The organism is Nocardiopsis sp. NPDC055551 (assembly GCF_053619415.1).
Genome location: NZ_JBSHJJ010000016.1, coordinates 148,949 through 189,358, shown reverse-complemented (window position 1 = coordinate 189,358; position 40,410 = coordinate 148,949). Strand labels below are relative to the sequence as shown.

The 40,410-nt window shown below is 69.6% G+C and carries 34 protein-coding genes and 1 pseudogene; 17 read left to right on the top strand and 18 right to left on the bottom strand.

Annotation, left to right across the window (positions count from 1 at the left end; all coding sequences use genetic code 11):
- Positions 1–714: 714 nt before the first annotated feature.
- Entirely contained in the window at positions 715–2,079 is a 1,365-nt protein-coding gene (locus ACWGSK_RS26015; protein WP_452457015.1) for a DUF222 domain-containing protein, read from the bottom strand.
- 778 nt (positions 2,080–2,857) lie between these two features.
- Positions 2,858–3,946, bottom strand: a complete 1,089-nt coding sequence (locus ACWGSK_RS26010; RefSeq protein WP_452457014.1) for a LacI family DNA-binding transcriptional regulator — start codon at positions 3,944–3,946, stop codon at positions 2,858–2,860.
- 255 nt (positions 3,947–4,201) lie between these two features.
- Here ACWGSK_RS26010 and ACWGSK_RS26005 point away from each other — a divergent pair, with 255 nt between their 5' ends.
- From ACWGSK_RS26005 to ACWGSK_RS25955, 11 genes are all read left to right on the top strand, one after another.
- Complete coding sequence (locus ACWGSK_RS26005; protein ID WP_452457013.1) at positions 4,202–5,728, top strand: sugar ABC transporter ATP-binding protein; 1,527 nt, start codon at positions 4,202–4,204, stop codon at positions 5,726–5,728.
- Between the two features lie 2 nt (positions 5,729–5,730).
- Positions 5,731–6,753 carry an ABC transporter permease gene (locus ACWGSK_RS26000; protein ID WP_452457021.1) on the top strand — a complete coding sequence of 341 codons (1,023 nt, stop codon included), beginning with the start codon at positions 5,731–5,733 and terminating at the stop codon, positions 6,751–6,753.
- The gene (locus ACWGSK_RS25995) at positions 6,743–7,777 is read left to right on the top strand and encodes an ABC transporter permease (RefSeq protein WP_358513269.1); all 1,035 of its coding nucleotides are present in this window, start codon (positions 6,743–6,745) and stop codon (positions 7,775–7,777) included. Before ACWGSK_RS26000 ends, ACWGSK_RS25995 begins: the two co-directional genes overlap by 11 nt.
- Positions 7,774–8,835, top strand: a complete 1,062-nt coding sequence (rhaS, locus tag ACWGSK_RS25990) for a rhamnose ABC transporter substrate-binding protein (protein WP_358513267.1) — start codon at positions 7,774–7,776, stop codon at positions 8,833–8,835. The genes ACWGSK_RS25995 and rhaS overlap by 4 nt, the downstream gene beginning before the upstream one ends.
- A 16-nt stretch (positions 8,836–8,851) precedes the next feature.
- A complete protein-coding gene (locus ACWGSK_RS25985) occupies positions 8,852–9,169 on the top strand; it encodes an L-rhamnose mutarotase (RefSeq protein WP_452457012.1) in 318 nt (105 codons plus the stop codon).
- A 167-nt stretch (positions 9,170–9,336) separates the two neighbouring features.
- Positions 9,337–10,371: a LacI family DNA-binding transcriptional regulator gene (locus ACWGSK_RS25980; RefSeq protein WP_358513263.1), complete on the top strand. Its 1,035-nt coding sequence runs from the start codon at positions 9,337–9,339 to the stop codon at positions 10,369–10,371.
- Between the two features lie 94 nt (positions 10,372–10,465).
- Complete coding sequence (locus ACWGSK_RS25975; protein ID WP_358513261.1) at positions 10,466–11,509, top strand: LacI family DNA-binding transcriptional regulator; 1,044 nt, start codon at positions 10,466–10,468, stop codon at positions 11,507–11,509.
- A gap of 163 nt (positions 11,510–11,672) precedes the next feature.
- A complete protein-coding gene (locus ACWGSK_RS25970; RefSeq protein ID WP_452457011.1) occupies positions 11,673–12,596 on the top strand; it encodes a carbohydrate ABC transporter permease in 924 nt (307 codons plus the stop codon).
- Between the two features lie 3 nt (positions 12,597–12,599).
- The gene (locus ACWGSK_RS25965; RefSeq protein WP_452457010.1) at positions 12,600–13,520 is read left to right on the top strand and encodes a carbohydrate ABC transporter permease; all 921 of its coding nucleotides are present in this window, start codon (positions 12,600–12,602) and stop codon (positions 13,518–13,520) included.
- A gap of 30 nt (positions 13,521–13,550) precedes the next feature.
- Entirely contained in the window at positions 13,551–14,879 is a 1,329-nt protein-coding gene (locus ACWGSK_RS25960) for an ABC transporter substrate-binding protein (protein WP_452457009.1), read from the top strand.
- Between the two features lie 71 nt (positions 14,880–14,950).
- On the top strand, positions 14,951–17,005 hold the full coding sequence (locus tag ACWGSK_RS25955) for a beta-galactosidase (RefSeq protein ID WP_452457008.1): 2,055 nt from the start codon (positions 14,951–14,953) through the stop codon (positions 17,003–17,005).
- Positions 17,006–17,317: 312 nt separating this feature from the next.
- Here ACWGSK_RS25955 and mmsB read toward each other — a convergent pair whose 3' ends face one another.
- The 8 genes from mmsB to ACWGSK_RS25915 form a co-directional block, all read right to left on the bottom strand.
- A complete protein-coding gene (gene mmsB, locus ACWGSK_RS25950) occupies positions 17,318–18,514 on the bottom strand; it encodes a multiple monosaccharide ABC transporter permease (RefSeq protein ID WP_452457020.1) in 1,197 nt (398 codons plus the stop codon).
- Positions 18,515–18,549: 35 nt separating this feature from the next.
- A complete protein-coding gene (locus ACWGSK_RS25945) occupies positions 18,550–20,127 on the bottom strand; it encodes an ATP-binding cassette domain-containing protein (protein ID WP_452457007.1) in 1,578 nt (525 codons plus the stop codon).
- Positions 20,124–21,215 carry a multiple monosaccharide ABC transporter substrate-binding protein gene (chvE, locus tag ACWGSK_RS25940; protein WP_358513239.1) on the bottom strand — a complete coding sequence of 364 codons (1,092 nt, stop codon included), beginning with the start codon at positions 21,213–21,215 and terminating at the stop codon, positions 20,124–20,126. The genes ACWGSK_RS25945 and chvE overlap by 4 nt, the downstream gene beginning before the upstream one ends.
- A 285-nt stretch (positions 21,216–21,500) precedes the next feature.
- Positions 21,501–22,937 carry an L-fucose/L-arabinose isomerase family protein gene (locus ACWGSK_RS25935; RefSeq protein ID WP_452457006.1) on the bottom strand — a complete coding sequence of 479 codons (1,437 nt, stop codon included), beginning with the start codon at positions 22,935–22,937 and terminating at the stop codon, positions 21,501–21,503.
- Positions 22,938–22,946: 9 nt separating this feature from the next.
- Positions 22,947–23,642, bottom strand: coding sequence for an L-ribulose-5-phosphate 4-epimerase (locus tag ACWGSK_RS25930; protein WP_452457005.1), 696 nt, complete (start codon positions 23,640–23,642; stop codon positions 22,947–22,949).
- Positions 23,639–25,309, bottom strand: a complete 1,671-nt coding sequence (araB, locus tag ACWGSK_RS25925; protein ID WP_452457019.1) for a ribulokinase — start codon at positions 25,307–25,309, stop codon at positions 23,639–23,641. The genes ACWGSK_RS25930 and araB overlap by 4 nt, the downstream gene beginning before the upstream one ends.
- 255 nt (positions 25,310–25,564) lie before the next feature.
- A complete protein-coding gene (locus ACWGSK_RS25920) occupies positions 25,565–26,752 on the bottom strand; it encodes an MFS transporter (protein ID WP_358513233.1) in 1,188 nt (395 codons plus the stop codon).
- Positions 26,753–26,965: 213 nt separating this feature from the next.
- Positions 26,966–27,949, bottom strand: coding sequence for a LacI family DNA-binding transcriptional regulator (locus ACWGSK_RS25915; RefSeq protein ID WP_358513279.1), 984 nt, complete (start codon positions 27,947–27,949; stop codon positions 26,966–26,968).
- Between the two features lie 807 nt (positions 27,950–28,756).
- Between ACWGSK_RS25915 and ACWGSK_RS25910 the strand changes: the two are divergent.
- Positions 28,757–29,035: pseudogene (locus ACWGSK_RS25910) on the top strand (ADP-ribosylation/crystallin J1); the annotation flags it as partial.
- A 170-nt stretch (positions 29,036–29,205) separates the two neighbouring features.
- Here ACWGSK_RS25910 and ACWGSK_RS25905 read toward each other — a convergent pair.
- Positions 29,206–29,343: a hypothetical protein gene (locus ACWGSK_RS25905; RefSeq protein ID WP_452457022.1), complete on the bottom strand. Its 138-nt coding sequence runs from the start codon at positions 29,341–29,343 to the stop codon at positions 29,206–29,208.
- A 327-nt stretch (positions 29,344–29,670) separates the two neighbouring features.
- Here ACWGSK_RS25905 and ACWGSK_RS25900 point away from each other — a divergent pair, with 327 nt between their 5' ends.
- Both ACWGSK_RS25900 and ACWGSK_RS25895 read left to right on the top strand, forming a co-directional pair.
- On the top strand, positions 29,671–30,774 hold the full coding sequence (locus ACWGSK_RS25900) for an LLM class flavin-dependent oxidoreductase (RefSeq protein ID WP_358513229.1): 1,104 nt from the start codon (positions 29,671–29,673) through the stop codon (positions 30,772–30,774).
- Positions 30,771–31,388 carry an FMN reductase gene (locus ACWGSK_RS25895; RefSeq protein ID WP_358513228.1) on the top strand — a complete coding sequence of 206 codons (618 nt, stop codon included), beginning with the start codon at positions 30,771–30,773 and terminating at the stop codon, positions 31,386–31,388. Before ACWGSK_RS25900 ends, ACWGSK_RS25895 begins: the two co-directional genes overlap by 4 nt.
- Before the next feature lie 70 nt (positions 31,389–31,458).
- On the opposite strand, the gene ACWGSK_RS25890 is transcribed toward ACWGSK_RS25895, so the two are convergent.
- From ACWGSK_RS25890 to ACWGSK_RS25875, 4 genes are all read right to left on the bottom strand, one after another.
- Positions 31,459–32,457 carry a YihY/virulence factor BrkB family protein gene (locus ACWGSK_RS25890; RefSeq protein WP_358513226.1) on the bottom strand — a complete coding sequence of 333 codons (999 nt, stop codon included), beginning with the start codon at positions 32,455–32,457 and terminating at the stop codon, positions 31,459–31,461.
- A gap of 145 nt (positions 32,458–32,602) precedes the next feature.
- Positions 32,603–33,190: a DUF3618 domain-containing protein gene (locus ACWGSK_RS25885; protein WP_358513224.1), complete on the bottom strand. Its 588-nt coding sequence runs from the start codon at positions 33,188–33,190 to the stop codon at positions 32,603–32,605.
- Positions 33,166–33,606 carry a phage holin family protein gene (locus tag ACWGSK_RS25880; protein WP_358513222.1) on the bottom strand — a complete coding sequence of 147 codons (441 nt, stop codon included), beginning with the start codon at positions 33,604–33,606 and terminating at the stop codon, positions 33,166–33,168. Before ACWGSK_RS25880 ends, ACWGSK_RS25885 begins: the two co-directional genes overlap by 25 nt.
- Position 33,607: 1 nt before the next feature.
- On the bottom strand, positions 33,608–34,237 hold the full coding sequence (locus tag ACWGSK_RS25875) for a hypothetical protein (protein WP_358513220.1): 630 nt from the start codon (positions 34,235–34,237) through the stop codon (positions 33,608–33,610).
- Between the two features lie 191 nt (positions 34,238–34,428).
- Here ACWGSK_RS25875 and ACWGSK_RS25870 point away from each other — a divergent pair, with 191 nt between their 5' ends.
- Both ACWGSK_RS25870 and ACWGSK_RS25865 read left to right on the top strand, forming a co-directional pair.
- A complete protein-coding gene (locus tag ACWGSK_RS25870; protein ID WP_358513218.1) occupies positions 34,429–35,112 on the top strand; it encodes a maleylpyruvate isomerase family mycothiol-dependent enzyme in 684 nt (227 codons plus the stop codon).
- Positions 35,113–35,655: 543 nt separating this feature from the next.
- Entirely contained in the window at positions 35,656–36,744 is a 1,089-nt protein-coding gene (locus tag ACWGSK_RS25865) for a lytic polysaccharide monooxygenase (RefSeq protein ID WP_452457004.1), read from the top strand.
- A 114-nt stretch (positions 36,745–36,858) separates the two neighbouring features.
- Here ACWGSK_RS25865 and ACWGSK_RS25860 read toward each other — a convergent pair whose 3' ends face one another.
- Positions 36,859–37,452, bottom strand: coding sequence for a flavin reductase family protein (locus ACWGSK_RS25860; RefSeq protein ID WP_452457003.1), 594 nt, complete (start codon positions 37,450–37,452; stop codon positions 36,859–36,861).
- Between the two features lie 50 nt (positions 37,453–37,502).
- Between ACWGSK_RS25860 and ACWGSK_RS25855 the strand changes: the two genes are divergently transcribed.
- Positions 37,503–38,465, top strand: a complete 963-nt coding sequence (locus ACWGSK_RS25855) for a threonine ammonia-lyase (protein WP_358513212.1) — start codon at positions 37,503–37,505, stop codon at positions 38,463–38,465.
- A gap of 145 nt (positions 38,466–38,610) precedes the next feature.
- On the opposite strand, the gene ACWGSK_RS25850 is transcribed toward ACWGSK_RS25855, so the two are convergent.
- A complete protein-coding gene (locus ACWGSK_RS25850) occupies positions 38,611–39,507 on the bottom strand; it encodes a serine/threonine kinase (protein ID WP_452457002.1) in 897 nt (298 codons plus the stop codon).
- A gap of 116 nt (positions 39,508–39,623) precedes the next feature.
- Complete coding sequence (locus ACWGSK_RS25845) at positions 39,624–40,067, bottom strand: hypothetical protein (RefSeq protein ID WP_358513277.1); 444 nt, start codon at positions 40,065–40,067, stop codon at positions 39,624–39,626.
- Positions 40,068–40,410: the final 343 nt, after the last annotated feature.

Sequence of the window (40,410 nt, the reverse complement as noted above, 5' to 3'; positions counted from 1 at the left end):
GTTGTTGGGCGGGGTGGGGGTGGGTTCTCCCTCCTTCCCCGCCGCGTGATTGTTGCCGCCCGCACCGCACGCGTCAAGGCAATGTTGAGTCCTGTGACGCTGTGGCTGGTGGCCTTGACCCGTGCGGCACGGGCGGCGGTTTGGCGGCTATCGGGGAAGGGGGAGAGTGGTTGAGGTCCCAACGGCCCCGGGCCCTTCGGGCCCCCGGGGGCCCGGTCCGGCCGCAGGCGGCCGGATGCCTTCCCTTCCCTCTGGTGTCCTCGTGGGGCGCGCCGCCACTACGTGACGGGTCGGGTCACGAAGGGCCCGCTACAGGTGGGGCACGGGGCGGGGCGCGTCCTCGCGGTGGCCGGCTCTGGTCTTCTCAGCGATGATCTTGCTCGTAGCGCCATGTTGGGCGCCCAACATGGCGCTAGGAGCAAGATCATCATGATGGAGAGACAACACGGGGTTGCACGGGGTTGGTGGTGCCGGTGGGCCGGTACCTGGGGCGGGAGCCGGTACCTGTGGTGGCAGTGGCGCCGAGACCCCCGATGGGAGCCACTCCGGCCCCGGGATATGGCTCTGGGCGGGGGTTCGCGGTGTTTCTGCCCCTGGGCATGCCGATATCCCCACAGGGCACAGGGCCCTTGGGGTCTGACACCCAACCGGGGTGGTCGCGGCGGGGTGGGGTTCCACCTGGCGGGAACGCATGGTCGTGGAAGCGGGTGGTGGTTAGGGGGAGGTGGCTGGGGCTGGCTCCCCCTCACCATCCCCGGATCCGCTGGTCTCGGTGTCCTGTCGGTTCTGGGCGTGGTGGTGCTCCCAGATCTGCCGGTTCACCTTGGCCTGCAACCGGTGCTTGAGCCGGTTATGGGTCGAGCACAGCACCTGCATGTTCTCGGCACTGGTCACCCCGCCGTGGGAGAAGGGGACGATGTGGTCGTACTGCGACCAGCTACGCGGCATGTCACAGCCCTGGTGCCACTCGCAGTAGGGCTTCTTGAACCCCGCCGCTTGACGGACCGGATCCGGAGCGCACCGCTGCTTACGCCCCACATCCAACAGAGTCCGACCCTGGGCATCGGTCACGAACCGGCGCAACCAACTCTCGGGGGTCAAACGGGCCACCATCTGATCAGGCAACACCACACCATCCTCGGTAGTGGCGGGCTCGGCCGACCCATCACCCAGGAACCGCTTCAGCGGCACGGTGATGTTCAGGGTCGCCAACGGTTGGCGGCTCAGACTGGAGCAACCCCGGTGAGTCAGAGCGGTCTCGAAGATCCGCCTCATCGCGTCATAGATGCGCTGATGCTTCGCCACGGCGGCGTTCTCCGGCCCATACGGCTCGGTGTAAGCCTCCAAGGCGGCCTGGATCAGCTCGTTATCGGCCCCCGGCCCCCACATCCGTAGCAGGAACCCACCCTCGAAGGTGGGCGAGAACTGCGCGCCCCGGTTCTCGAACGTTTCATCGTAGTCCCGGTCGACCTTATCCGGATCCAGGCGGGCCACGAACCATTTCGCCGCGTCCCGCAACTGGCGCACCGAAGCCTGCGGGCATTCCTGTTTATAGGCGATGAGCCCGTATTCCAACCGGGCCCGAAACCCCTCCACCGAAGGACGCTGGGCACGGAATTCCTCATCCGCAGTTTCCAGGACCTTCGCCCACTCGGTAGTCGCTTTTTCGGTGGAGGTCGCGATGGCGCACGCCTCACCCAAAGACAGAGTCTGCTTCCCGAACGCTTCTTCCACCAAGGGCAGCTGCTGCCGGTGTAGGGCGCGGGCGAGGGTGGCGAGGCTCTTGGCCTCGGCCGGGGTGGTGCCCCACTGGTGGGTGATCCACGTCTGGATGCTGCGCTGTCCGCCCTCTTCCAGCAGGGCGCCGGTGGCCTCCATACGGGCTAGGGCGGGCAGCATCCCGTAGCGGATGCGGTCTGTTTCCTGGTTGAGGCGGCCGAACTGTGCGAGCGCATCGGCTTCGCACCCGAACGGGATATCCCGTTCGGAGAATTCCACTGCGATCTCCCGCGCACCCGCCATCGCCTTATCGACCGGGGTGTTCCCGGTCGGGCGCGGTGCGTGGGGAGGAAAGCTCATACTCTGATTATATGCGAACACCCCCAACAATGGCAGGCCTACCCGCGAGTTTATTAACCGAATTCTGGGGCCGGCATTCCTGCTATGCGAGAGCCTCTGTTTCGGGTTGCCCGCAACCTCTTTTCGCTATGGTCGGATTCGTCTATCGCGGAGACACTCCTGGCGAATTCGAGGGAAGGGGCTCTGAAGAGAAATGATCTTGTCCGTAGCGCCATGTTGGGCGCCCAAATGGGCGCTAGGAGCAAGATCATCGCTGTGAAGACCAGAGCCGGCTACCGCGGGGACGCGCCCCGCCCCGAACCCCACCTGTAGCGGGTCCTTCGTTGCCTGACCCGTCACGTAGTGGCGACGCGCTCAACGAGGACACCAGAGGGAAGGGAAGGGATCCGGCCGGCCACGGCCGGAGTGGGCCGCAGGCCCGCAGGGCCGTTGGGACCTCAACCACTCTCCCCCCTTCCCCGATAGCCGCCAAACCGCCGCCCGCGCCGTACGGGTCAAGGCCACCAGCCCCGCTGCCAGAGCACACGACATTGCCTTGACGCGTGCGGTGCGGGCGGCAACAATCACGCGGCGGGGAAGGAGGGAGAACCCACCCCCACCCCGCCCAACCACCCCAGGGTTATCTAGCCCAGGCGCCCCACGCACCCACCAAGATGAATCGTTTTAAACTCGCACTGAATCAAGATCAGCATGGGCATGCACGCGAACGCTCGGACGCGCCCGAGCTTCAGCTCAGCCAGCTCAGCTCAGCCAGCTCAACCAACTCAGTCAACTCAACTCAGGCCCGATGTGCGGCCGTCGAGCCGCGCAGCACGATCTCCGGGGTGAAGAGCTGGCGCTCGTGTCTGTGGCCGGAGTCGTCGAAGTGCTCCCGGAGCAGGCTCATCGCCGTGCGTCCCAGCTTGTACTTGGGCTGGGCGACCGTGGTGAGCCCGGGATGCACGAGGGCGGCGACGTCGATGTCGTCGTAGCCCATCACCGAGATGTCGTCGGGGGCGCGTAGGCCACGTCGCCCAAGCCCCTTGAGGAAGCCCAGGGCGAGCTGATCGTTGGCGCAGAACACCGCGGTGGAACGCTGGCGGGGCCCACCGGCCAGGATGGTGTCCACGGCCTTCTCGCCCTGTTCGGGGTTGAGTTGGGGCACGTGCACCAGGTCGAGGGCGGTCTCCGGGTCCAGGCCCGCCTCGGTGACGGCTTGGAGTAGACCCTGGTGGCGGCGGTGGACCTGGTCGATGGAGAAGGGGCCGGTCAGGAAAGCGATCCGTTCGTGGCCGAGCCCGATGAGGTGGCGCCCGGCGGCCAGTCCGCCGGCCTCGTTGTCGACGCTGACGCTGCAGCCTTCCTCGATGGGCACGTCGCCGCGGTCCAGCGCGACCCAGGGGATCCCTTGTTTGCTCAACCAGCGTAGGTCGGACAGGTCGTCGTCGATGGGCATGACGACCGCGCCGGCGGCGCGCTGTCCGGCGAGCAGGCGTAGGTTGCGCTCCTGTCGGGTGTGGTCCTCGGCGGAGTTGAGCAGCAGCACCGCCAGGCCGGACTCCACCGCCTCGTCCTCGACTCCGCGCGCGACCTCCGTGAAGTAGGGGTTGGTCACGTCCAGGACCAGTAGTCCCACGCAGTCGCTGCGGCCGGACCGCAGGTTGCTGCCGGAGGAGTTGCGCACGTAGTCGAGTTCGCGGATGGCGGCCTCGACGCGTTCCCTGGTCTCCGTGGCCACTCGTTCGGGGCGGTTGAGGACGTTGGACACGGTCCCGGGCGAGACCCCCGCGTGCTTCGCGACCTGGGTGATGCCGACGGAGCGCCGGGCCGCGGTGGGGTTCGGGTTCTCGGGCACGTGCGGTACTCCCAGCCTGGAAGGTGCGCTCATGGTCACACCGTGATTGAAACGTGTCAATGTCAATCGTACAAGTGACTCAGGGGCGAGGGGCGTCCCTCGCCGATCCGGGCGGTGTTGTGGGCGGTCCTGGCCCTTTATCAGGATGTTTCCCGGATGTCTTGACGGCTGCCTGTGGCCTAATTAACATCACCCTCATATTAAAACGTTTTGTCTGCTGATCCGACCCACGCACCGATCCCTCCGCGTATCGACCTCGACGCGAGTCCTCAACGGAAGGAGGACAGCATGGCGGTTCGAGGCCCCACGGGTCCGCCCGTCCTCTCCCTCGCCGACGTGAGCAAGGCCTTCGGCAACGTCCGCGCCCTTCGGAACATGTCCCTGGAACTCCACCCGGGCGAGATCCACGCCCTGGTAGGGGAGAACGGGGCCGGCAAGTCCACCCTGGTCAAGACCCTGGCCGGAGTGCACCGCCCCGACCACGGCCGTGTGCTGGTCGACGGCGCACGCGTGGAGTTCACCGCCCCCGCCGACGCCCAACGGGCCGGGGTCGCGGTCATCTACCAGGAACCCACCCTCTTCCCGGACCTGTCGGTCACCGAGAACATCTTCGTCGGTCGCCAGCCCCGCACCCGTTGGGGCACCACCGACAAGGCCCGCATGCGTCGCCTGACCAGGGAGGCGTTCACCCGTCTGGGTGTGGAGGTCGATCCCGAACGTCCCGCGCGCGGGCTGTCCATCGCCGACCAGCAGCTCGTGGAGATCGCCAAGGCCATCACCCGCGACGCCCGGGCCCTGATCATGGACGAACCCACCGCCGCGCTGTCCGGGGTGGAGGCCGAACGCCTGTTCCGGGTCGCCCGCTCCTTGCGCGACGCCGGAGCGGCGCTGCTGTTCATCTCCCACCGCTTCGACGAGGTGTTCGCCCTCAGCGACCGGGTCACGGTCGTGCGCGATGGATCCTTCGTCTCCTGTGACCCCACCGGCGACCTGGAGGTGGACACAGTGGTGCGCCGCATGGTCGGCCGCGACGTCGACGACCTCTATCCCAAACAGGAGGCCGTCATCGGTGAGACCGTCCTGGAGGTGGAGGGGCTCACCAGGCAAGGGGTCTTCGCCGATGTCTCCTTCACGGTGCGGGCCGGGGAAATCGTCGCGCTGGCCGGGCTGGTGGGCGCCGGACGCAGCGAGGTCGTACGCGCCGTGTTCGGGGTGGACCGTTACGACCTCGGCGCGGTTCGGGTACACGGTCGACCGCTCCCCGCCGGTCGGCCCAAGGCCGCGATGGCCGCCCACATGGCCTTGGTCCCAGAGGACCGCCGCCAGCAGGGGCTGGTCATGGAGTCCTCCATCGCCCGCAACGCCACCGCCACCCGTCGCCGTCCGCTCAGCCGCGCGGGCCTGCTGACTTCGCGCGCGGAGAACGAGGCGGCCCACCACTGGGGGGAGCGTCTGCGCCTGAAGTTCGGCGATCTGGCCGACACGGTCTCCACCCTGTCCGGCGGCAACCAGCAGAAGGTCGTACTGGCCAAGTGGCTGTCCACCGAACCGCGGATCCTGTTCGTCGACGAACCCACCCGCGGGATCGACGTGGGCACCAAGGCCGAGGTCCACCGTCTGCTCACCACCCTGGCGGGGGAAGGGGTGGCCGTGGTGATGGTCTCCAGCGAACTCCCCGAGGTCCTGGGCATGGCCGACCGTGTCCTGGTGATGCACGAGGGGCGCCTCACCGCCGAACTCGACCGATCCGAGGCCACCGAGGAGTCCGTCATGTACGCGGCCACCGGAACGACCGCGGGGAAGGGGACGACGTGACGGTGACCGACACCCAGACCCCGGTCGTGTCCAGCACGACCGGACGCGTCCGGCGCACCCGTCGGGTGCGTGAACTCGGTGTGCTCCTGGCGGTGGTCCTGCTCATCGCGGCCACGTGGCTGAACAATCCCGGGTTCCTCTCCAGCCAGGGCGTGCGCGACCTCTTCCTCGGTGCGACCGTGCTGTCCGTTCTGGCCGTGGGCCAGGCACTGGTCCTGATCACCAAGAACGTCGACCTGTCGGTCGGTTCGGTGATGGGACTGTCGGCCTTCGGAACCGGCACCCTCTTCGTGGCCTTCCCCGGGCTCCCCGTCCCCGTGGTGCTCATCGCCGGTGTGGTGGTCGGTGCCCTGTGCGGTTTGGTGAACGGTTTCCTGGTCACCTTCGCCCAGGTGCCCGCGCTGGTCGTCACCCTGGGCACGCTCTACGCCTTCCGCGGACTCGGCCACTGGTGGGCCGACGGTGGCCAGGTCAACGCCCACGACATGCCCTCCGCTTTCCTGGACCTGGGTCGGTCGAGTGTCCTGGGCGTACCATTGCCCGCCGCCGTCGCCATCGTCGTGGTCGTCGGTGTGGGCCTGTTCCTGTCCCACTACCGCTCGGGCCGTGAGCTGTACGCCATCGGCTCCAACGTCGAGGCGGCCCGCCTGTCCGGCATCTCCGTGGGGCGCCGGGTCCTGGCCGCCTTCGTCGCCAACGGCGCGCTGGCCGGTCTGGCCGGGGTCCTCTTCGCCGCCCGCTACGGCACCGTCGACTCCACCGTCGGCTTCGGCATGGAGTTGCAGGTCGTGGCCGCCGCCGTCGTGGGCGGCGTGGCCATCGCCGGGGGAGTGGGCACCGTCTACGGCGCTGCCCTGGGTGCCATCCTGCTCACCACCATCACCGCCGCCCTGCCCATCTGGCGGATCGACCAGTTCTGGCACCAGGCCGTCGTCGGCGCGCTCATCCTGGCCGCCATCGGCCTGGACCGGCTGCTGGCGCTGCGCTCGGCGCGCAGGCTCCGAGGAGGTCCCCGTGGCTCCTGACACCATCGCCCCTTCCCCCACCCCTGGAAGGTTCCGAACCCTGCTGTCGGCCCGCGAGGCCCCCGTGGTCGGCGCGTTGGTGGTGGCGTTGTTGTGCGCGTCGATGTTCGTCGACGTGTTCGCCACCGGTCGCAACACGAGCTTCCTGTTGTTGAGCGTGGCCGCCATCGCCCTCATGGCCCTGCCGATGACCCTCATCGTCATCACCGGGGAGATCGACCTGTCGGTGGCCTCCACCCTGGCCCTGACCAGCGCCACCCTGGGCGTGCTGTGGGAATCCGGTGTCCCGATCGAAACGGCCCTGGTGATCTGCCTGGTGATCGGTGCCCTGCTCGGCGCCCTCAACGGGGTGCTGGTCACCGTGATGGGGTTGCCCTCCCTGGCGGTCACCATCGGCACCATGGCCCTGTACCGGGGCCTGGCCTACGTGCTGCTCGGGGATCGGGCCGTGGCCAGTTACCCGCAGAACTGGGTGAGCGGGGCCCGCGCACCCTTCCCCGGGGTGGAGGGCCTGCCCTGGGTCGCGGTGGCGATCCTCGTGCTCGCCCTGCTTTTCGCCGTGTTCCTGCACGCCACCGGCGCCGGACGTTCCCTGTTCGACATCGGTAACAACGACGAGGCCGCCCGCTTCTCCGGGGTGTCGGTGAAGTGGACGAAGTTCTGGCTTTTCACGCTCAGCGGAGTGGTCGCCTCCTCGGCCGGGCTCTTTTGGACCCTGCAGTACGGCACCTCTCGCGCCGACACCGCCTTCGGCCTGGAACTGCAGGTCGTGGCCGCCGTCCTGCTCGGCGGGGTGTCCATCTTCGGTGGTGTCGGTTCGATCCTGGGCGTGATGAGCGGCGTGTTGTTGCTCGGTGTCCTGCGCAACGCCCTGCAGCTGTTCGGCGTCAGCAGCGATGTCCTGCTCATCGTCACCGGCGCGATCCTCATCGCCTCCGTCGTCACACCCAACCTCGTGGCCCGGGTCCGCTCCCGGCGCGCACGCCCACTCGCATCCCGTACCCCCGAGGGAGACACACCATGATCGACCCCCGACGCTATTCGTTCCTCACCGCGACCGCGGCGGTGATGCTGCTGGCCACCGCTTGCGGCGGCACCACCATCGACGACGCCCAGGACGAGGACGCCCAGGGGCCCACGGGAACCGCCGACCCGGACGCGGAGATCCCCGAGGGCCTGGCCATCGACTTCCTGCCCAAGCAGCTCAACAACCCGTTCTTCGACCTGGTCGACGCAGGGGGACAGGAGGCGGTGGAGGAAGTGGGCGGCGTGGCCACCGAACGGGGCGGTACCGAGGCCACCGCCGACTCCCAGGTGGAGTACATCAACGCCGCCAGTCAGGCCGGCAGCGACGTCATCGTCATCGCCGCCAACGACCCCGACGCCGTGTGCCCGTCCCTGAACGAGGCGCGCGACAACGGCGCGGTCATCGTGGGTTATGACTCCAACGCCAACTGCACCGACGTGTTCGTCAACCAGTCCAGTAACCGGCTCATCGGGCAGACCCTGGTGGACATGGTCGAGGAACAGCTCGGCGGCGAGGGCACCTTCGCGGTCCTGTCGGCCACTCCCAACGCCACCAATCAGAACGCGTGGATCGAGGAGATGGAGCAGATCCTGCAGGAGGACGAGTACGCCGACCTGGAGTTGGTGGACACCGTCTACGGCAACGACGACGACCTGGAGTCGTTCCAGGAGATGCAGGGGCTGATGCAGTCCCACCCGGACCTGGACGCGGTCGTCTCGCCCACCACGGTCGGCCTGGCCGCCGCGGCCCGCTACGTCAGCGATTCCGAGTACCAGGGCGAACTGGTGGTGACGGGCCTGGGCACGCCCAACCAGATGCGCGAGTTCGTGCACGACGGCACGGTCGATGGGTTCGCGCTGTGGAACCCGCACGAGCTGGGCTACCTGGCCGGGTACACCGGCGCCGCGCTCAAGGCAGGACAGATCACCGGCGCGCAGGGGGAGACCTTCACCGCCGGAGACCTGGGCGAGTTCACGTTCGAGACCGACGGCGAGGTCGTGCTGGGCCCGCCGCTGGTCTTCGACGCCGACAACGTGGACGACTTCGACTTCTGACCCGGGAAGGGGACGCATGCGACGAGTGTGTTTCGTGCTGAAGGTGCGTCAGGATCGGTTGGCGGAATACCGTGAGCGCCATGCCCAGGTATGGCCCGAGATGCGTCGGGCCCTGTCGGAGAGCGGTTGGCACAACTACTCGCTGTTCGCCGACGAGCGGGGCATGGTGATCGGCTACCTGGAGACCGAGGACTTCGACGCGGCCCGTGCCGCCATGGCGAAGACCGAGGTCAACGCCCGCTGGCAGGCGGAGATGGCGCCTCTCTTCGAGGACCTGGACGGTCGCCCCGATGAGGGGATGCTTCCGCTGACCGAGGTCTTCCACCTTCCCTAGGAATCCGTACGCCCCGGTCGGTTACTCGACCGGGGTTTTCCCGTGCCGGTGGCGTGAGCGCTAACAAGCCGGGTGGAGAACCCCTACTTTCCGACCTTCCCGACCATTGCCCCGGGAATGGCAGTGCAGTATGTTAACGCCCACCAACCCCGGCAAGGAGTTTTTGGGTGGACCACACTTCCCCGCCCGTCCGGGTGAACCGTGACCCCGCGATGACGGACGTCGCTCGGCTCGCCGGTGTCTCCCACCAGACGGTGTCCCGTGTGCTCAACGGACACCCCAACGTCCGTGAGCAGACCCGGTTGCGTGTGCGCGCCGCCATCGAACAGCTCGGTTACCGCCCCAACCGGGCCGCCCGCACCCTGGCGACCGGGAAGTCCCAGCTCCTGGGCGTGGTGGCGCAGAACTCCACGCTCTTCGGCCCCTCGTCGCTGCTGGCCGCCTTCGAACTGGCCGCCACCGCGCGGGGGTTCGTGGTCAGCGTGCGCCGGGTCCGGGTCCTGGACCACGGTTCCATCGCCGCCGCGGTGGAACACCACCGCGAACAGCGGGCCGCCGGGATCGTGGTGATAGCCCCCACCGGCGCGGCGGACGAGGCCCTGGCCGAGGTGCCCACCGACGTTCCCGTGGTGACGGTGGACGGCGACCCCGAACGTGAGGGCACCCTGGTGACCGTGGACCAGGAGGCCGGGGCGCGACTGGCCACGCGGTGTCTGCTGGAGGCCGGACACGAGACGGTCTGGCACGTGTCGGGCCCGGCGGACTGGTTCGACGCCGCCGGTCGACTGCGCGGCTGGCAGCGGACCTTGGAGGAGGCCGGCGCGGAGGTTCCTCCGGTCAGCCAGGCCGACTGGAGCGCCGCATCGGGCTACCGGGCGGGGCTGATGTTGGCCCGAATGCCGGAGGTCACGGCGGTGTTCGCGGCCAACGACCATTTGGCCCTGGGGATCCTGCGGGCGATGCACGAACGCGGCCGTTCGGTGCCCGGCGACGTCAGCGTGGTGGGCTTCGACGACGTGCCCGAGGCCGCCTACTTCATTCCACCGTTGACCACGGTGCGGCCCGATTTCGACACCGTGGCCACCGAGGCGCTGAGCGTGTTGTTGTCCCGGGTCTCGGGTGAACGGACCGGTTCCACGCGAAGCGTCATCACCCCCACCCTGGTCGAACGCGACAGCGTGGCGGCGCCGCCGACCGCCTAGGGCCGGTGCTCCGCCCCGTGCCGGCTAAACTGAGCGCCGTCGAACGCAGGAGGCGGCCGGGGAAGACGCCGCCAGGGGGCACGGAGGCGTGGGGATGGGCGAGGGCGCTGAGACCGTGGCGGGGGCACGCCGTCGCGGAGCCCGGGTCTCCATGGCCGACGTGGCCCGACTGGCCGGGGTCTCCTCGCAGACCGTCTCCCGGGTCTCCAACGGCAGCCCCAGCGTGGTGCCCGAGACCCGAGAACGGGTGCTGGCCGCCATGGAGGAGCTCGGTTACCGGCCCAACAGCGCCGCGCGCGCCCTCAAACGCGGCGAGTTCCGCACGCTCGGGGTCATCGTGTTCACCCTGTCGACCACGGGCACGTTGCGCACGCTGGAGGCGATCGCGGGTTCCGCCGCCCAGGAGGGGTACGCGATCACGCTCATCCCGGTGGCGGTGCCCACCCAGGACGGGGTGCTGGGTGCCTTCACCCGGCTGGGCGAGCTGGCGGTGGACGCCGTCATCGTCATCATGGAGGTCCACCTGTTGGACGCCGCCGACGTCCGGTTGCCGCAGGGGTTGCACGTGGTCGTGGCCGACTCCGAAGCCGACGATCGGTACGGCATGGTCGACACCGACCAAAGGGGCGGAACACGTTCGGCGGTCTCGCACCTGCTCGACCTGGGACATCGGACGGTGCATCATCTGGCCGGCCCGAGGGAGTCCTTCTGCGCGGAACACCGGGCCCGCGCCTGGCGGGAGCGACTGGGGGAGAGCGGGTGCCCGATCCCCGAGCCGATCCACGGCGATTGGTCGGCCGAAGGCGGCTACCGGGCGGGGCTGGATCTGGCAGCCGATCCCGAGTGCACGGCGGTGTTCGTGGCCAACGACCAGATGGCGTTGGGTGTGCTGCGGGCGATGCACGAGCGGGGCCGGTCGGTTCCCGAGGACGTGAGCGTGGTGGGGTTCGACGACATCGCGGAGGCGGCGTCGTTCCTGCCGCCGCTGACGACCGTCCGGCAGGACTTCCATGAGGTGGGGCGCCGACTCGTGGCCGGGGCGCTGCGTCGGCTGCGCGGGGAGGCGGACGGCCCCGGGGCCTCGCTGGTGCCCACCGAGCTGGTGGTACGCGCCAGCACCGCGCCGCCCTCGGTGTGAACCGCGAAGGTTTCCCGCGCCCGACCCCTTGACCTCCGGGCGACCCCGGTGCAACACTCCCGACACCGAAATGTTTGCGTAAACATCGCTTGGTGCCCACCCCCCGCCCCCAGCACCGGGGCCTGGCCGTGGTCGACACGGAGTGCACGACGAGGGACCCCCCATGACGCCGACGACCGCACCCACCGCACCCTCACCGGACGGGCCACCGGCGCGGAGCCGACCCCGAAGACGCTGGACCGGGTGGGGTTTCCTCGCCCCGTTCATGACCGTCTTCGCGTTGGTCTTCGTGGCACCGATCCTGTACTCGCTCTATCTGAGCGTGTACCGCGACCAATTGGTCGGCGGCACCTTGTTCGTGGGCCTGGAGAACTACCGCGGAGCCCTCACCGACCCGGTGTTCTGGGACTCGGTGTCCAGGGTGACGCTCTTCCTCGCCGTCCAGGTGCCGATCATGCTGTTCCTGGCGCTGCTCCTGGCCCTGGCCCTGGACAGCGGTCGACTCTACGGGCGCGACTTCTTCCGCATCTCGATCTTCCTGCCCTACGCGGTCCCCGCCGTGGTGGCCACCCTGATGTGGGGCTTCATGTACGGCACCCGGTTCGGGCTCGTCGGCAACGCCAACGACCTGCTGGGCGTGACCCTGCCCGACCCGCTCGCCCCCGGCGTCATCCTCGCCTCGATCGGCAACATCGTCACCTGGCAGTTCGTCGGATACAACATGCTCATCCTGTACTCGGCGCTGCGCACGGTGCCGCACAACCTGTACGAGGCGGCCGAGGTCGACGGGGCCGGCCAGCTGCGGGTGATCGCCGCGATCAAGCTCCCCGCCCTGCGCGGGGCCCTGGTGATCGCGGCGATCTTCTCCATCATCGGCAGCTTCCAACTGTTCAACGAACCCAGCATCCTGCAGAGTCTGGCGCCCAACGCCATCACCTCCGGCTACACGCCCAACCTCTACACCTACTCGTTGGCCTTCTCCGGCCAGCAGCAGAACTACGCCGCGGCGGTGGCGATCATCATGGGGCTGTTGACCATGGTCATCGCCTACGCGGTCCAGCTGTTCGGCATGCGAAAGGCCGCGTGAACCATGGGCACCCCCACCCCGCTCCGCTCACCCCGGCCCCGGCCCCGTCGCCGCTCCGCGCCCGGCCCGCAGGGATCGCCCCGCCGGCGCCCCAGCGTCGTCCTGACCCTGATCACCGGACTGGCCCTGCTGTACTCCGTGGTGCCCCTGATCTGGTTGCTCATCAACGCCACCAAGGGCCAGGAGTCACTGCTGGACAGCTTCGGACTGTGGTTCGGCTCCGACTTCGCGCTGCTGGACAACATCGCCGCCACGCTCACCTACGACGACGGGGTGTTCGTGCGTTGGCTGCTCAACACCGTGCTCTACGTGGTGCTGGGCGCGGGAGGAGCCACCCTGTTGGCGATGCTCGGCGGCTACGCCCTGGCCAAGTTCGACTTCCCCGGGCGGCGCGCCGTCTTCGCCGTGGTCCTGGGCGCGGCAGCGGTGCCCGGCACCGCCCTGGCCGTGCCCACGTTCTTGATGTTCAGCCAGATGGGCCTGACCAACACCCCCTGGTCGGTCATCGTCCCCTCCTTGATCTCGCCCTTCGGCCTGTACCTGATGTGGGTCTTCGCGGCCCAGGCGGTGCCCACGGAGCTGATGGAGGCGGCGCGCATCGACGGCTCGGGGGAACTCCGCACCTTCTTCACGGTGGCGTTGCCGCTGCTGGCTCCCGGAACCGCCACGGTTCTGCTGTTCACCATGGTGACGACCTGGAACAACTACTTCCTGCCGCTGATCATGATCCGCGACCCCGACTGGTTCCCGCTCACGCTCGGGCTCGACGCCTGGAACGACCAGGCCGCCACCATCGGAGGCGAACCCGTCTTCCACCTGGTCATCACCGGATCGCTGTTGACCATCGTGCCGCTGATCGCCGCCTTCCTGATGCTGCAGCGCTACTGGCGTTCCGGTCTGACCGCCGGAAGCCTCAAGGGCTGAACACACCACCACGACCGAGGAGACCCCCCGATGAACAGCAGAGCACCCCGTGCCGCCGCGGTCGGCGCACTGTGCCTGGCGCTGAGCGCCTGTGGCTCCGGTGACGACACCGCCCCCGACATCACCGCCGAGGACGTCGCGACCGCCTTGGAGGAGGGCGGTGAGATCACCGTCTGGGCTTGGGAACCCACCCTGGAGCGGGTCGCCGAGGGCTTCGAGGAGGCCCACCCCGGCGTCACCGTCAACGTGGAGAACGTCGGTACCGGCGACGAGCAGTACACCGCGTTGCAGAACGCGTTGTCCGCCGGGTCGGGGCTGCCCGACGTCGCCCACATCGAGTACTTCGCGCTGGGCCAGTTCACCATCGCCGGACACCTGGTGGACCTGGCCCCGTTGGGGGCCGAGGAACTGGAGGGGTCCTACACGGCCGGACCGTGGGGCGCGGTCCAGGGCGAGGAAGGCGCTATCCACGCCCTGCCCATGGACTCCGGGCCGATCGCCCTGTTCTACAACCAGGACGTCTTCGATGAACTCGACGTGGAGGTCCCCACCACCTGGGAGGAGTACGTCGAAGCGGCCCGGGAACTCACCGAGGCCGACCCCGACGTGCGCATCGCCGCCGACAACGGTGACGCCGGCAGCACCACCACCGGGATCTGGCACGCGGGTGGACAGCCCTACTCGGTGGAGGGCGAGGAGGTCACCATCGACTTCACCGACGAGGGCACCGCCCGCTACGCGGACACCTGGCAGCAGCTCATCGACGAGGACCTGTTGCTACCGGTGACCTCCTGGAGCGACGAGTGGTACCAGGCGTTGGGCGACGGCAGTGTCGCCACCCTGGTCACCGGCGCGTGGATGGGGCTGAACCTGGAGTCCGGGGTCCCCGACGGGGCCGGTTCCTGGAGGGTGGCCCCGCCGCCCGCCTGGGAAGAGGGTGAGACCTCCAGCGCCGAGAGCGGCGGCAGCGCCCTGGCGGTGCCGGTGGGCGCGGAGAACCAGGCGCTCGCCTACGCCTTCATCGAGTACGCCAACGCCGGTGAGGGGATCCAGGCCCGAATCGACCAGGGCGCCTTCCCGGCGACCGTCGCCGACCTGGAATCGGAGGAGTTCCTGGCGATCGAGTCCGAGTACTTCGGTGGCCAGCAGGTCAACCAGGTCTACGCTGACTCCGCGGCCAATGTGCGCGAGGGCTGGGCCTACCTGCCCTACCAGGCCCACGCCAACTCGCTGTTCAACGACACCGTGGGCCAGGCCTACGTCTCCGACACCACCCTCGCCGAGGGGCTGGCCGACTGGCAGGACGTCTCGGCCCGTTACGGCGAGGACCAGGGATTCACCGTCGACACCGGTGACTGACCGGGGCACGACCCCGGTGGGGGCGGCCCCGGCCGTCCCCACCACACCCATGTTCTTCGAAGGGAAACACCATGACCGACGCCGGTTCGCGTGACTGGCCGCGTTGGCCCGACCGGCCCGCCCGCCCCCGATTCGGCTACGGCGCCGACTACAACCCCGAACAGTGGCCCCGCCGGGTGTGGGAGGAGGACCTGCGTCTGATGCGCCGCGCCGGGGTCAACATCGTCACCCTCGGGGTGTTCTCCTGGTCGCGGCTGCGACCGGACCCCCACACCTGGGACTTCGGCTGGCTGGACGAGATCATGGACCGGTTGCACGAGAACGGCGTCGCCGTCGATCTGGCCACCGCCACCGCCTCGCCGCCCGCCTGGCTGGCCACCGCTCACCCCGAGATCCTGCCGGTCACCCGCACCGGTGAGACCGTCTGGCCCGGTGCCCGCCAGCATTGGCGCCCCACGTCACCGGTGTTCCGCCGCCACGCGCTGGAGGTGACCACCGCCCTGGCCGAACGCTACGGTCACCACCCCGCCCTGGCCGCCTGGCACGTGTCCAACGAACTGGGCTGCCACAACGTCCACGATTACTCCGAGGACGCCGCGACCGCCTTCCGGGCCTGGCTGCGGGAGCGTTACACCACGGTCGACGGGCTCAACCACGCCTGGGCCACCGACTTCTGGTCCCAGCGCTACACCGACTGGGGTCAGGTCCTACCGCCCCGGCTGGCCGCCTCGCACGTCAACCCCACCCAACAGCTCGACTTCGCGCGTTTCTCCTCCGACGCGCTGCTCGATCACCTACGGGCGGAAAGCGCTATCCTGCGTCGTATCACTCCCGACATCCCCATCACCACCAACTTCATGGTCATGGGCCACGTCTCGGAGATGAACTACGCCGACTGGGCGCACGAGGTCGACTTCGTCTCCAACGACCACTACGTGCGCCCCGAACCCGGCGGCGCCGACGAACTCTCCTTCTGCGCCAACCTCACCGGCGGCCTGGCACGTGGGCGCCCCTGGTACTTGATGGAGCACTCCACCAGCGCGGTCAACTGGCGCTCGGTCAACCCGCCCAAGGCCCCGGGTGAGATGGCACGCGACTCCCTGCTGCACGTGGCGCACGGCGCCGACGCCGTGTGTTTCTTCCAGTGGCGACAGTCGGCGGCCGGTGCGGAGAAGTACCACTCGGCGATGGTGCCGCACACCGGTGCCGAGAGCCGGGTCTTTCGGGACGTGACCGAACTGGGGCGGGTGTTGGCCGAGGACCTGGCCGAGGTCGCCGGATCGCGGCGGCTGCCAGCTCGGGCCGCCATCGTCTTCGACTGGGAGTCCAGGTGGGCGGTGAGCCGCGACTCGCTGCCCAGTTCGCTGTTGGACGTGCACCGCGAGGCCCTGGACTGGTACACCGCTTTCCTTGAGGTGGGCGTGCGTGTGGACGTGCTGCCCACCGACGCCGACTGGGAGGCCTACGACCTGGTGGTCGCGCCCCTGCTGCACGTGCTGCCCGAGGCCACCGCCGAACGCCTGAAGGAGTACGCCTTGGGCGGTGGGCACCTGGTCACCACCTACTTCTCCGGGATCGTCGACGAGAACGATCACGTCCACCTGGGCGGCTATCCGGGGCCGTTGCGCGACCTGCTGGGTCTTCGGATCGAGGAGTTCGCGCCCCTGCCCGAGGGCGCGAGCGTGGGCCTGGACGACGGTTCCTCGGGAACGGTGTGGTCGGACCGGATCACCGTCACCTCGGCCGAGACCGAGGTCCTGGCCCGTTACGCCGACGGTCCCCTGGCGGGAGGAGCGGCGTTGACCCGTCGCGCGCTGCCCGGCGGTGGTGGCGCCGCCTACGTCTCGACCCGTTTGGACGAGGCCCACCGAGTCGCCCTGCTCGGCCGCCTGTTGGCCGACGCCGGGATCGACGGCGAACTCCCCGAGGGGTTGCGCGGCCGGGTGGAGCTGACCGTGCGTGCCGACGATGACGCCGAGTACCGCTTCCTGACCAATCGCACCGACGAACCCGTCGAACTCCGCGGCCTGTCGGGCGCCCCGTTGACGGGGGTCACCACGTCCGGCGCGGGGACCCACGTCCTGGCACCGCGCGGCATCACCGCGTGGCGCCTGCCCACGGCCTGAGAAAGCGCTGTCCTGAGAAAGCGCTGTCCACGGGAGAGGCTCCCGTGGACAGCGCTTCAAGGTGGCGGACTCAGTAGGAGATGTCGGGGACGAGCAGGTTGAAGGACACGGCGAAACGGGCGCAGGTGGCCACCGTCGCCCTGCCGTATCGGCGTGATCACCGGCACCGGAGTCCGGGCGGCTCCTGGCCTCGGGGGTCGGCCAGGGAGGAAGCGCGGGGCCACGTCGCTCCCCGTACTCACGTCCGCGTCCTGGGCCGGGAGAACTCTGATCATGCCACTTCCTCACACCTCGCTCACGAACCCCGACATGCTATGGGTCCCGTGGAGGTTTGCGGTGCGACCGCAACTTCGGCATGATCGGCGCCGCGCCTCCGACGCGGCGCTTGTTGTAGATGTCGAAGGCCACGGCCAGCAACAACACCAGGCCCTTGATGAGCTGCTGCCAGTCCACGCCCAGCCCGATCAGCGACATCCCGTTGTTGAGCACGCCCATGACCAGGGCACCGATCACCGCGCCGACGACGCTGCCCACCCCACCGGCCGCGGAGGCGCCGCCGATGAAGGCCGCCGCGATGGCGTCCAGTTCGAACATGGTGCCCGCGCCGGGGGTCGCGGCGTTCAGACGTCCGGTGAAGACCAGCCCGGCCAGCGCCGAGAGCACCCCCATGTTCACGAACACCCAGAACGTGGTCCGTTTGGTGCGGATCCCGGAGAGCGCGGCGGCCCGCTCGCTGCCGCCCACGGCGTACACGCGCCGACCCATGGTGGTGGAGCGCATCACGAACGCGTAGCCCACGATGAGCGCGATCAGCAGTACGCCCACCAGCGGAAGCCCGTTGTGCTCGGCCACCACGTAGGTGAACGCCATGATGGCGGCGACCACCAGCACCGACCCGGTGGCGGTGACCGCGACCGGAGCGACCGGCAGCTCCCGGGCGCGTGAACGGGCCCGCGAGCGCCACTGGATCCACACGATCACGGCGGCCCCGGCCACCCCGAGGAGGAGGGTGGGAAGGTGTGGTCCGTCGCTCCGCCCGGGCAGGAAACCGCTGGCGATCACCCGCAGCGATTGCGGCAACGGGGCGATGGACTCTCCGCCCAGCACCGCGAGCGTGGCGCCGCGGAACACCAGCATCCCGGCCAGGGTGACGATGAACGCCGGAACCCCCACGTAGGCGATCCAAAAGCCCTGCCAGGCGCCGATGAGCGCGCCGAGCAGCAGCGCGGCCGGTACCACCACGACGGTCGGCAGACCCCACGAGTTGAGCATGATCGCGGCCATCGCCCCGGTGAAGGCCACCACCGAGCCGACCGACAGGTCGATGTGTCCGGTGATGATCACCAGCATCATCCCGATCGCCAGGATCAGGATGTAGGAGTTCTGCATGATCAGGTTGGTGACGTTGAGCGGGGTGAGCAGCAACCCACCGGTGAGGATCTGGAACAGGATGATGATGGCCACCAGGGCGATGGCCATCCCGTACTGGCGGGTGCGTCCCCGCAGCATCTCCCGCAGGCGGGGGAGTGAGGAGGTCGGTCGGTTCACTTCGTTTCCCCGGTTCGGGTCATGAGTCTCATCAGGGTCTCCTGGTCGGCGTCGGCCCCGGGCACCTCGCCGGTGATACGCCCCTCGCACATGGCGTAGACGCGGTCGCACATGCCGAGGAGCTCCGGCAGCTCCGAGGAGATGAGCAGCACGCAGGCCCCCTCGGCCGCCAGGCGGCGCACGATCAGGTAGATCTCGTACTTGGCCCCGACGTCGATGCCGCGGGTGGGCTCGTCGAGGATCAGCAGTTCAGGTCGGGTGAACATCCACTTGCCCAGCACGACCTTTTGCTGGTTGCCGCCGCTGAGGGTGCGCACCGTCTGGTCGACCCCGCGGCTGCGCACCCGCATGCGTTCGCTCATCCGTTGGGCCTCCACCGTCTCCAGGCCCGGGTCGATGACGCCCCGGCGGGAGATCCGCCCGAGCGCGGCCATGGTGGTGTTGTGCCGGATGTCGTCGTCCAGGACCAGACCCAGGGACTTGCGGTCCTCGGGCACGTAGGCGACCCCCGCGGCGATCGCGTCGGCGACGTCGCCCATGCGCAGTTCCTCGCCGTCCCGCAGCAGGGAACCTCGGACGTAGCGGCCATAGGAGCGCCCGAACAGGTTCATGGCGAACTCGGTGCGCCCGGCTCCCATCAGTCCGGCCAGTCCCACGACCTCACCGGTCCCGATGTCGAGGTCCGCCCCGTCCACGATGCGCCGTCCGGCCTGGGTGGGGTGGTCCACGGTCCAGTCGCGCACCTCGAAGCGGACCGGGCCGACGGCGCCCTCACCCGGTGGGTAGCGCTGGTCCAGGTCGCGGCCGACCATGCCGCGGATGACACGGTCCTCGTCGACCGATGGCCGCCCCTGGGCGTCGCGTTCCACCGTCAGGGTCTCCACGGTGCGGCCATCGCGCAGGATGGTGACCTCGTCGCTGACCCGCATCACCTCACCGAGCTTGTGCGAGATCAGCACGCAGGCCACGCCCTGCTCGCGCAGGTCCGACAGCAGCTCCAGCAGGCGGTCGCTCTCGGCCTCGTTGAGCGCGGAGGTCGGCTCGTCCAGCACCAGCAGCCGCACCCGTTTGGCCAGGGCCTTGGCGATCTCCACCAACTGTTGGGCACCGATGCTCAGCGCGGAGACGGGCAGGGCGGGGTTCTCGTCCAGGCCCACGCGCAACAGCAGTTCACGGGCGCGGGCGTGGGTGGCGCCCCAGTCGATGACGCCGAACCGGGTCTCCTCATGGCCCAACAGGACGTTCTCGCTGATGGAGAGTTGGGGGATCAGCGCCAGTTCCTGATGGATGATGGCGATCCCGGCGCGTTCGGCGGCGACCACGTCGGAGAACGCCCGCTGCTCGCCGTCGATCTCCACCGACCCGGTGTAGGAACCGGCCGGGTGCACCCCGCTGAGCACCTTCATCAACGTGGACTTGCCCGCCCCGTTCTCACCCATCAGCGCGTGGACGCTGCCGGGGGCCACCTCCAGGGAGACCCCGTCCAGGGCCCGTACCCCGGGGAACTCCTTGCGGATGTCGCTCATCCGCAGCAGGGGCCCCGGGGAGTCGGGAATGGTGTAAGCGGTGCTCATTCGAGCTCGGACTCCTCGTAGTAGCCGCCCTCGACCAGGACCTCGTGGTAGTTGTCCAGGTCCACCGAGACCGGTTCCAGCAGGAAGGACGGAACGACCTGGACCCCGTTGTCGTAGGACTCGGTGTCGTTGACCGGCACCTCCTCGTCGTTGAGAAGGGCCTCGGTCATGTCCACGGTCTGGGAGGCCAGGGCGCGGGTGTCCTTGAAGACCGTCTGGGTCTGCTCCCCGGCGACGATGGAGCGCACCGACGACAGGTCGGCGTCCTGACCCGTGATGACGGGAAGCGGTTGCTCCTCGGTGCCGTAGCCCACCGCGCGCAGGGACTCGATCACCCCCAGGCTGATGCCGTCGAAGGGCGACAGGACCGCGTGCACCTCCTCGTCGGAGTAGTTGGCGCTGAGCAGGTTGTCCATGCGGGACTGGGCGATGGAACCGTCCCAGCGGGTGGTGGCGATCTGCTCCATGGAGGTCTGGCCGCTCAGGACCTCCAGCGTGCCGTCGTCGATGTGGGGTTGCAGGACCGACATCGCGCCGTCGTTGAAGAAGTAGGCGTTGTTGTCGTCGGGGGAGCCGCCGAACAGCTCGATGTTGAACGGGCCGTCCTCGTTCTCCAGGTCCAGGGTGTCGACGATGTACTGCCCCTGGAGGACGCCGACCTCGAAGTTGTCGAAGGTGGCGTAGTAGTCGACGTGCTCGCTGCCCATGATGAGCCGGTCGTAGGCGATCACCGGGATGTCGCCGTCGGCGGCCATGTCGAGGACGTCGCCCAGGGCCTCACCATCGATGGAGGCGATGACCAGGGCGTCCACGCCTCGGGTGATCATGTTCTCGATCTGGGCGACCTGGTCCTCGACGATGTCCTCGGCGTACTGCAGGTCGGTTCCGTAGCCGCGGTCCTCGAACTCGGCGACCATGTTGTCGCCGTCGTCGATCCAGCGTTCGGAGGATTGGGTGGGCATGGCGATGCCGATGACGCCGTTCTCACCGTCGGGGCGGGCGGCGTCGCCCACACCGTTGCAGGCGGTCAGTAGCAGTGCGACGCCGGAGAGGGAGGCGGCGACGGACAGGAGTGATGGTCGGGGCATCGGGGCCTTCTTCCGTACTCGGTTGGGGTGGGTCGACCCTGACCGGGGGCAGGGTGATGACGGACCAGGACACGGGCGGCAGGACCGCGGTGAGCGTGCCCTCGGACAGGTGCACGTCCTCGGCCGGTCGAGGGACGACCCGGTCGGGGGCGTGCATGGTGTTGGCGGCGTAGGGGTCCTCGTCGGCCAGGGTTCTGGCGTCGGTGATCGCGCCGGGGGTGGGAGGGCTCCCGGTGGGAGCCCTCCCCAGGGGGTGCGGGCGCCGGGGGGCGCCTGGCCGGCCGCTCAGACCGGGACGTACTCGATACCGGCCAGCTCGCACAGGACACGCCAGTCCTGGGCGATGTGACCGGAGTTCATGACCATGTGGTGGGTGCCACCGGCGCGCAGCCAGGCGTCCATGCAGCTCCGCACGCCCGAGGCGGGACGGAACTGCCCGTAGGGCATCTCCAGGGCGGGCAGTTCGGGGGAGTCCAGGACCTCGCCCTCGGCCACCACCAGACGGAACCGTTCCCCGCCCAGGGAGACCAGGGACGCCAGTGTCGCCGGCCCCGGGCGGTAGCGGAACACCAGGGTGGGTGGGTCGTCCAGACCTCCGATGCCCAGCGGGCGTTTGATCAGCCGTACCGGTTCGTCCTCGCGGGCCAGCCGCCAGTTGCCCTCGCCCATGTGGCTCATCAGGATGGAGTCGCTGGGAAAGTCCATCGCGTACATCTCGGTGAAGTGACCGTCCCCGGCGAGCCGGTGCCCGGCGTAGACGATCGAGGCCGCCAGGACGTCCCCCTCTCCGGCGAAGCCGTACCCCTGGGCCATCAGGGTGGAGGCGGCGGCCATGGGCAGCCGGGCGAAACGCCCGTCCTCACCGATGGCGTCGAAGTGGGTGGAGTAGGCGCCGCACTCCGACTCCTCCAGGAGTCGTTCGATGCCCAACTGCATACGGACGTGGTCCTCGCGTTCCTCCTTGGACAACCGGGTGTCCACGTCGAACACCCCGTCCTCCCAGGAGATGAGGTCGCGCACCGCCTGTTCGGGCAGGTCGGCCATGGCGCGGTGCAGGGCGCCGGGCGCGATCACGTGCACCTCCGGTCCGAGCTTGCGCAACAGCGCGGACTCGTCCACGCGGGCGTCGCCCATGCCGTTCATGGGGTAGCCGAACACGCCCACCCGCAACCGGCGCAGCGCGCTGACGGTGTGGGCCGCCCGAGCCCAGCGGTCCACCCGCTCCGCGAAGTCCGGGCTCTGCCACTCACCGGTGATGACCTCGAAGTCGACCCCGGCCCGGACCATCGCGTTGGCGGTGTCCTGTGCCCCGTGGATGCCCTGGTTGTAGGTCATGTCGTCCATGTCCCAGGCGGCGCTGACGGCGGGGTCGGGCTGGATGTTGGCCAGGGCGACCGGCAGTCGCAACCCGGACAGGGCCCGGGTGACGCGCAGCGAGGGGCCGTAGGTGAGCATGACGACCAGGACGCCGTCGAGCCCCTCGGCCTCGAAGGAACGCAGGGCGCGTTCGGCGTCCTCACGACCACGGACGGGTGGAGCGACCGTCCACTCGGCGATGTCGGACAGGCGATCGGCGACCCGGCCGGCGTAGGCGGCCTGGTGCTCGGTGATCCCCGGGATCATGTCGTCGTAGAGCGGCTGCATGATGCCGAGCAACCCGACACGGGGCCGGTGGGCGCGCACCGCCGGGTTGTCGGTCGCGGGGGGTGTGGGTAGGGGCACGTCGCTTCCTCACTGTCCGTAGGCGTTCTGGTAGCGGTGGTAGAGGGCGTCGACGTCCTCTTGGGGTAGGCGTTCGACGGGGCCGCCCTGGCGGGCGAGGTGGACGGTGCGCGCCACGTCCTCGCACATCACCGCGGCCTTGACGGCGGCGTTGGCGGTGGCGCCGATGGTGAAGACCCCGTGGCCGCGCATGAGGACGGCGGGGGAACGGTGACCCTCCAGGGTGCGGACGACGCCGCGTCCGATGGAGTCGTCACCGATGCGCGCGAAGGGGCCCACCGGGATGTCGCCGCCGAACTCGTCGGCCATCGCGGTGATGGCGCAGGGCACGGGCTCCCCGCGGGCGGCCCAGGCCGTGGCGTAGGGGCTGTGGGTGTGCACGACCCCGCCGACGTCGGGGCGGGCCCGGTAGACGTGGGCGTGGGCGTCGGTGTCGCTGGAGGGTTTGTGCCGGCCCTCGACCAGGGTGCCGTGCAGGTCGCACACGACCATGTCCTGGGGGGTGAGGTCGTCGTAGGACACCCCGCTGGGTTTGATCACCATCAGGTCGGTATGGGGCACCCGGGCCGAGATGTTGCCGCTGGTCCAGGTGACCAGGTCCCACCGGGTCAGTTCGGCGTGCAGCCCGCACACGTGTTCACGCACGTGTTCCACCTCGGCGCGGTGGCGCGTCAGCAGGCCTTGGATGTCGTCGATGGAGGTCATCGCACTCCCTGGGTGGCGTCGTCGGAGGTGAGCGCGTCCTGTCGCAGGGCCCGCAACCGGTGCAGGCTGTCGGTGCCGCCGCGCCCGAAGTGGTCGTGCAGTTCGGTGTAGACCTCGAACAGGGCGTCGTAGGCCGCGGCCCGGCGCGGATCGGGGTCGACGGTGTCGGGGCGGACCCGGCCCATGGCGGCGGAGGCGGTGTGGACGTCGGGGTGGGCCCCGGCGGCGACGGCGGCGTGGATGGCCGATCCCACGGCGCAGCTGTGCTCGGTGTCCACCACCCGCAGAGGCCGGTTCAGCACGTCGGTGTAGACCTGAAGGACGAAGGGGTTGCGGACCATGCCGCCGCCGATGGTGAGGTCGTGGACCGGCACCCCCGCGGTGGTGAAGGCCTCGATGATGGTGCGGGTGCCGAAGGCGGTGGCCTCCACCAGGGCCCGGTACACCTCCTCGGGGCGGGTGGCCAGTGTCATGCCCACCAGCACGCCGGTCAGGGAGTGATCGACCAGGACCGACCGGTTGCCGCTGTGCCAGTCCAGGGCCACCAGACCGTGCGCGCCCACCGGGGCGTCGGCCGCCTTGGCCGACAACAGGTCGTGGACGGACACCCCGCGTTCGGCGGCCTCCTGGTGGTAGGCCGGGGGCACGTGGGTGTCGACGAACCAACCGAAGATGTCGCCCACGCCGCTCTGCCCGGCTTCGTAGCCCCACATGCCCGGGGTGATGCCGCCCAGGGCCATGCCGCACATCCCCGGCACCTCGGCCAGGACCTCGGAGTTCATCACGTGGCAGGTGCTGGTACCCATGATGGCGAGCATCCGACCGGGCGCCGTGGTCTGCGCGGCGGCCGCGGTGACGTGGGCGTCGATGTTGCCGACGGCCACGGGGGTGCCCTCGAACAGGCCGGTCCAGGCGGCGGCCTCGGCGGTGAGGCCACCGGCCCGTTCGCCCAGCTGGGACAACGGGTGGTCGAGCTTTTCGGCGGCGAAGTCGGCGAAGCGGGGGTCCAACGCGGCCAGGAAGTCCTTGGTGGGCCAGGCGCCGTCCTGGTGGATCCCCTTGTACCCGGCTGTGGCCACGTTGCGGGTCTCGTGTCCGCACAGTCGCCACACGATCCAGTCGGTCGCCTCGATCCAGCGGTCGGCGCGCCGGTAGACCTCGGGGTCGTCGCGCAGTACCTGAAGGGCCTTGGCGAACTGCCATTCGGAGGAGATCCGCCCGCCGTAGCGGCCCAGCCAGGGTTCGCCGCGTTCGGCGGCCAAGGCGTTGATCTCGTCGGCCTCGGGTTGGGCCGAGTGGTGGCGCCACAGCTTGGGCCAGGCGTGGGGGCGCCCGGCGAGGTCGGGGGCCTCGCACAGGGGGGTTCCGTCGGCGGTGGTGGGCAGGACCGTGCAGGAGGTGAAGTCGACACCGACACCGATGACCCGATCCGGGGTGATCCCGGACGCGTGCAGAGCGGCGGGAACGGCTTCGCTCAGGACCCTTCGGTAGTCCTCGGGGTGTTGCAGGGCGGTCTCCGGTTCGAGGGGCTCCTCGTGGCCGGGCAGCCGGTCGGAGATGACCCCGTGGAGGTAGGCGCGTTCGGCGGTGCCGAGTTCCGCGCCGTCGCGGACCCGGACCACGACTGCGCGTCCGGAGAGGGTCCCGAAGTCGATACCGACCACCACGGGGTCGGGGGGAGGTTCGGCGGAACCCGGATTGTTGGCGTTAACATTCGTGGCCAAGGAGAGGTCCCTTCTCGGCTGCGCTCACTGAATGAACCCCTTACGCCACGTGAGGGACGAGGCCATGAGGGGGCTGCTGTGACCTGGCCAACATTGTTGGCGTTAACAAAGGAGGAAGTCAACCCCTCGGGGAAACCGGTTACCGACAGCGAAGCGCCCGCGCCCCGAAGCGGGACACGGGCGCTTGCGCCGGGGGTGTCAGTGGCCGAGGGCGGGTTCGCCGACGGCCTCCTGCTCGGGCTCGGAGGAGCGGTCCAACAACCCCGCCGTCACCGCGATGCCCAGGCCGGCCACGGCCAGCACCGCGCCGATCGCCGCGGGGGAGGCGTAGCCCAGACCCATCGCGATGCCCACGCCCCCGACCCAGGCGCCACCGGCGTTGGCCAGGTTGAACGCGGAGTGGTTGGAGGCCGAGGCCAGACTGGGCGCGGTGCCCGCCCGACTCATCACCAGAACCTGCAACGGGGCGGTCACCCCGAAGCCGACGGCCCCCAGGACGACCACGCCGATCGCGGCGGTCCAGGGGTTGTGCACGGCCACGGTGAACAACGCCAACACGGCCGCCAGGCTCGCGAGGGAACCGTAGATGGTGGGGCGCAGCCAGCGGTCGGCCAATGGGCCCACCAGGAGCGAACCCAAGGTCATGCCCACCCCGAACAGGGCCAGCACGATCGGCACACCGGAGGTGGGCATGCCCGCCAACTCGGTCATCATCGGGGAGATGTAGCTGTAGACCGCGAAGACCCCGGCGAACCCGAACACCGCGGTGAGCAGGCCGAGGACCACCTGTGGCCGGGCCAGGGCGGAGAACTCCCCGCGCAGGCCACCGCTGCGGCCGATCGGCACGTGCGGCACCCAGCGGGCCACACCGAGAACGGTCAGGCCGGCGATGACCGCCACCACGAGGAAGGCGGTGCGCCAGCCGGTGAGCTGTCCCAGCAGGGTGCCGGCGGGCACCCCGACGATGTTGGCGATGGTCAGTCCGAGCATCACTCGCGCGACCGCGGTGGCCTGCCGGCCGGGACCGGCCAGGTGAGCCGCCACCAGCGCGGCCACACCCAGGTAGGCACCGTGCGGAACGCCGGCCAGGAAGCGGGAGACCAACACGGTCTCGTGCGAGGGCGCGAACACGGTGAGCAGGTTGCCCAGCAGGAACACGCCCATGAACAACAGCAGCGCGGTCTTGCGCGGCAGCCGCGTGCTCAACGCGGTGAGCAGCGGCGCGCCCACCACCACGCCCAAGGCGTAGGCGGAGATGAGGTGCCCCGCGGTGGGGATGGGCACACCGAGGTCGGCGGCGACCTCGGGCAGCAGGCCCATGATGACGAACTCGGTGGTTCCGATGGCGAAGGCCCCGAGGGCCAGGGCGAGCAGGGCCAAAGGCATGACAGTGCCTCCCTCTTGCTCAGAGGTGGTCGAGCGACGGGTCGTGGAGTGCGCGCCGAGGGGCACGAAGGCCTGTGGCGGCCGAGAGAACGTGCCTGCCGCCAGGGTCGGGGCGACACGGGTTTGGCACGTGCTAAATCCAGGGTGTCAGGTCTGAGGGGCCCACATCAACCGTGCGGCACGTGATCTGTCTCGCGCCGGGACCGCGTGGACTCAACGGCATGGGGGAGCGGTGCTCTCCCGCATGGTCAGCGTGGGCGCCAACACCACATGGGCGCTGTCGGTACGCCCCTCGTCCAACCGCGCGACCGCCGCGTCCACCGCCAGTTCCGCCATCCGTTCCACGTCCTGGCGGACCGAGGTCAGACCCAGGAACGGCAACCCCGCGACACGACTGTCGTCGTAGCCCACCACCGACACCTCACCGGGAACGGAGTGTCCGGCTCGCACCAGCGTGGCCATCAACCCGCGCGCGCACTGGTCGTTGCAGGCGACCACGGCGGTGGGCAACCGGTTTCGGGCCAAAAGGGTGTTCGCGGCCCGGGCCCCGGCGGCCTCACCATAGACACCGGGCAGTACCTCGGCCCACTCGCCCAGACCGTGGTCGCGCATAGCCGTCAGGTAACCGTCACGGCGCTCGGGCGCCCCGGGCGATTCGCCGCCGTCCACGTGCACGATGTCCCGGTGTCCCAACGAGACCAGGTGATCCACGGCCAGCCGGGTCCCGGCCGCGTCGTCGGTTCGGATGCTGTCGGTGTCGACCGCTCCGCTGCGCTGCCCGATCTCCACCACCGGTACCCGGGACGCCACCCGAGCCAGATCCTCGGGGGCCTGGGCCGACAGACCGATCAGCACCAGCGCCTCACAGCGCAACCCCACGAGGTCGTCGATGGCCCGGCGTTCGGTGCGCGTGGCCATCAGGGCGCTCAGCACCACGCTGTACTCCTGCAGGGCGGCCGCCGCGTACAGCGCGCCCACCAGGTCGGTCTCCATCGGGTGCGCCATCGTGAACAGCACCCCCAGTTGGCGGCTGCGGGCCCGGCGTAGCAACTGCGCGGCGGTGTCGACGCGGTAGCCCAACTCCTCGGCCGCGCGCAGTACCCGCTCCCGGGTCCGGGCGCTGGGTCCGGGCCGATCGCCCAGCACCAGGGAGACCAGCTGCCGGGAAACGCCCAGATGCGCGGCCACGTCGGCCATCGTCGGCCGACCGCCGCTATCGTTCCCCGTCACCTTCGGTCTCCTCCCGTGCAGGCGCATCGTACCGCCGTCCACGAACACCCGCCGCACAAGGCGAACCGATGCCCTGAACCGGGTGTGGGTCGGTGCGGATCGGCGCGGGACGGGCGTCGTCTACGAGGCCTTCTCCGAGAGGGGCCGGGTCACGGTTCACGCACCGATGGGCGGGCGAGTGAGTACGGCCGATCGGGAGTGGGACGTCCCGGCCGGACACGAAAAAGCGGGGGCGCGCCGTGCGGCGCGCCCCCACCGGGTCTGGTCGGCCCCACGTCCCCCAACGTGGGGGCCGACCTCGCGGTCCGCCACCGAGAACGGTGGGGCCGCTGGGAGGCGAATACGGTGATGGTTTCGTGTCGGAAACCCCCATTTACGACACGAGCACTCGTATTCGCTTGGTCTGGGCCGGGTCCCACGTCCCCCAACGTGAGACCCGACCGGCGCGGCCTACGCACGGAGTGCGGTCTGGCCGCTGGGAAGGCGGATGCAGCGATGGTTTCGTGTCGGAAACCCCCATTGCCGACACGAGCGCGTGCATCCGCGCATGGTCTGAAGGTGATGTCGAAGCTTCTCACAGACGCTGGTGGGATTTTCGGGGTCGGGGTTCGGTCTGGGGTGCTTCACCTGTGATAACGCTTCGTACAGGTGGAGTGTTCCCGCCTGTACGAACGAATTTACGGGGTCGTCGGTAAAAACCGTGTGCATTGTGGGGCACGGGTTGTCCATACTCTTCGAGATTTCGGTCGGGGAAGAGGGGGACGATGGTCGACGATGGTCGCGGCGACCTTCGACCCACCTGTTGGGCCGACCACCCCGTGGCGCCCCACCGGGCCCGTGGAACTCGCTCTGGTCAGGGATCCCGGTCGGCGCGAGTGGGCCTCGAGGCTGCCCGGGCAGCCCATCTTCCACCCCGTCCTGAACGAGGACCACGCCGTTCGGATCGCCCGGGAGTGGAACCCGCCACGCGCTGGTGAGGGCCGCGTCACCCGATTTCGTGTGGAGCCCTCGTTCCTGTCCCGCCACCCGGTGCGGCGGGCGCACGCACGGTCCCGGGGTTGTTGGTGTCGGCGGCGGAATCGGCCTGGTTCAAGCGCACATCCATGGAACGACCGAACCGGTGTGATCCTTCCCGCCCGAGGCCTTGCGGCCCGCGTTCGGAGGATTGTCAGGTACGAACACTGGGCCCGGCTCGGATGCCGGGCCCTTCGTGTGCGCGGAACTCAGCGTGGCTCGGCGGTCGACTCGCGTTCCTTGAGGGTGATCAGGACCTCGCCCAGGGCGTCGGCGAGCACCACCGGCTCGCGAGTGCGCTCGGTCGTCTCCTCGCCGGGGTGGAGTGGGCGACGCTGCCGGGGCACGGCACGGTGTGGGGTCGGTGAGGTGGTGGGGTGATGGGGCTTCCGTCGGGGGTCGAGGGTGGTGGCCATGGGGGTGTCGGGCGCTTCGGGGAGGCGCCCTTCTCCTTTCCCGCACTCGTCGGGCCGGTCTGTGGCCCGCTGTGACGGTGTCTTCACCTGTCTCACCAGGGGTATCACGCGATAGTGACATTTGGTGGATACGGAGCGTGCCTGTGGATGAACGCGGGCCCTCGAAGATCGATGGAATACCCGGCCCCACGAGCTGGTTCGACATGATAGTTTCATAGTAAGTAATTTCCTTGGAAGCTAGATGGATCGGGGAACGCCATGCAGTTCGGAATCTTCTCGGTCAGTGACGTCACCACCGACCCCACCACGGGACGCACTCCGACCGAGCACGAGCGGATCAAGGCGATGGTGGCCATCGCGCTCAAGGCCGAGGAGGTGGGCTTGGACGTCTTCGCCAGCGGCGAGCACCACAATCGCCCCTTCGTGGCCTCCTCGCCCACGACCATGCTCGGCTACGTGGCGGCGCGGACCGAGAAGCTCATCCTGTCCACCTCCACCACGCTGATCACCACCAACGACCCGGTGAAGATCGCCGAGGACTTCTCCATGCTCCAGCACCTGGCCGACGGTCGGGTGGACGTGATGATGGGTCGCGGTAACACCGGCCCGGTCTACCCCTGGTTCGGCAAGGACATCAGACAGGGCATCCCGCTGGCGCTGGAGAACTACAACCTCCTGCACCGCCTGTGGCGCGAGGACGTCGTCGACTGGGAGGGCAAGTTCCGCACCCCGCTGCAGGGCTTCACCTCCACGCCGCGACCGCTGGACGACGTGCCGCCGTTCGTGTGGCACGGCTCCATCCGCAGCCCGGAGATCGCGGAGCAGGCCGCCTACTACGGTGACGGCTTCTTCCACAACAACATCTTCTGGCCCGCCACCCACACCCGTAAGCTCATCTCGCTCTACCGGCGCCGCTTCGAGCACTACGGCCACGGGAGCGCGGACCAGGCGATCGTCGGACTCGGCGGTCAGGTGTTCATGCGCAAGAACTCCCAGGACGCGGTCAAGGAGTTCCGTCCCTACTTCGACAACGCGCCGGTCTACGGCGGTGGCCCCTCCCTGGAGGACTTCACCCGTGAGACCCCGCTGACCGTGGGCAGCCCGCAGGAGGTCATCGACCGTACTCTGGGCTTCCGGGAGATGTTCGGCGACTACCAGCGCCAGCTCTTCCTGATGGACCACGCCGGACTGCCGCTCAAGACGGTCCTGGAGCAGCTGGACCTCCTGGGCGAGGAGGTCGTCCCGGTGCTGCGCAAGGAGTTCGCCGCGATGAAGCCCGCCCACGTGCCCGACGCGCCCGACCACGCCTCGCTCCTGGCCGCCAAGGAGCAGACCGCCACGAAGACGGAGGAGACCCGATGACCCGGAAGCTGGTGACCGTCACGGCGGGGATGAGCAACCCCTCCTCGACCCGTCTGCTGGCCGATCGTCTGACCGCCGCGGCCGAGGAGGCCCTGGTCGAACGTGGCGAGAAGGTCGAGGTGCGCGTCGTGGAGCTGCGCGAGGTGGCCCACGACATCATGAACGCCATGACCACCCGTGTGCCCACCGGCGAGCTGCCCGGGGTCCTGGCCGACATCGCCGACGCGGACGGGATCATCGCGGTGACCCCGGTCTTCAACGCTTCCTACAGCGGCCTGTTCAAGTCGTTCTTCGACGTGATCGAACCCGGCACGCTGGACGGCACCCCGGTGTTGGTCGCCGCCACCGGCGGCAGCCCGCGTCACTCGCTGGTGCTGGAGCACGCGCTGCGGCCGATGTTCTCCTACACCCGCTCGGTGGTGGTGCCCACGGGCGTCTACGCCGCCTCCGAGGACTGGGGAGCGGGGGACAGCGGTGGACGCGAGCTGTCCGAGCGCGTCGAGCGGGCCGCCCGACAGCTGGCGATCCTGGCCACCGAGCACACCTCGGACAAGGCCGATCCCTACGAGGAGCCCACGTCGTTCGCGGACCTGATGTCCGGTCTGGGCGCCTGAGCGGGGCCGGTCCCCGAGAACACGACACGTGTGGGCTCCTCAAGGAGCCCACACGTGCCCTCCGTCCGCCTCAGCCGTGTTCTCGCCGAGGCTTCCCGCCCTTCTTCCCCTTCGGGCGGTCGCGCATCTCCACGTAGGGCTCCTCCTCGGGGGGCTGCCCCGCCTCCTCCGCGCGCCCGCGCTCGATCTCGGCGTTGAACTCCTCACCGAGCAGGATCGCGATGTTGCTGATCCAGAGCCACACGAGGAAGATCACCACGGTCGCCATGCTCCCGTAGGTCTTGCTGTAGGAGGCGAAGTTGGCGACGTAGAAGGCGAACGCCAGCGAGGCGACCAGCCAGATCAGCACCGCGAGCAGACTGCCCGGGCTGACCCAGCGAAAGCCGCGCTTGGCGTTGGGCGAGGCCCAGTACAGGAGAGCGATCATGAAGGCCATGAGGAGCAGCAGCACCGGCCACTTCGCGATGTTCCACACCGTCACCGCGGTGGGCCCCAGACCGACCAACTGTCCGACGCGCTCGGCGACCCCGCCCGAGACCGCGACAGCGAGCACGGTGACGGTGATCAGGACGACCAGCATCAGGGTGACGCCGACGCGGATGGGCAGCGTCTTCCATATGGGACGCCCCTCCGGTACGTCGTAGACGACGTTGGACGCCCGCATGAAGGCGGCGATGTACCCCGAGGCCGACCACAGGGCCACGGCCAGGCTGACGATACCGACGAGGCCGGCGACGCCCTGACTGCCCTGGAGGTTCTCGATGGCGGTGTTCACCAGCCCGGCCACATCCGGGGGCAGGAGCGCGGAGGCGTTCTCGGTCAGTGTCCGGGTGGCGTCCGGCCCGGCCAGACCGAGCAGTGACACCAGTACCAACAGTGCCGGAAAGAGCGAGAGGATCGCGTAGTAGGTCAGCGCGGCGGCCAGGTCGCTCACGTTGTCCGCGCTGAATTCCCGGAACGTCCTACGCAGGGCGCCCCACCACGAGGACTTCGCCATGCGGGTCGGAGCCGTGGCCTCTCCCCTCGGAGCGCGCTCGCCGCCCCGTGTCTGATCGCTCTGCCGGACCATCGGTCACTTCCCTTCTCCGCTCCTCGCCATCTCGCCGGTGCCGTCGACGAAGGGCGTGGTCGCGCTCCGCCGCCTCGCCCACCGCGGCCGAACCGGGCGGGGAGACGACGCGGGCACGACCGGCGGTCGGAGCCTTCCGCGCGGATCAGGAACCGCGCATTTCCTCCGACGCGCCCTTCGCCTGGTGTTGGGCCTGCTCACCGGTGGAGCGCGCCCTCTCCGAGGCGCTCTCCTTCAGGTGCTCTCCGGCGTCGCGGGCCGAATCGGTGGCCTGTTCCTTCACCCGGTTCACGGACTGGGAGACCGCCTGTTCGACCGGCTCGATCATCGAGCCCGCACGGTCCTGGATCTGGCGGGCGGCCTGCCGCTCCGCCCTGCTCTCGGAGATGAGCGAGGCGGCCAGCAGACCGGCGCCGAAGGCGATCAGTCCTGCGGCGAGCGGGTTGCCCCGGGTCTGCCGGACGGCCTGCTGGGGAGCCGACCTGACCGCGTCGGTCATCTGCTCGGCGTTCTGTCGGATCGAGCTCCCGGTGGAGCTCCCACCCGACCCCTGAGACGGAATCGATCCCATGACGCGATCCTTCACTTCCCCGGCCTTGCGGCGCATCCGGTGGGTGCGACGGTCGATCGCCTTACGCGGGTTGGCGCGGTCCACCAGCCGGTCGGTGTCCTGGGTCAGCTCCGCGCGCGTGCGCTCGATGTCCTGCCTTATCCGGTCGGATGTTTCACCCATTGGGCGTCCTCCTTCAGAGTCTCGATGGTGCGCTCGGGTGTGGGTGAGACCTCGCGCATCCGCTTACGTCCGATGACGAACATGACCGCACCCGCGATCGCCCACAGCACCGCCACCACCAGGGCGGACCAGCCCAGCCCGATGAGTTCGGCGAGGCCGAACACCGCGGCGAAGCTGAGCAGGATCACCGTCATGTAGCCCGCGAACCCGGCTCCACCGAGCAGCCCCGCGGCCTTGCCCGCCTTGGCGCCCTCCTCACGGAGCTCGGCCTTGGCCAAGGCGATCTCCTGGCGGAACAGCGTCTGGAGGTCGGTCGTCACCACCCCGACGAGTTCGGACAGGGACCGGTCGTCCTGGTCCCACTCGCGCCGGATCCGGTCCTGTGTGCCCGGTGTGGGCCTGGGAACCGTCGCCATGTCAGATCCCCCCTCCTTCCGGATTCCGCCCCAGCCTCTCGGAGGCCACGCCGGGAGGGATCGTCTCGCCCGCGGACGGGCTGCCCTGCCTGGGCAGCGAAGCGGGCTCCCGGCTTTGGACCGAGGAGGAGCCCCGCCCCGATCCCTCGGAACCTCCCTGTTCGGAGCCCTCGGGGGACACCTTGAGGATGCGTCCGAGTGCGAACCCGGCCACCGCGGCTCCCACGAGGAAGGCCATCGGCTTGCGTCTGGCGAAGTCGCGGGCCTCGTCCAGCAGACCGTTCACGCCCCGCTCATCCAGGAAGTCCGCGGTCCCGCGGCCGCCTTCCGCGACCTGGCGCACCACGTCGCCCACGGGCGAGTCCGTGTCCGCGTGTTCGGCCATGGACTCCAGTTCCTGTGACCACTGGCGCAGGTTTCCCGAAGCTTTCCTGGTCTGATCCTCGGCCTCTTCCCGGAGGCGCCCCTGGACGTCGTTCATGACGTGCCCTGTCTCCGAGCGGGCCTCACCGGCGAAGGACCGTGCCTGCTCCTTCGCGGTGGACGCGACCTCGCCCGCGGCCGCGCGAGCCGCTTCGGTCTTCTGACCGCCGCCGCTGTCGGGTCCACCGGACCCATCCTGCGAGTGCATCACCACAACCTCCTCGGATCGGCTGGTCATGCGGTTGGGAGCGCGCCTACCCTCGCGCTCGCACCGATACGCATGAGAAGACCGCGGATGTGCATTCCTGGGCTGCTTTTGTCATTTCCTTTCCCCGGAGGAAGCCCTACCGGAGACGGTGGACCGGACCTGCCCCTAACAGTGTTAGGTAGGGTTGGACGATGGACTCCGCGCTCATCTACCAGCAGGCCCAAGACCGTCTCGTCGCCTTGGCCGCGGGCCTTGACGAGGCCTCTCTCGCCACCGTCGTCCCGGCCTGCCCCGCCTGGGACGTTCGCCAGACCTACGCCCACATGGCCGGCCTCTGCGTCGAGGTCGTGCAGGGCCTGGTGACGCCCCCGGCCAGTGACGAGGTCACCGCCCGTCAGGTCGCCGACCGTGCCGACGAACGCATCGACGAACTCACCGCGGAATGGGTCGAGGGCGCGCCCGCCCTGCTCGAACTCATGCGCACCCGGACCCGGCTGCGTTACTCCCTGCCGGCGCTGGACACCTGGCACCACGAGAACGACATCCGTGGCGCGCTGGGGATGGAACCCCAGACCGAGGGCGCCGACCAGCTCGCCGCCTTCGTACTGGGTGGCCTGGCCCGAGGCTGGCCCGCCGACCGCCCCTCGGTACACGTGAAGGCCGCCGACACCGGCCAGGAGTGGCGGCTGGGGGAGGGCGACGCCGAGAAGGGGGCCGACCTCGGCCTGAGCGCGAGCGCCTTCGAGCTGGCCAGGGCGATCACCGGGCGGCGCAGCCTCGCCCAGATCCGCGCCCTGGACTGGGACGGCGACCCCGCCGGGGTGGCGCACCTGCTGCCGACCCTGCCCGCCCCGGAGGGTGACCTGAGGGTCTGAGGACGGTCGTGGCGGATCCGTGGAGCCGGGCGGTGCCACGGATCCGCCACGTCACTTCCAGGTTCCGGTTATGGGAGCGTTCCGATTTTTCTCCGGTCACACCCATTGCCGGGCCACATCAATGGTGTTAACTTTTCGGCACCGCTTATGGGAGCGCTCCCGAACGGGGGGAGCCCTCCCATGAGCGGCGGACCACATCGACGCCCACACCACGTTCCACGTGCCCGAACGGTCGCGCCAGGCCCCGCCGCTGCCGCATCCGGATCCACCACGCATCCTCAGACCCGCACACCTTTCGGCCCCCCGCCCCCGGACCTTTCGCACGGTTCGGAGGTAGAAGCCCACCCGCGGTAACCACCAAGGGCATCGAAGGGTCATCCCCGAGGAGAATGATGTGATCAATCAGAAAGCAGGGCGCCGACACGGAAGAGGAGGGCGCCGAGGACTGACGTCCCACCGGCCCCGAGACCCTTTCCATCCCCCACGCCCGGCCGCGTGAACACCCCCCGCACGCGGTCGGGTCCCGCCCCGAAGGGACACACCATGCGCACACCCACCATCGTCGGGACGATCGCGACCGCCGCGGCAGTCGGAGGCATCGCCGTCGCCGGGGTGCTCGTCGCCCTGCCCGACACCGCCGAGGCTCACGGCGCGTTCACCTACCCGGCCAGTCGCACCTACGCCTGTTTCGACGACGCCACCGGCGGCACCGGCGGAGGCGCGCTGGACCCCACCAACGAGGCCTGCGCCGACGCCCTGGCCGAGGGCGGGGACTACGCGTTCTGGAACTGGTACGGCAACCTCGTCCCCGACTCCGACGGACGACACCGCGAGTACGTGGCCGATGGGGAACTGTGCGGTCCCGGCGAGGACTTCGCCGCGTTCAACACGCCCCGCACCGACTGGCCCACCACACACCTGCCGGCGGACGAGACGGTCGAGTTCCGGCACAACGCCTGGGCCCCGCACCCGGGCACCTTCTTCACCTACGTGACCGAGGACGGATTCGACCCCGAGGCCCCGCTCACCTGGGACGACCTGGAGCTCATCGACGAGGTGGTCGACCCGCCGCTGCGCAGCGGCGGCGACGCCGGAGCCGAGTACCACTGGGACGTCGACCTGCCCGACAAGGAGGGGCGCCACATCGTCTACGTGGTGTGGGAACGCTCCGACAGCCCGGAGGCCTTCTACAACTGCTCCGACGTGGTCTTCGGCGACGAGGAACCGGCACCCACCGACGGACCCACCACCGAACCCTCGGACGGACCCACCACCGAACCCGAACCCGAACCCACGGAGGCGCCGGCCGAGGAGTACTGCACCGCCGAGTACACGGTCGTCGACCAGACCGACGACCGGTTCGAGGTGGAGGTCGAGGTCACCGCCGGAGCCGAGGGCGTGGACGGCTGGATGGTCGACTGGGTGTTCGCCAACCGCCAGGAGATCCTGGACATGACCGGCGCCACCTGGGTGAACCACGGCGCCCACTTCGAGGCGACCGGGACCGAGGAGCACAGCGCCCTGGAACCGGGGGAGAGCACCGTCTTCGAGTTCACCGGGGCCCACCAGGGCGTCAACATCGAACCCAGGGTGGCCTGTCAGGAACCCGTCGACCACGAGCACGACCACTAAAGCCCCGGGGGCGCGCGCACGGGGTGCGCCCCCGGCCCCTTCGGGCGTCCGGCCCACCCACTCCTCCACGGGTCGGACGCCCACCACAGGGCACGGTTTTCGAGGCCGAGGACCTCAAGGGTGGTAGGGCAAGCGGTCGAGTGCCCGCACCTCGCCCAACGTGGACCACTCGTTGCGTCCGAGCCGGGCCAGGGGTCGCAGCAGGGTGATCTCCGGGTGTCCGTCCACCAGGGCTTCCGGCGCCACGGCGATGCGCAGCACCCGGCCGAACACCACGGTGGAGTCGCCCAACCCCACGGTGGAGTGCAGCCCGCACTCCAGGGCCACGGGTGAGGCGGCCACCCGGGGCGGGCGCACCTGCGCGCTCGCCTCCCGCTCGATCCCCAGCGCGTCGAACTCGCTGGTGTTCGCCGGGTAGGGGGTCCCACTCGCGTTCACCTGGTCCTGTAGTGGTTCCGCCGCCAGGTTGATCACGAACTCGCGGGTGTGCTCCACGTTGCGCAGCGAGTCCTTGCGACCCACCGAGGTGAACTGCACGATCGGCGGCTCCACACAGGAGAGGGTGAAGAAGGAGTGCGGGGCCAGGTTGTCCACGCCGTCCGGGGACGTGGTGGAGACCCACGCGATCGGGCGGGGGACCACCACCGACGTGAGCATTTTGTAGAAGTCCCGGCCGGGAAGGTCGTCAGGGGTCCATTCGGTACGCATCACATCCGAGTATTCCGTGTGCGGCGACCGGACGGGGGCATACTCGCCGCATGCGATTGGTCTCCGTCGAGGACGTCCGTGCCGCGGCCACCAGAATCCACGGACACGTGGTGCGCACACCCCTCACCGTGGGGCCGAGCACCGAACGGCCCTTTCTGCTCAAACCCGAGAGTCTGCAGCCCACCGGCGCGTTCAAGCTACGCGGGGCCACCAACGCCGTGGCACGACTCGACGACACCCAGCGCGAACGCGGGGTCATCACCCACTCCTCCGGCAACCACGGTATGGCCCTGGCCCACGCCGCCGCCCGGCAGGGGGTGACCTGCACCGTGGTGGTGCCCGAGGGCGCCCCGCGGATCAAGGTGGAGCGCATCCGGGCGATGGGCGCGCGCGTGGTGCCCGTGTCCCCGGCCGAACGCCTCTCCACCGCCGAGGACCTGGTCGAACGCGAACGTCTGGCGTTCGTGCCGCCCTTCGACGACGCGCGTGTGATCGCCGGTCAGGGCACCGTCGGCCTGGAGATCCTGGAGGACTCCCCGGAGGTCACCACCGTGGTCGTGCCGGTGGGCGGGGGAGGGCTGGCGTCGGGGGTGGCCACCGTGGCCCGGGCCGTGAGCCCGCGCCGGACGCGGGTGGTGGGTGTGGAACCCGAACTGGCGGCCGACGCGGCCCAGAGCCTGCGCGAGGGCCGCATGGTCACCTGGGAACCCGAACGCACCGGCCGCACCATGGCCGACGGGGTACGCGTGTGCCTGTCGGAGTTGACCTTCGCGCACCTGTCGTCGCTCCTGGACGAGATCGTCACCGTCGGCGAGGACGAGATCGCCCACGCGGTGGGCGCGCTGGCGCACGGTTCCCGACTGGTGGCCGAACCCAGCGGAGCGCTGGCCGCGGCGGCGCTGCTGTCGGGCAGGATCGACACCGTCCCGGGGCGGCCGGAGGCGACGGTGGCGGTGGTCTCCGGTGGCAACGTCGACCCGGCCCTGTTCACCCGCCTGGTCGGCACCGGCTGAGTCCCGCCCGGGCCTTCCAACAGGCGATGGGGTCGGTCTGGTACCACGAGCGCTCCCACCCCGCCATGAGCGGGATGGGAGCGCCGGACCCTGAGCGGGATCCTCGATGACCGGAGCGCGCCCGCGAACCCCCGGCCCCTTCAGGTCAGGCCGCGCGCCAGCGGAAACGTTCGTCCTCGGCGGTGGTCGTGCACTGCATCAGCGTCCCCTTGTTCGTGTGGCCGAACTGCCAGTGCTGCGAACAGAACGCCCCGGGGTGCACGCCCGGTACCGGGGCGGGTTCCGGCTGCGGCTCGGGTTCGGGCTCGGGTTCCGGCTCCGGCTCGGGTTCCGGCTGTGGCGTGGGCTCGGGGGCCGGCTCGGGCGCCGGGCGGGGATCACCGATCCGCTCAGGACAGTCCTGGCCGTTGGAGACCACGAACAACTCCACCCGGAGATCGTCGTCGAACGGGGCCCTCGCCTGTTCGGGCCGTTGTCCGCACACCTCGTGGTCGGTGGTGCCCTCGGGATCGTCGACATCGCCGAACGCGCTCCGCGCCACCACTGTCAGGCCCGTGTCCTCCACCCAGGAGCGGGACTCATCGGCGTCGTCCCCGGCGAAGTCCGGCAGTTCGGGCCAGTCCTCGGTGGATTCGTCATCACCGCAGTCCACGCCCTCGGGGGCCAGCGTCAGGTCGGCGGTCTCCTCGACCACGTCCTGCCCGCACACGACCAGCGCCGAACGGGTCCACTCCGCGTCGTCACCGCTCGCGGCGAGCAGCAGTTCGCCGAGTTCCAGTTCGGACCCGTCGAGCAGTTCCTCCGCCTCCGGCAGGTACAACCCCACCAGCTCGGGCTCGGTCTCCTGGGGTGAGGGCGACTCGGCCACCTCCACGGTGGCGGGGTCCTCCTGTGGGGGCGGCAGTGAGCCGAGCACGACCAGGCCGATCAACCCGAGGGCGCCCAGGCCCGAGCAACCGGCGCAGCCCAGACCGATCGTGGCCAACGGGTGCGGTTTCTTGGAACCAGGGGATGGCGGGGGCAGGGATGGGGGCGCGGACATGTCGGCTCCGTCTCAAAGGTGAGGGGGACGGCGGAGCGAGCGCCGATCACCGCGCCACGAAGGCGTGGTGGTGGCCCGACATTAGCGAAACAAACGTCATGAGACGGGCGGAATCGTCATATTCGTCGCCGGTCTCGGTCCGTCTCCTGCTCGGGGTCCTTCGCGTCGGGGCCGGTGATCTCGGCTTCGGGCGGCCCCCCGACGATGAGACCGAAGGCCACGTGATCCACCAGCAGGGCCAGCCGCTCCTGTGGCCGATCCCTTCGTGCGTGGGCCAGGCCGAGCGTCGGTGCCAAGACCAGCTCGAACAGGCCCCAGGAGAGGACCCCGTAGAGCGGGCCGGTCAGCCTGTGGCCTCGCAGTCGCCCAGGCACGAGGCCGAACGCCGCGCCCGCGGCCGCGCCGTAGCTCCAGTGCGTCAGTTCGATGGCCGCGGTGCGCCGATGTTCGGGCACCTGGCGCAGCAACGTCGGCACCCCCTCGCGCAGCATGGCCTCGGGAGGGGTGCGTTCGATCATTCCCAGACCCACCGCGGCCTGTCGCATTCCGCTCATGGCCATCGCGCCGACGACGCCTCTGAGCGCCCCCTTCATCCAGGGTCGACGTCCCACTGGATTCGTTCGTCCGCTCATCGTTCTCTCCTTCCTCGTGTCGACCTCCCCGACCGGTTCGTCCTCCGCTCACCCCCGTCACTCAGTCGAACAGGGGGTCCGATGTCGAGGCTCTGCCTCCGGAAGCAGAGGACGGGGAGCGGCTCCGGCAAGTGTCGGTGACCGGGGCCGCGGGGGGGGGGGCCCCCCCCCCCCCCCCCCCCCCCCCCACCCCCCCCCCCCCCCCCACGGGGGGGGGGGGGCGCCCCCCGGGGGGGCCACAAGCGGGGGGGAGAAAAAAAAAAAACACCCC

What these genes read in the sequence shown, in the direction of transcription:
- ACWGSK_RS25895 (WP_358513228.1), top strand. Translation starts at nt 30,771, where the DNA reads ATGACCCGGAAGCTGGTGACCGTCACGGCGGGGATGAGCAACCCCTCC.
- ACWGSK_RS25855 (WP_358513212.1), top strand. Translation starts at nt 37,503, where the DNA reads ATGCGATTGGTCTCCGTCGAGGACGTCCGTGCCGCGGCCACCAGAATC.
- ACWGSK_RS25965 (WP_452457010.1), top strand. Translation starts at nt 12,600, where the DNA reads ATGGGCACCCCCACCCCGCTCCGCTCACCCCGGCCCCGGCCCCGTCGC.
- ACWGSK_RS25930 (WP_452457005.1), bottom strand. Translation starts at nt 23,642, where the DNA reads ATGACCTCCATCGACGACATCCAAGGCCTGCTGACGCGCCACCGCGCC.
- ACWGSK_RS25945 (WP_452457007.1), bottom strand. Translation starts at nt 20,127, where the DNA reads ATGAGCACCGCTTACACCATTCCCGACTCCCCGGGGCCCCTGCTGCGG.
- ACWGSK_RS25875 (WP_358513220.1), bottom strand. Translation starts at nt 34,237, where the DNA reads ATGCACTCGCAGGATGGGTCCGGTGGACCCGACAGCGGCGGCGGTCAG.
- ACWGSK_RS25850 (WP_452457002.1), bottom strand. Translation starts at nt 39,507, where the DNA reads ATGTCCGCGCCCCCATCCCTGCCCCCGCCATCCCCTGGTTCCAAGAAA.
- chvE (WP_358513239.1), bottom strand. Translation starts at nt 21,215, where the DNA reads ATGCCCCGACCATCACTCCTGTCCGTCGCCGCCTCCCTCTCCGGCGTC.
- ACWGSK_RS25890 (WP_358513226.1), bottom strand. Translation starts at nt 32,457, where the DNA reads ATGGTCCGGCAGAGCGATCAGACACGGGGCGGCGAGCGCGCTCCGAGG.
- ACWGSK_RS25900 (WP_358513229.1), top strand. Translation starts at nt 29,671, where the DNA reads ATGCAGTTCGGAATCTTCTCGGTCAGTGACGTCACCACCGACCCCACC.
- ACWGSK_RS25880 (WP_358513222.1), bottom strand. Translation starts at nt 33,606, where the DNA reads ATGGCGACGGTTCCCAGGCCCACACCGGGCACACAGGACCGGATCCGG.
- ACWGSK_RS25865 (WP_452457004.1), top strand. Translation starts at nt 35,656, where the DNA reads ATGCGCACACCCACCATCGTCGGGACGATCGCGACCGCCGCGGCAGTC.
- ACWGSK_RS25860 (WP_452457003.1), bottom strand. Translation starts at nt 37,452, where the DNA reads ATGCGTACCGAATGGACCCCTGACGACCTTCCCGGCCGGGACTTCTAC.
- ACWGSK_RS25985 (WP_452457012.1), top strand. Translation starts at nt 8,852, where the DNA reads ATGCGACGAGTGTGTTTCGTGCTGAAGGTGCGTCAGGATCGGTTGGCG.
- ACWGSK_RS25915 (WP_358513279.1), bottom strand. Translation starts at nt 27,949, where the DNA reads ATGGCCGACGTGGCCGCGCATCTGGGCGTTTCCCGGCAGCTGGTCTCC.
- ACWGSK_RS26010 (WP_452457014.1), bottom strand. Translation starts at nt 3,946, where the DNA reads ATGAGCGCACCTTCCAGGCTGGGAGTACCGCACGTGCCCGAGAACCCG.
- ACWGSK_RS25845 (WP_358513277.1), bottom strand. Translation starts at nt 40,067, where the DNA reads ATGGCCATGAGCGGAATGCGACAGGCCGCGGTGGGTCTGGGAATGATC.
- ACWGSK_RS25975 (WP_358513261.1), top strand. Translation starts at nt 10,466, where the DNA reads ATGGGCGAGGGCGCTGAGACCGTGGCGGGGGCACGCCGTCGCGGAGCC.
- mmsB (WP_452457020.1), bottom strand. Translation starts at nt 18,514, where the DNA reads ATGCTGCGGGGACGCACCCGCCAGTACGGGATGGCCATCGCCCTGGTG.
- ACWGSK_RS25885 (WP_358513224.1), bottom strand. Translation starts at nt 33,190, where the DNA reads ATGGGTGAAACATCCGACCGGATAAGGCAGGACATCGAGCGCACGCGC.
- ACWGSK_RS26005 (WP_452457013.1), top strand. Translation starts at nt 4,202, where the DNA reads ATGGCGGTTCGAGGCCCCACGGGTCCGCCCGTCCTCTCCCTCGCCGAC.
- ACWGSK_RS25960 (WP_452457009.1), top strand. Translation starts at nt 13,551, where the DNA reads ATGAACAGCAGAGCACCCCGTGCCGCCGCGGTCGGCGCACTGTGCCTG.
- ACWGSK_RS25870 (WP_358513218.1), top strand. Translation starts at nt 34,429, where the DNA reads ATGGACTCCGCGCTCATCTACCAGCAGGCCCAAGACCGTCTCGTCGCC.
- ACWGSK_RS25970 (WP_452457011.1), top strand. Translation starts at nt 11,673, where the DNA reads ATGACGCCGACGACCGCACCCACCGCACCCTCACCGGACGGGCCACCG.
- rhaS (WP_358513267.1), top strand. Translation starts at nt 7,774, where the DNA reads ATGATCGACCCCCGACGCTATTCGTTCCTCACCGCGACCGCGGCGGTG.
- ACWGSK_RS25955 (WP_452457008.1), top strand. Translation starts at nt 14,951, where the DNA reads ATGACCGACGCCGGTTCGCGTGACTGGCCGCGTTGGCCCGACCGGCCC.
- ACWGSK_RS25920 (WP_358513233.1), bottom strand. Translation starts at nt 26,752, where the DNA reads ATGCCTTTGGCCCTGCTCGCCCTGGCCCTCGGGGCCTTCGCCATCGGA.
- ACWGSK_RS26015 (WP_452457015.1), bottom strand. Translation starts at nt 2,079, where the DNA reads ATGAGCTTTCCTCCCCACGCACCGCGCCCGACCGGGAACACCCCGGTC.